At 38.2% G+C, this 57671-nt stretch carries 63 protein-coding genes (2 of these 63 running past the window's edge); 46 read left to right on the plus strand and 17 right to left on the minus strand.

Annotated elements, in window-relative coordinates; translation table 11 throughout:
* Positions 1-614, plus strand: partial view of a PAS domain-containing sensor histidine kinase gene (locus L1999_RS07635; RefSeq protein WP_235743004.1) — the 3' portion only. It extends 514 nt beyond the left edge of the window; 614 of the gene's 1128 nt are visible here — the last part of the coding sequence; its start codon lies beyond the left edge, outside the window; the stop codon is at positions 612-614.
* Between the two features lie 51 nt (positions 615-665).
* Here L1999_RS07635 and L1999_RS07640 read toward each other — a convergent pair whose 3' ends face one another.
* Positions 666-1451, minus strand: coding sequence for a carbon-nitrogen family hydrolase (locus L1999_RS07640; RefSeq protein ID WP_235743005.1), 786 nt, complete (start codon positions 1449-1451; stop codon positions 666-668).
* A gap of 512 nt (positions 1452-1963) precedes the next feature.
* Between L1999_RS07640 and L1999_RS07645 the strand changes: the two genes are divergently transcribed.
* The 5 genes from L1999_RS07645 (at position 1964) to L1999_RS07665 (ending at position 6166) form a co-directional block, all read left to right on the plus strand.
* A complete protein-coding gene (locus tag L1999_RS07645) occupies positions 1964-2206 on the plus strand; it encodes an aspartyl-phosphate phosphatase Spo0E family protein (protein ID WP_235743006.1) in 243 nt (80 codons plus the stop codon).
* 496 nt (positions 2207-2702) lie between these two features.
* Complete coding sequence (locus tag L1999_RS07650) at positions 2703-3527, plus strand: electron transfer flavoprotein subunit beta/FixA family protein (protein WP_235743007.1); 825 nt, start codon at positions 2703-2705, stop codon at positions 3525-3527.
* 35 nt (positions 3528-3562) lie between these two features.
* Entirely contained in the window at positions 3563-4594 is a 1032-nt protein-coding gene (locus L1999_RS07655; protein WP_235743008.1) for an electron transfer flavoprotein subunit alpha/FixB family protein, read from the plus strand.
* Positions 4587-5882, plus strand: coding sequence for an FAD-dependent oxidoreductase (locus L1999_RS07660; RefSeq protein WP_235743009.1), 1296 nt, complete (start codon positions 4587-4589; stop codon positions 5880-5882). The genes L1999_RS07655 and L1999_RS07660 overlap by 8 nt, the downstream gene beginning before the upstream one ends.
* Positions 5882-6166, plus strand: a complete 285-nt coding sequence (locus L1999_RS07665) for a ferredoxin family protein (protein ID WP_066252392.1) — start codon at positions 5882-5884, stop codon at positions 6164-6166. Before L1999_RS07660 ends, L1999_RS07665 begins: the two co-directional genes overlap by 1 nt.
* A 178-nt stretch (positions 6167-6344) precedes the next feature.
* Here the strand turns inward: L1999_RS07665 and L1999_RS07670 are convergent, their stop codons facing one another.
* Positions 6345-6692: a hypothetical protein gene (locus tag L1999_RS07670; RefSeq protein WP_235743010.1), complete on the minus strand. Its 348-nt coding sequence runs from the start codon at positions 6690-6692 to the stop codon at positions 6345-6347.
* 225 nt (positions 6693-6917) lie between these two features.
* Here L1999_RS07670 and L1999_RS07675 point away from each other — a divergent pair, with 225 nt between their 5' ends.
* Positions 6918-7439 (plus strand): hemerythrin domain-containing protein, encoded by a 522-nt coding sequence (locus L1999_RS07675; protein WP_235743011.1) that lies wholly within the window; start codon positions 6918-6920, stop codon positions 7437-7439.
* A gap of 66 nt (positions 7440-7505) precedes the next feature.
* Here the strand turns inward: L1999_RS07675 and L1999_RS07680 are convergent, their stop codons facing one another.
* The gene (locus L1999_RS07680; RefSeq protein ID WP_235743012.1) at positions 7506-8741 is read right to left on the minus strand and encodes an MFS transporter; all 1236 of its coding nucleotides are present in this window, start codon (positions 8739-8741) and stop codon (positions 7506-7508) included.
* 128 nt (positions 8742-8869) lie between these two features.
* Here L1999_RS07680 and L1999_RS07685 point away from each other — a divergent pair, with 128 nt between their 5' ends.
* The 3 genes from L1999_RS07685 to L1999_RS07695 all read left to right on the plus strand — a co-directional run bounded on the left by L1999_RS07685 (position 8870) and on the right by L1999_RS07695 (position 12202).
* The gene (locus L1999_RS07685; RefSeq protein ID WP_235743013.1) at positions 8870-9862 is read left to right on the plus strand and encodes a phosphotransferase enzyme family protein; all 993 of its coding nucleotides are present in this window, start codon (positions 8870-8872) and stop codon (positions 9860-9862) included.
* A gap of 115 nt (positions 9863-9977) precedes the next feature.
* The gene (locus tag L1999_RS07690; RefSeq protein WP_215040589.1) at positions 9978-10418 is read left to right on the plus strand and encodes a MarR family winged helix-turn-helix transcriptional regulator; all 441 of its coding nucleotides are present in this window, start codon (positions 9978-9980) and stop codon (positions 10416-10418) included.
* A gap of 89 nt (positions 10419-10507) precedes the next feature.
* Positions 10508-12202: a M3 family oligoendopeptidase gene (locus tag L1999_RS07695; RefSeq protein ID WP_235743014.1), complete on the plus strand. Its 1695-nt coding sequence runs from the start codon at positions 10508-10510 to the stop codon at positions 12200-12202.
* 38 nt (positions 12203-12240) lie between these two features.
* Here L1999_RS07695 and L1999_RS07700 read toward each other — a convergent pair whose 3' ends face one another.
* Positions 12241-14400 carry an ATP-dependent Clp protease ATP-binding subunit gene (locus tag L1999_RS07700; RefSeq protein ID WP_235743015.1) on the minus strand — a complete coding sequence of 720 codons (2160 nt, stop codon included), beginning with the start codon at positions 14398-14400 and terminating at the stop codon, positions 12241-12243.
* Positions 14401-14616: 216 nt separating this feature from the next.
* On the opposite strand from L1999_RS07700, the gene L1999_RS07705 reads away from it, so the two are divergent.
* A complete protein-coding gene (locus tag L1999_RS07705; RefSeq protein ID WP_235743016.1) occupies positions 14617-15663 on the plus strand; it encodes a YkvI family membrane protein in 1047 nt (348 codons plus the stop codon).
* Between the two features lie 28 nt (positions 15664-15691).
* Here the strand turns inward: L1999_RS07705 and L1999_RS07710 are convergent, their stop codons facing one another.
* Positions 15692-16303, minus strand: a complete 612-nt coding sequence (locus L1999_RS07710; protein ID WP_235743017.1) for a CPBP family intramembrane glutamic endopeptidase — start codon at positions 16301-16303, stop codon at positions 15692-15694.
* Between the two features lie 151 nt (positions 16304-16454).
* Here L1999_RS07710 and L1999_RS07715 point away from each other — a divergent pair, with 151 nt between their 5' ends.
* Complete coding sequence (locus L1999_RS07715) at positions 16455-16574, plus strand: DUF6254 family protein (RefSeq protein WP_235743018.1); 120 nt, start codon at positions 16455-16457, stop codon at positions 16572-16574.
* Positions 16575-16657: 83 nt separating this feature from the next.
* Here L1999_RS07715 and L1999_RS07720 read toward each other — a convergent pair whose 3' ends face one another.
* Entirely contained in the window at positions 16658-16846 is a 189-nt protein-coding gene (locus L1999_RS07720; protein ID WP_215040594.1) for a YkvS family protein, read from the minus strand.
* A 222-nt stretch (positions 16847-17068) separates the two neighbouring features.
* Here L1999_RS07720 and L1999_RS07725 point away from each other — a divergent pair, with 222 nt between their 5' ends.
* The 11 genes from L1999_RS07725 (at position 17069) to L1999_RS07775 (ending at position 27678) form a co-directional block, all read left to right on the plus strand.
* Positions 17069-17263 carry a hypothetical protein gene (locus tag L1999_RS07725; RefSeq protein ID WP_235743019.1) on the plus strand — a complete coding sequence of 65 codons (195 nt, stop codon included), beginning with the start codon at positions 17069-17071 and terminating at the stop codon, positions 17261-17263.
* Positions 17264-17320: 57 nt separating this feature from the next.
* A complete protein-coding gene (glpK, locus tag L1999_RS07730; protein ID WP_235743020.1) occupies positions 17321-18811 on the plus strand; it encodes a glycerol kinase GlpK in 1491 nt (496 codons plus the stop codon).
* Positions 18812-18927: 116 nt separating this feature from the next.
* The gene (locus L1999_RS07735; RefSeq protein WP_235743021.1) at positions 18928-20595 is read left to right on the plus strand and encodes a glycerol-3-phosphate dehydrogenase/oxidase; all 1668 of its coding nucleotides are present in this window, start codon (positions 18928-18930) and stop codon (positions 20593-20595) included.
* Between the two features lie 373 nt (positions 20596-20968).
* The gene (locus tag L1999_RS07740) at positions 20969-21235 is read left to right on the plus strand and encodes a phosphocarrier protein HPr (protein ID WP_215040598.1); all 267 of its coding nucleotides are present in this window, start codon (positions 20969-20971) and stop codon (positions 21233-21235) included.
* Positions 21235-22947, plus strand: a complete 1713-nt coding sequence (gene ptsP / locus L1999_RS07745) for a phosphoenolpyruvate--protein phosphotransferase (protein WP_235743022.1) — start codon at positions 21235-21237, stop codon at positions 22945-22947. Before L1999_RS07740 ends, ptsP begins: the two co-directional genes overlap by 1 nt.
* A gap of 237 nt (positions 22948-23184) precedes the next feature.
* Positions 23185-23328 carry a hypothetical protein gene (locus L1999_RS07750; RefSeq protein ID WP_235743023.1) on the plus strand — a complete coding sequence of 48 codons (144 nt, stop codon included), beginning with the start codon at positions 23185-23187 and terminating at the stop codon, positions 23326-23328.
* A 114-nt stretch (positions 23329-23442) separates the two neighbouring features.
* Entirely contained in the window at positions 23443-24078 is a 636-nt protein-coding gene (locus L1999_RS07755; protein WP_235743024.1) for an FMN-dependent NADH-azoreductase, read from the plus strand.
* 128 nt (positions 24079-24206) lie between these two features.
* A complete protein-coding gene (locus tag L1999_RS07760) occupies positions 24207-25568 on the plus strand; it encodes an IS1182 family transposase (protein ID WP_235739642.1) in 1362 nt (453 codons plus the stop codon).
* 343 nt (positions 25569-25911) lie between these two features.
* Positions 25912-26385 (plus strand): hypothetical protein, encoded by a 474-nt coding sequence (locus L1999_RS07765; RefSeq protein ID WP_235743025.1) that lies wholly within the window; start codon positions 25912-25914, stop codon positions 26383-26385.
* A 158-nt stretch (positions 26386-26543) separates the two neighbouring features.
* A complete protein-coding gene (locus L1999_RS07770) occupies positions 26544-27425 on the plus strand; it encodes an NAD(P)-dependent oxidoreductase (protein WP_235743026.1) in 882 nt (293 codons plus the stop codon).
* A gap of 73 nt (positions 27426-27498) precedes the next feature.
* Positions 27499-27678, plus strand: coding sequence for a hypothetical protein (locus L1999_RS07775; RefSeq protein WP_215040604.1), 180 nt, complete (start codon positions 27499-27501; stop codon positions 27676-27678).
* A gap of 590 nt (positions 27679-28268) precedes the next feature.
* Here L1999_RS07775 and L1999_RS07780 read toward each other — a convergent pair.
* The 5 genes from L1999_RS07780 to L1999_RS07800 form a co-directional block, all read right to left on the minus strand.
* Positions 28269-29423, minus strand: coding sequence for an aminotransferase A (locus L1999_RS07780; protein ID WP_235743027.1), 1155 nt, complete (start codon positions 29421-29423; stop codon positions 28269-28271).
* Between the two features lie 159 nt (positions 29424-29582).
* A complete protein-coding gene (locus L1999_RS07785) occupies positions 29583-29783 on the minus strand; it encodes a hypothetical protein (RefSeq protein ID WP_215040606.1) in 201 nt (66 codons plus the stop codon).
* A gap of 239 nt (positions 29784-30022) precedes the next feature.
* Positions 30023-30502, minus strand: a complete 480-nt coding sequence (locus L1999_RS07790) for a YkyB family protein (RefSeq protein WP_235743028.1) — start codon at positions 30500-30502, stop codon at positions 30023-30025.
* A 95-nt stretch (positions 30503-30597) separates the two neighbouring features.
* Complete coding sequence (locus L1999_RS07795; protein WP_235743029.1) at positions 30598-31470, minus strand: metallophosphoesterase; 873 nt, start codon at positions 31468-31470, stop codon at positions 30598-30600.
* Between the two features lie 127 nt (positions 31471-31597).
* Positions 31598-32452 carry a C39 family peptidase gene (locus tag L1999_RS07800; RefSeq protein ID WP_235743030.1) on the minus strand — a complete coding sequence of 285 codons (855 nt, stop codon included), beginning with the start codon at positions 32450-32452 and terminating at the stop codon, positions 31598-31600.
* Between the two features lie 138 nt (positions 32453-32590).
* Between L1999_RS07800 and L1999_RS07805 the strand changes: the two genes are divergently transcribed.
* The 12 genes from L1999_RS07805 (at position 32591) to L1999_RS07860 (ending at position 42681) form a co-directional block, all read left to right on the plus strand.
* Complete coding sequence (locus L1999_RS07805) at positions 32591-33802, plus strand: EAL domain-containing protein (protein ID WP_235743031.1); 1212 nt, start codon at positions 32591-32593, stop codon at positions 33800-33802.
* A 72-nt stretch (positions 33803-33874) separates the two neighbouring features.
* Complete coding sequence (locus tag L1999_RS07810; RefSeq protein ID WP_235743032.1) at positions 33875-34111, plus strand: hypothetical protein; 237 nt, start codon at positions 33875-33877, stop codon at positions 34109-34111.
* Positions 34112-34329: 218 nt separating this feature from the next.
* Positions 34330-34566 carry a YkuJ family protein gene (locus L1999_RS07815; RefSeq protein WP_098526949.1) on the plus strand — a complete coding sequence of 79 codons (237 nt, stop codon included), beginning with the start codon at positions 34330-34332 and terminating at the stop codon, positions 34564-34566.
* 115 nt (positions 34567-34681) lie between these two features.
* Positions 34682-35125, plus strand: a complete 444-nt coding sequence (gene cbpB / locus L1999_RS07820; protein ID WP_235743033.1) for a cyclic-di-AMP-binding protein CbpB — start codon at positions 34682-34684, stop codon at positions 35123-35125.
* Positions 35126-35185: 60 nt separating this feature from the next.
* Positions 35186-36682 carry an MDR family MFS transporter gene (locus tag L1999_RS07825; RefSeq protein WP_235743034.1) on the plus strand — a complete coding sequence of 499 codons (1497 nt, stop codon included), beginning with the start codon at positions 35186-35188 and terminating at the stop codon, positions 36680-36682.
* Positions 36683-36716: 34 nt separating this feature from the next.
* On the plus strand, positions 36717-37604 hold the full coding sequence (locus tag L1999_RS07830) for a transcriptional regulator CcpC (RefSeq protein WP_275677444.1): 888 nt from the start codon (positions 36717-36719) through the stop codon (positions 37602-37604).
* 54 nt (positions 37605-37658) lie between these two features.
* Positions 37659-38387, plus strand: a complete 729-nt coding sequence (gene dapD, locus L1999_RS07835) for a 2,3,4,5-tetrahydropyridine-2,6-dicarboxylate N-acetyltransferase (RefSeq protein ID WP_235743035.1) — start codon at positions 37659-37661, stop codon at positions 38385-38387.
* Positions 38388-38470: 83 nt separating this feature from the next.
* Positions 38471-39595 (plus strand): N-acetyldiaminopimelate deacetylase, encoded by a 1125-nt coding sequence (locus L1999_RS07840; protein ID WP_235743036.1) that lies wholly within the window; start codon positions 38471-38473, stop codon positions 39593-39595.
* Between the two features lie 265 nt (positions 39596-39860).
* A complete protein-coding gene (locus tag L1999_RS07845; RefSeq protein ID WP_215040615.1) occupies positions 39861-40409 on the plus strand; it encodes a peroxiredoxin in 549 nt (182 codons plus the stop codon).
* Between the two features lie 60 nt (positions 40410-40469).
* Positions 40470-40925 carry a TlpA disulfide reductase family protein gene (locus tag L1999_RS07850; protein WP_235743037.1) on the plus strand — a complete coding sequence of 152 codons (456 nt, stop codon included), beginning with the start codon at positions 40470-40472 and terminating at the stop codon, positions 40923-40925.
* Positions 40926-41039: 114 nt separating this feature from the next.
* Complete coding sequence (locus L1999_RS07855) at positions 41040-41951, plus strand: DUF4349 domain-containing protein (RefSeq protein WP_235743038.1); 912 nt, start codon at positions 41040-41042, stop codon at positions 41949-41951.
* Positions 41952-42021: 70 nt separating this feature from the next.
* Positions 42022-42681, plus strand: coding sequence for a potassium channel family protein (locus tag L1999_RS07860; protein WP_235743039.1), 660 nt, complete (start codon positions 42022-42024; stop codon positions 42679-42681).
* A gap of 45 nt (positions 42682-42726) precedes the next feature.
* Here L1999_RS07860 and rnjA read toward each other — a convergent pair whose 3' ends face one another.
* From rnjA to def, 3 genes are all read right to left on the minus strand, one after another.
* Positions 42727-44394 (minus strand): ribonuclease J1, encoded by a 1668-nt coding sequence (rnjA, locus tag L1999_RS07865; protein WP_235743040.1) that lies wholly within the window; start codon positions 44392-44394, stop codon positions 42727-42729.
* Between the two features lie 3 nt (positions 44395-44397).
* Positions 44398-44610, minus strand: a complete 213-nt coding sequence (locus L1999_RS07870; protein ID WP_215040619.1) for a DNA-dependent RNA polymerase subunit epsilon — start codon at positions 44608-44610, stop codon at positions 44398-44400.
* Between the two features lie 448 nt (positions 44611-45058).
* On the minus strand, positions 45059-45613 hold the full coding sequence (gene def, locus L1999_RS07875; protein ID WP_235743041.1) for a peptide deformylase: 555 nt from the start codon (positions 45611-45613) through the stop codon (positions 45059-45061).
* Positions 45614-45786: 173 nt separating this feature from the next.
* Between def and L1999_RS07880 the strand changes: the two genes are divergently transcribed.
* The 6 genes from L1999_RS07880 to L1999_RS07905 all read left to right on the plus strand — a co-directional run bounded on the left by L1999_RS07880 (position 45787) and on the right by L1999_RS07905 (position 52319).
* Positions 45787-46446, plus strand: coding sequence for a YkyA family protein (locus L1999_RS07880; RefSeq protein ID WP_235743042.1), 660 nt, complete (start codon positions 45787-45789; stop codon positions 46444-46446).
* A 476-nt stretch (positions 46447-46922) separates the two neighbouring features.
* Positions 46923-48038 (plus strand): pyruvate dehydrogenase (acetyl-transferring) E1 component subunit alpha, encoded by a 1116-nt coding sequence (gene pdhA, locus L1999_RS07885; protein WP_215040621.1) that lies wholly within the window; start codon positions 46923-46925, stop codon positions 48036-48038.
* A 3-nt stretch (positions 48039-48041) separates the two neighbouring features.
* Complete coding sequence (locus L1999_RS07890) at positions 48042-49019, plus strand: alpha-ketoacid dehydrogenase subunit beta (RefSeq protein WP_235743043.1); 978 nt, start codon at positions 48042-48044, stop codon at positions 49017-49019.
* Between the two features lie 114 nt (positions 49020-49133).
* Positions 49134-50447 carry a dihydrolipoamide acetyltransferase family protein gene (locus L1999_RS07895; RefSeq protein WP_235743044.1) on the plus strand — a complete coding sequence of 438 codons (1314 nt, stop codon included), beginning with the start codon at positions 49134-49136 and terminating at the stop codon, positions 50445-50447.
* A 4-nt stretch (positions 50448-50451) separates the two neighbouring features.
* The gene (gene lpdA / locus L1999_RS07900; RefSeq protein ID WP_235743045.1) at positions 50452-51867 is read left to right on the plus strand and encodes a dihydrolipoyl dehydrogenase; all 1416 of its coding nucleotides are present in this window, start codon (positions 50452-50454) and stop codon (positions 51865-51867) included.
* Positions 51868-52076: 209 nt separating this feature from the next.
* A complete protein-coding gene (locus tag L1999_RS07905; protein WP_235743046.1) occupies positions 52077-52319 on the plus strand; it encodes a hypothetical protein in 243 nt (80 codons plus the stop codon).
* 37 nt (positions 52320-52356) lie between these two features.
* On the opposite strand, the gene L1999_RS07910 is transcribed toward L1999_RS07905, so the two are convergent.
* On the minus strand, positions 52357-52791 hold the full coding sequence (locus tag L1999_RS07910) for a DUF1885 family protein (RefSeq protein ID WP_235743047.1): 435 nt from the start codon (positions 52789-52791) through the stop codon (positions 52357-52359).
* A 279-nt stretch (positions 52792-53070) separates the two neighbouring features.
* On the opposite strand from L1999_RS07910, the gene L1999_RS07915 reads away from it, so the two are divergent.
* The gene (locus tag L1999_RS07915) at positions 53071-53193 is read left to right on the plus strand and encodes a GapA-binding peptide SR1P (RefSeq protein WP_235743048.1); all 123 of its coding nucleotides are present in this window, start codon (positions 53071-53073) and stop codon (positions 53191-53193) included.
* Positions 53194-53244: 51 nt separating this feature from the next.
* Here L1999_RS07915 and L1999_RS07920 read toward each other — a convergent pair whose 3' ends face one another.
* Complete coding sequence (locus L1999_RS07920; RefSeq protein WP_215040627.1) at positions 53245-54717, minus strand: aminotransferase class I/II-fold pyridoxal phosphate-dependent enzyme; 1473 nt, start codon at positions 54715-54717, stop codon at positions 53245-53247.
* A 210-nt stretch (positions 54718-54927) separates the two neighbouring features.
* Between L1999_RS07920 and L1999_RS07925 the strand changes: the two genes are divergently transcribed.
* Positions 54928-55887, plus strand: coding sequence for an NAD(P)H-dependent flavin oxidoreductase (locus tag L1999_RS07925; protein ID WP_235743049.1), 960 nt, complete (start codon positions 54928-54930; stop codon positions 55885-55887).
* A gap of 39 nt (positions 55888-55926) precedes the next feature.
* Positions 55927-56199 carry a UPF0223 family protein gene (locus tag L1999_RS07930; protein WP_235743050.1) on the plus strand — a complete coding sequence of 91 codons (273 nt, stop codon included), beginning with the start codon at positions 55927-55929 and terminating at the stop codon, positions 56197-56199.
* A gap of 40 nt (positions 56200-56239) precedes the next feature.
* On the opposite strand, the gene L1999_RS07935 is transcribed toward L1999_RS07930, so the two are convergent.
* A complete protein-coding gene (locus L1999_RS07935; RefSeq protein WP_235744288.1) occupies positions 56240-56872 on the minus strand; it encodes a YktB family protein in 633 nt (210 codons plus the stop codon).
* Between the two features lie 178 nt (positions 56873-57050).
* Here L1999_RS07935 and L1999_RS07940 point away from each other — a divergent pair, with 178 nt between their 5' ends.
* Positions 57051-57245, plus strand: coding sequence for a hypothetical protein (locus L1999_RS07940; RefSeq protein ID WP_235743051.1), 195 nt, complete (start codon positions 57051-57053; stop codon positions 57243-57245).
* Between the two features lie 258 nt (positions 57246-57503).
* A protein-coding gene (locus L1999_RS07945; protein WP_235743052.1) for an inositol monophosphatase family protein crosses the window boundary here: on the plus strand, positions 57504-57671 show its start. 630 nt of this gene lie beyond the right edge of the window; only the first 168 of its 798 coding nucleotides appear in the window; it begins with the start codon at positions 57504-57506; its stop codon lies beyond the right edge, outside the window.

The raw sequence follows: 57671 nt of genomic DNA on the forward strand, positions 1-57671 counted from the left end.
CGGCACTAAAAGGTTTTATTCAGCTGCTTGAGGAAAATATCACGAAAGAACATCCGATGTATTATCAGGTAATCACTTCGGAACTGTCCCGAATTGATTCGATTATAAATGAATTTTTGATTCTTGCGAAGCCTCAGGTTACTAAATTTCAGGAAAAGAATCTTAACCAGATTTTAAAGGAAACAGTCGATTTACTATCTGCTCAAGCTGTTCTTCATAATGTTCAATTTATAACAAACATCGACAGCCATCTGCCGCCTGTATTCTGTGAACCTAACCAATTAAAAAAGGTATTTATCAATATTATCAAAAATGCAATTGAAGTGATGCCTCTAGGTGGAAATGTAACCATTACTACAAGGAAGTTGGAAGAAGAACGCGTTCAAATCAGTATCCAAGATGAAGGGGCAGGAATTCCAAAAGAAAAAATAAAAAAGCTGGGTGAACCATTTTTTACGACAAAGGAACAGGGAACGGGCTTAGGGTTAATGGTTAGTCATCGAATTATAAAAGATCACCAAGGTGAAATTACAATCGAAAGTGAAGAAGGAAGAGGTACCACGTTTTATATCGAGCTGCCTTTTCAATTAAAAGATAAAAAAGAAATAATGTAAAAAAGCAATCCACGTAACCGTTCGGATTGCTTTTAATTTTTTTCAAAAATTTTATTGATATGAGGTTGGTTTTCTATCTTCAAAAATCGGAATAAGTTTGCGTATTTCTTTGACCTGATCCAAATCAATCTCAGCAGTGAGAACTTCTTCCTGCTCTGCAGCTTCAGCCACTACATCTCCCCACGGGTCAATAATGAGTGAATGTCCGGCAAATTGGTTATTTGGGTCACTGCCAGACCTGTTACAGGCGATGACGTAGCATTGATTTTCAATTGCTCTGGCGATTAAGAGAGCACGCCAATGTCCTAACCGTGCTGCCGGCCATTCCGCCACCACAAATAGGGCTTTAGCGCCTTCAGATGTATGTGCCCGAATCCATTCAGGAAAGCGAATATCATAGCAAATGACCCCTGCAAATAAATGACCATCTACTTGGAATAAGCCTTTATCAGCTCCTGCCTCGAGGTAGAGATGTTCATCCATTAATTTAAAAAGATGAAGTTTATCGTATTGGTGGGTAACAGTGCCATCTTTTGTAATAATCAGGAGGGTATTCTTTACTCCTTTTTCGACTCGATTTGCAACCGATCCTCCCACAAAATGGACCTGATGTTTCTTTGCAGCTGCCTGGAGGAAGGCAATCGTTTTCTGGGCTTTTAGGTCGGCTATTTCAGCTAACCTGGTTAGGTCATATCCGGTCGTCCAAAGCTCAGGCAGGACAATAATATCCGGATGTGACTCCATGGCTTTTTCAATTAGATTTTCAGCAGCTTGATAATTCTTTTCAGGGTCACCGAAGGCGATATCCATTTGGAGACAGGAAACTTTTAATTTCAAAAATCTTCACCTCTTTAATTTTCTGAATTTTAATTTTACTAGTTATTATAAAAGTTATACCATTTATCGAAAGAAATTCAATAGGCTTTTAAATTCTATAATTAAATATTTAATATAAAGCAGTTGAGTCAATAGGCTGGGCTGTGACTGCCCCAAAGGGATCGGTTTTTACCTGGCTGAAAAGATTTTCCTTCTATTTCAAACCTTACAAGTAAATTCTGCCTGGTTCTATCGCACTAGAAAATATTCCGCAAAAGTTTTATTTTATCTCTTTAAAGTGAAAAAACCCCGAAAATTTAACTTTTCTCTACTTTATTCTCCATACTTGGTTGTGGAGATATTTGTCGTTTGTATGCGAAAAAAAGAGAAAAAGATGTCGAAAATCGAAAGAAATAGAATGTTTTGTCTACTTTTGCGATTGTATTTACTTTTAATAAAATTCTTGTCATAATTCTTCAAGTAGTCTACTTTTTGAGTAGTTTATAGTAAGCGTGTAAGGTAGGAGGATAAAATTGTACGAGGATAGTAAATATCAATCTGAAATGATTGAAAAGATAAAAGTAAAAAGAGAATTAATGATTAATAGTGCAAATAGACACGGTTTTACAAGTGAACAAACCATTAAATACAGCCAGGAACTAGATGAACTAATCAATCACTATCAAAAAGTGATTGGGCAAACTTCTAAATTAAATGAAGAAGTAAAATTTGCTTTTAAACACATGATTATGATCTGGCCAAAGGTTCTTGTTTAAAATATGAAGGTCTTCAGTAACTAATTATATACCTATTCAACCGGAAGGCCTTCCAGTGTCTTTTTTTCTCCAATTATTTGTCAATCCCCCCCATTTATACTCAATTGACCTTAACGAACTCTAGTTAAAATCCCCAAAAAATTCTTATTATCTAATATTTGCAATAATAGTGCAAAGCTGTGATTTTTATCATTGTTTATATCGTCATATTTAATATAGTTATATTAATAGTATTTTGTTTTAAATTCACTCATACCTATACTCGATCTTCTACAACTAGGATTTCACTATGATTTCGTTAATCGACAAAGCTTCCTAGAATCCACATTATTCTTACCCATCATTTTTACTTTTAAAAAAGGTATAAGAAAATCTCGCATGTTTGGTACTATGCTTGTGTTGCGATACATATATCGTTAATAAAAGCATTTTTAACAACCAAAGAAAGCAAACGCTTTCAATTATTATAGTTCATATGGAGGAGGGAAAGTCCTACATGCACATTGTCGTTTGTATCAAACAAGTACCTGATACAAAAATTATTAAAATTAACCCAAAAACAAACACACTTGATCGTCGAAGTGCACCAGCCATTTTGAATCCTTATGATGCCCATGCGGTTCAAGAGGCTGTCAAAATTAAGGGAAAAACGGGCGGGACCATTTCAGTATTGTCAATGGGACCGCCGCAAGCAACAGCTATTATTAAAAAAAGCATTGAAATAGGGGCAGATAGAGGTTATTTAATTACAGACCGTGCTTTCGCAGGGGCAGATACATTAGCCACCAGCTACGCATTATCAAAGGCTTTAGAACGAATTGGTAAGGAACTCCCTGTTGATATGGTGATTTGCGGAAAACATGCCATAGATGGGGATACTGGTCAGGTTGGACCAGGGATAGCAAGAAGAATGGATATCCCGCCTGTAACAAATGTAATTGAGGTGGCAGAGGTCAATCAAGAGGAAAAAACCGTTTTAATCAAACGAAAATTAACCAATGGTTATGAATTAATTCAATCGGAGATCCCATGCCTGTTGACCGTTGAAAAGGAAATTAACCAAATCGCATATTCACCAATGCCTAACATGATTAGAGCTGCTAGATACGAACCAATTATCTGGGCAGTCAGCGATCTTGAAGATGTTGACCGGACTCAGCTTGGTTTAAAAGGCTCACCAACGATCGTAGGTAAAATGTTTACACCACCACGTCCTGAAGGCGGTAAAAGACTAGAAGGGTCAGCACATGAGCAAGTAAAACAGCTTATGGAAGTATTATTAGATAAAAAGGACCTATTTACGATTCAGTCAGCTAAATAATCAAAGTTATTTTTCTGCTTTAGGGAGGGGTTTATATGAATCTTGATGACTATCGGGGAGTCTGGGTATTTATTGAACAAAATGGTAATAAAATTGAGGGAGTTTCACTCGAACTGCTTGGTGCGGGGAGAAAATTAGCGGATAAATTACAAGTTCCATTAGCAGGTTTTTTACTGGGACATGGAGTTAAGCAAATGGTCAACCAAGTAATTTCTTACGGTGCGGATGAAGTTTATGTTATTGATCAGCCCATCTTAACACATTACCGAACGGAATCTTATATGCAGGGCGTTATGCTGTTGGCAAGAAAATATAAACCGGAAATTATCCTATATGGGGCTACACCGAATGGGAAGGATTTAGCAAGTGCAGTTGCAACCGATTTATCGACCGGTTTAACTGCAGATACGACCATGCTGGATGTCGATGTATCAAACCGATTACTTGAGGCAAGCAGGCCGGCGTTTGGTGGAAATATTATGGCAACCATTCTATGTAAGAAGCACCGGCCGCAAATGGCAACTGTTCGGCCAAAGGTTATGAAGGCATTAGAGCCGGATGCAGCAAGACTTGGTAAGGTAATTGAAGAGAAGATTGATTTAAAAGAAGAAGATATGCGGACAAAAGTGCTGCAAATTGTGAATGACGTAACAAAAAAGGCTAGTCTTGCTGAGGCACATGTAATTGTTTGCGGTGGTAAGGGTATGGGGGATTTGCAAAACTTTCAGCTTATTCATGAGTTAGCTGAAACCATTGGTGCCAGTGTAGGTGGTACTCGCGATGTTGTGGAGGCAGGCTGGCTTCCGCACGAACAACAGGTTGGTCAAACCGGTGAAACGGTAACACCAAAGATTTATTTTGCGATTGGAATCTCTGGTGCGATCCAGCATGTGGTTGGGATGAAAAACTCAGAGTTTATTATCGCCATTAACAAAGATCCAAATGCGCCTATTTTTGATGTTGCAACATACGGGATTGTAGGAGACGCGATGGAAATTGTCCCTAAATTAATACAGCAATTTAAGCAGCTCAAGACGGAAAAGGGCGGTGAAATTAGTTATGCCTGAAAAATTTGATGTGATTGTAGTTGGAGCTGGGCCTTCAGGTACAGCATGTGCCCTCACTTGTGCACGAAATGGCCTGAAAACTTTACTGATTGAAAGAGGTGAATACCCAGGAGCAAAAAACGTTATGGGCGGTGTTTTGTACCGCAAGCAGATGGAAGAACTAATTCCTGAGTTTTGGAAGGAAGCCCCTCTTGAGAGACCCGTCATCGAGCAGCGCTTTTGGATGATGGATAAGGAATCGGTTGTGTCTTTTGGTTACAAAGGTCTTGAATGGGCAGTGGAACCATATAATAATTTCACTGTATTGCGTGCCCAGTTCGACCAATGGTTTGCCGGGAAGGCGGTTGAGGCCGGAGCTCTGCTGATCAACGAAACTGTAGTGCTCGAGTGTATTGTGGAAAATGGCAAGGTTGTTGGTGTCCGGACGGATCGTCCAGATGGTGCCGTTTATGCAGATGTTGTGGTACTGGCAGATGGGGTAAACTCTCTTCTATCCAAACAAATAGGTTTCCATAAAGAATTTCGCCCTGATGAAGTAGCCTTAACCGTTATGGAGGTTATTAATCTTCCAAAAGAAAAAATTAATGACCGTTTTAATTTAGAGGATAATCAAGGATGCACGATTGAGATATTTGGAGATTCAACAAAAGGCAACCTTGGAACAGCTTTTCTATATACGAATAAGGACAGTTTAAATATCGGGGTCGGAACAACCCTATCTAGTATGATTAAAGCAAAATTGAAGCCATACGATCTATTAGATTATTTGAAAAATCATCCGATGGTAAAACCGTTGATTGCTGGCGGGGAATCTGCAGAATATTTAGCCCATCTTATTCCTGAAGGCGGCTACCGTTCTGTTCCTAAGGTTGCTGGTAATGGAGTCATTGTGGTTGGCGATGCCGCTCAGCTAGTCAATGCCATCCATCGTGAGGGCTCCAATATGGCAATGCATTCAGGTCTATTAGCAGCTGAAACTGTTATTGAAGCTAAGACGAGAGGTGATTTTTCTGAGTCCAGCTTAAATCTTTACCGTGAAAAGCTGTATGATAGTTTTATTATCAAAGACTTAGAAAAATATAAAGATGCTGCCCATACCTTTGAGAAATACCCGCAATACTTCAATGAATATGTTCCAATGATGAATAAGGCAATGAGTAAATTCTTTACAGTCGACGGAACACCGAAACGGGAAAAACAAAAACAAATCATGAAGAGTGTGACGGCAGAAAAAGGAACTATTCGAGTTATTCAGGATATTTATCGTGCCTGGAAGGCGGTGAAATAATGTCAACGAAGAATATCGAAGAAAAACAGTATCTTCTCCGTTTTAAGTGTGACACGAAATCGCATCTAACTGTACTTGATCATGATGTATGTATGACAAAATGTCCCGATAAAATTTGTACAGTATTTTGCCCTGCTGAAGTGTATAAGTGGGAAGGAACTAGGATGCAAGTAGGTTATGAAGGCTGTCATGAGTGCGGCAGCTGCCGAATCGGGTGCCCCTATCAAAATATAAAATGGGAATACCCTAAAGGCGGTCACGGAATTGTTTTCCGGTTAGCCTAAAAATAAAAAGAGTGCTGGTTGGCTTGGTGCAACCAGCACTTCTTTTTATGCAAGGAAAAAGTAATTGATCATTCTTGGATTGGTGATAAAAGACATTTGCACTTTTATTACGATATGTAAGTTTTTTCACAAATAGGAGTAAAAAGAAGGTGAAGCAGAGGGTTACGCTGAAGAGGATTTAGCTGATTTTCTCTAAAAGAGTGGCAGAGGAAAGTTCATCCTTTTTGCTTGATTGAACTAATGAGGAGGCCAAAGTATTCGCATAATCGATTAATTCCAACTGGGGTGAACAATAATAGGGTGCCTTCCAATTAAAGTCGCCCTCGTCTGTTGCCGGATAAATACTGACTTTCCAGTGATAATATATTTTGGGTTGTGGAAGCTGAACTCCTTCAACTGCTATTAGCCAATGGGTAAAGGGTTGGTCAGGACAATAAGCCTCGGTATTTTTTAACGACTGCAGGTCATTTAATCCGATGGGAATTAAAGCTTTTTCATAAAAATCATGATAATTTGGAGTTTTCATTTATATCACCCTCCCGAATTCGGTATATCTATATTATATGAAACAATAACCCCTTAATTGTGTGATAATTGTTAAAACTGTTCAAAAAATTTTTAACTTCCTCATAAAGTTTTCACAATTACACCATTTGTAAATAATGGTTTATAAAAGTGACTTCCGTCACTACATGGCTAATCGGAAATTTATATACTTAAGTCACAGAAATGATATAGAGGTGAATGGAATATGAATAGCTGCATGAGTGGTTTTGGCGGTATGGACCAAGGGGAGTTAAGTGAAGGGCTTGCCCGTTTAAAAGGTGAACATCCTGCCTTAAGAGCTCAAATGGAAGGATTGTATCGTTTAACGCAAAAAATGGATCAAGAAATTAATGTGGAAGCAAATTTTAAAGAATTAATTATAAAGGTCAAAGAATTTAAAGGTGCCTTAGATCCGCATTCTGAGAGAGAAGAAGGTGTTCTATTTCCTATGATGGGCGTTTATATTGGTACCACTTCTGGGCCCATTGCTGTAATGGAATATGAACATGATCAGGCAAAATCAAATATCGGTGCCTTCCTTCAAAAGGCGGAAGTTGGGGAATCGACTACTGAGGAAATGAAGAAGATAGCTGAACTAGTTCAAAATGCTTACTTTATTTTAACTGACCATTTTAACAAAGAGGAAAATGTGTTATTTCCAATGGCTGAAAGAATGCTGTCAGATGAAGAAAAAACGGAGTTATTACGGAAGATACAAGAAATTTAAACGAAAAAAGGATGGGCAGCGCTCATCCTTTTTTTCGTTTTTTGATCCATGTAATACTTAAGAAAATTACCCTTGTTGATTCCATTCTGAGACTTTTTGATCACTCGGAAGCAAGAAGGCGATTAGACCAAGCAGCGGAAGGACACCGAGCCAAGTGATCATGGATTGCAGGCCAATCCAGTCAGCAATCGACCCAAGACCAACAGAACCTATAGCTCCCATCCCGAACGCAAGGCCGACAGTTAACCCGGACATAGTACCAATCTTTCCTGGAACTAACTCCTGGGCATACACAACCGTAACCGAAAAACTAGTCATTAGAATAAACCCTGCAAGAATAAGAAAGATAAAGGCAACTGTTGGCGGTACATGCGGAATAAGTATCGAAAAAGGAACAGTCGCTAACATTGAAAAGGAGATAATATTTTTCTTTCCAAATCGATCTGAGAGCGGTCCTCCAAAAAAAGTCCCAACCGCACCTGCTACCAAGAACGCAAATAAAAATAGCTGAGATTCCTTTATAGATAATGCATATTCTTTAATAGCATAGAAGGTATAGAAGTTTGTCATCCCAGACGTATACCAGGTTCTTGCAAAAATTAACAGTAAAATGAATGCGAGCGTGTTTTTAACTTCTTTCGACATTCCCTCGCTCACACTTGCCCTTGTTTCCTTTTTTACTACCCGAGGGGCAATTAGTAATCTTTGTTGATACCAATTTGCGATATATATGAGTAATATAACCGCTATTGCGGCAACAATGGTAAACCACGATGCGCCAATTTGCCCGAGTGGAACTAATATTAGAGCAGTAATAACAGGTGCCAATGCCTGCCCTGTATTGCCGCCTACTTGATAAATAGATTGTGCGAGCCCCCGTCTGCTCCCTGCGGCCATATAAGCCACTCGGGAACCTTCAGGATGGAATACGGCAGAGCCAAGTCCAATGAAAATAACGGATAGTACAATTAGTACAAAATTACTCGCAAATCCTAAGCCGAGAATTCCAAAAAGTGTAAAAGACAGACCGATGGGCAGGGCAAAGGGCATTGGCTTTTTGTCTGTAACAAAACCAACGACCGGCTGCATAACGGATGAAACCATATTTAACGAAAAAGCTATGATACCTAACTGGGTAAAGCTTAAGCCCATTGATTTTTCTAATATGGGGAACATCGCAGGTACAACCGCTTGAATGGCATCATTCAATAAATGGCAGAGGCCGATAATAAGCAGAATTTTAAACATAGTTGATTCCGAGGCTTTCGAAGCCTTTGTTGATAAAGCAGCTGGTTGATTCATATTATCCCTTCTTTTTTGTATTGTTTTTCCTATCTTACTACTTATTTACTAAAATAAAAAACAATTATTTCTATTTTCGAAATTAAAAAATAATAATATAAAAAAAGAGATGGTTCAAAGGGGGATTTATGGAAAAATCGGTTGAAGTTTTATTTACCCAGACTATTTTGGATAATTTCTTAGGTTGTTTTCAATTGGAAGATAAGGTTAGAAAGTTGGGGGACTTTGAAAATTATGTATTTGAGGTTTATCAGGATGGAAAACCGCTGGTATTAAGGATTACACATAGTTCACATCGTAAACGAACAGAAATTGGGGCAGAACTCAATTGGATGGATTTCCTTTTTAAAAATGACGTAAATTGTCCAGGGGTCATACCTTTGCCTACTGGAGATTTCATACAAACTGAAAAAGCGGCAGATGGGACTTCTTTTTATGCCTGTCTATTTTCAAAGGTCAGGGGAGAACCTGTAAAAATAAATTCTCACACCTTCAACGAGGAATTGTTTTATGCTTGGGGGAGAGAAATCGGTAAAATGCACCGGATCACAAAACAGTATCAACCACAAAAAGGTGAAAGCATACGTCCTTATTGGTACGAAGAGGAATTGCTCCGGGTTGAAGACTTTTTTTCACATGAACCTGAAATAATTGAAAATACACAGCAGCTAATTTTCGAGTTACGAGAGCTGCCGCAGAACCTAGATAATTTTGGTCTCATCCATTCGGATATCCATTCCGGGAACTTTTTCTACGATGGGAAAGAGGTCCATGTGTTTGACTTTGATGATTCTAGTTATCATTGGTTTGTATCTGACATAGCCATTCCGTTATATTATTCGATACTTTATGGATCCAGTAACGTAAAAGAGGGGGAAAGGAGAACATTTTCTAAGTTTTTCTTAAGTCATTTTACGAGGGGCTATGAAGTATATCATCCTCTTCCAGAGAACTGGAAAGAGCAGCTGTCACTTTTTCTAAGACTGAGGGACATAACGCTTTACTCTGTGTTTCATAAAAAAATTTCTCCACAGGACCGGAACGACCGGTTAAATCACTTATTGTTGGAATTAAGGAAGAGAATCATCCAAAAAGAGGCAATCGTCCAAAACCCCTTATAAAATAAGGGGATTTGACAGACATTAAAAAATTTTTTATAATTAATTTTGAAATCAAGATAATTTTCTTAATTGAATCCTTCCAGATTTTATTAAAACTTAAAAGGATGAGTTTCTTATGGACAATCAATCAGTAGAAAAATCATTAAAGTTATTTATAGTCCTTTCTAGAGCATATAAAGCGATTAATGAACATGTAAATAAAGCTATTCAAACAAAAGGCTTAAATCCAACCGAATTTGCAGTGTTAGAGCTTCTATATCATAAAGGTGATCAGCCAATGCAGCAGATTGGCGGAAAAATTCTTCTGGCTAGCGGCAGTATTACCTATGTAGTCGACAAGCTCGAACAAAAGGGACTACTCAGACGAATTGCCTGTCCGAATGACCGACGGGTCACATATGCCCAAATAACAGAACAAGGAAAAACATTTATAGAAGAAATTTTTCCTGAACATGCCAAACAAATTGATACGCTGATGTCTAGTCTGTCCGATTCGGAAAAAACGTTAGCAATAGACTTACTGAAAAAATTAGGTATACCGGCAGGAAAATTTTAATACGGCCAATGGTCGTATTTTTTTTATTAAAGGAATACTATTAGAAAGTGTCGAATTGTTAGACTTGAAAAATGGAAAGGGGTTCTGACATGAGCTTTGAAAATTATACATATAAAAGGCCAAATCTCGATGAAGTTACAGCCAAGTTTGATGAAGTATTAGAGGGCTTTAAAAATGCGGACACAGTTGAGGCACAAAGCGGGTTTATGAACGAAATTAATCAACTTCGAAATGATCTTGGCACCATGTTTAATCTTTGTTATATTCGCCACTCTATTGATACCACTAATGAGTTTTATAAGGAAGAACAAGATTATATGGATGAAATTCAGCCTGAAGTGGAGGGCTTGGTGACTAAGTATTACCAAGAATTAGTTGGCTCGAAGTTTCGCGCTGAGTTAGAAAAAAAGTGGGGAACGCAACTTTTTGCCTTAGCGGAGGGACAGTTAAAAACCTTTAAGCCTGAAATTGTTTCCTTACTACAAAAGGAAAACCGGCTGTCAACGGAATACACAAAACTGCTTGCCTCAGCTAAGATAAATTTTGAAGGGGAGGAAAGAACACTTGCCCAATTAGACCCCTTCACCGAATCTAGGGATCGTGAGATGAGAAAAAGAGCAAGTGAAGCAAAATTTGGATTTTTTGCCGAACATGAAGAACAACTAGACCGAATTTATGATGATTTGGTCAAAGTAAGAACAGAGATTGCCCAATTTTTAGGGTTTAAAAACTTTGTTGAACTTGCCTATTATCGTATGATGAGAACCGATTATGATGCAAAAATGGTAGAAAAATTTCGTAATCAGGTAAAGGACTTCATTGTTCCAATAGCTACAAGGTTAAAAGAACGACAGCAAGAAAGAATTGGTGTAAATCAATTGAAATACTATGATGAAGGTTTTAATTTTCAATCTGGAAATGCTGTTCCAAAGGGTAATCCCGAATGGATTATTGAATACGGTCAAAAAATGTACGAGGACCTTTCTAAAGAGACAGGCGTTTTCTTTAGCTATATGCAGGAAAATAATTTAATGGATCTTGTTGCTAAGAAAGGAAAAGCTGGTGGAGGCTATTGTACATTTATTGAGAATTATAAAGCTCCATTCATATTTTCAAATTTTAATGGAACATCTGGCGATATAGATGTCTTAACACATGAAGCTGGTCATGCCTTCCAAGTGTATTCCAGCCGTCATTTTGAAATTCCTGAATATTACTGGCCAACCTATGAATCCGCAGAAATCCATTCCATGAGTATGGAATTTTTCACATGGCCATGGATGGACTTATTCTTTAAAGAAGATACCGATAAATATAAGTTTACCCACTTAAGCAGCGCCTTGTTATTCCTTCCATACGGGGTTTCAGTAGATGAATTTCAGCACTGGGTTTATGAAAATCCTTCTGCATCACCTGCAGAACGAAAACAGAAATGGCGGGAAATTGAGAAAAAGTATTTACCACATAAAGATTATGATGGGAATGTCTATTTAGAGAACGGTGGCTTTTGGCAGCGTCAGGGTCATATTTATAATTCCCCTTTCTATTATATTGACTATACGCTTGCCCAAATTTGTGCTTTCCAATTCTGGAAGCGTTCGATCGAAAATAGCGAAGAGGCTTGGGCTGATTATGTTAAGCTCTGCAAGCTTGGCGGCAGTCTTTCTTTTACAAAACTTGTTAAGGCAGCTAACTTAATTTCACCTTTTGAAGACGGCTGTGTGGAGTCGGTTGTAGGTGTGATTGAAGAATGGCTAAATTCTGTTGAGGATCAAAAACTATAAAAAAAAGCGAAGCCGCTAAAATTGCGGCTTCGCTTTTTTTACGATTGACATGAGACTGCTTCAGAAACGACCTTTAATTCCCCATTTTCTAGGACAGCGACTAATTTTTTGGCATCAGGTTCTTCTAAAATAAAGTCAGCAATCTTATCCTCGAGCTGCTCTTGAATTACCCTGCGAAGTGGACGTGCGCCAAAAGCTGGGTGATAGCCTAGTTCAGCTAATTTTTCTTTTGTCTCTTTAGTAATACTGAATTCAATGTTTTGCTCAGTTAATGTTTTTTGTAAATCTTGTACCATTAATTCGACGATTGATAAGATATGCTCCTTATCAAGGGCATTAAATTCAATAATGCTGTCAAATCGGTTTAAGAATTCTGGCTTAAAGAAGCTGCCAAGGGAGTCAAGGATGCTTGCTTCCTCAATTGCATCACTAGCTCCAAACCCTACGTGAATGGTTTTGTGACTTACTCCTGCATTACTTGTCATAATAATGACTGTGTCTTTAAAGCTTACCACTCTTCCCTGACTGTCTGTAAGACGTCCATCTTCAAGTATTTGCAGGAACATATGCTGAACATCTGGATGGGCCTTTTCAATTTCATCTAATAAAATAATGCTATAAGGATTCCTGCGGACCTTCTCTGTTAGCTGTCCTGCCTCATCGTGGCCAATATAACCTGGAGGTGAACCGATTAATTTAGATACGCTGTGTTTTTCCATATATTCGCTCATATCGAGACGAACCATGGTATCCTTGCTGCCAAATAATTCTTCGGCAAGTGTTTTAGTTAGCTCAGTTTTACCAACCCCAGTCGGACCAACAAACAGGAACGATCCAATTGGACGATACTTCGATTTTAAGCCAGCACGGCTTCGTCTGATCGCCTTCGCTACTTTTTTAACCGCCTTTTCCTGACCGATAACCTTTTTATTGAGATTAGCTTCTAATTCTCGCATTTTAAGCTGTTCATCTTGCTGTAGTTTGCCAACTGGAATTTTTGTTTTTTCTTCAATGATTTCTTGAATATGAGAGACCGTTACAACAGGTCGGCTTCCAGTTGGGTCTGCATTTACTGTCTTTTCTAGTTTTGCTTCCTCATCACGGAGTACAGCTGCCTTCTCGTATTGTTCATTTTTGAGTGCTTCTTCTTTTTCGTGCGCAATCTCTTTTAAACGTTGTTCCACTTTTTCCGTGTTTTTGTCCTCTAAAGTAAGATTTAATTTAGAGCCGGCTTCGTCTAGTAAATCAATGGCTTTATCCGGTAAGAAGCGGTCTTGGATATAACGTTGGGACAACTGTACACAAGCGTGAATGGCTTCCTCAGAATAAGTGACGTTGTGATAGTCTTCATATTTCTTTTGAATACCTTTTAAAATTTCAATTGCTGCTTCGGGTGTAGGCTCAAGAACATGAATAGGCTGGAAGCGTCGTTCTAGGGCAGAGTCTTTTTCAATTTGTCGATATTCTTTCAACGTGGTAGCACCGACTACTTGTAACTCGCCTCTTGCAAGAGCTGGCTTTAAGATATTCCCTGCGTCCATGGAACCTTCAGCAGAACCGGCACCAACAAGTAGATGAATCTCATCAATGAAAAGAATGATATTTTTTCGATTCTGTAGTTCTGAGATTAACTGTTTCATTCTTTCTTCAAATTGACCACGGATACCGGTATTTGCAACAAGTGAAGCAACATCTAATAAGTAAATTTCTTTATTGCGTAATTTACCAGGGACATCACCGCTTGCAATTTTCAATGCTAAACCTTCTGCAATTGCCGTTTTTCCGACACCTGGTTCACCAATTAAGACAGGATTATTTTTATTTCTTCTATTTAGAATTTCAATTACCCGGTTAATTTCTTCATCACGACCAATGACTGGGTCAATTAAACCTGCCTTTGCCATTGTGCTAAGATTTCTTCCAAACTGATCGATAAAACCGTTATGACTATTATGACTGTCCTCGTTTGGAGATGTCTGGTCCATCATTGCATCATTTTGTGGGAATCCTTTTGCAGTAAAAAAGTTATCAAATGGGAAGTTAGAAAATGAACTCATATTTGAACCAAATCCAGCTCCTAGGGATTGCTTTTCTTTGGCATAGCATTCGTGGCAGAGTTTCATTTCCTTACGTTGTCCATTGAAATTTAAGTTTAATTGTACATTGGCCTGATTTTGCTGGCATTGTTGACAAAGCATAAGCAAATTACCTCCTAGTATATATAAATTATTTAAAGTTTGACTTTGACTATATTTGACCTTATGAACATAGTATACTCTGACCTTTTTTGACTTTCAAGTAGTTTGTTTATAGAAATGATTACCAAAGACAGCGTAAATCTCTTTCCTTAAACATGAAAAAGCTCGTCTTTGTTTGTCCCTTGTCTCATATATTGATGATAAGGGGGAGATGAGGTGAAGAAGAATTGGACTCAAGCTTTTCAAATTGCTGCAGTTTATGTGGGAACTGTAGTAGGGGCCGGATTTGCGACAGGAAAAGAAATTGTTGAGTTTTTTTCTCGATTTGGTTTCTTCGGTCTACTCAGTATAATCATGAGCGGATATCTTTTTATTGCTTTGGGTTCGAAGCTTATGAGGATGGCCGCCTATATAGATGCAAAATCGTACCAAGAGTTTAATGCGTATTTATTTGGAAAATGGCCAAGCCGTATTATCAATGTTTTCATGCTCTTTATGTTACTTGGTGTTAGTGCTGTGATGCTTTCAGGCGCAGGGGCAGTGTTTGAGGAACAATTGGGTCTATCGAAGAACGTCGGTGTGTTTCTGACGATTATTCTTTCAATACTAGTGATGTTAGTAGGTACAAAAGGGCTATTTGCAGTTAATACGTTTGTAGTTCCTTTAATGATTAGTTTTAGTTTAATCCTGATGGTCTTTTCAATACAGTTACCGAATTTTATGGATCAATTATTATTTATCCCTCATGCTGACGATGGCTGGAAAAGTGTAGTGGCTCCTTTTTCTTATGTTGCATTGAATCTTGGGCTTGCTCAGGCCGTCCTAGTACCAATTGCAACGGAGGTAAAAGAGGATTGGACGATTAAATGGGGGGGGATTCTTGGAGGTGCTGCGTTAACCTTAATTTTATGTGCGAGTCATTTTACTTTAATCATGCTGCCCGATCTAGACATGTACAATATTCCAATGGCGATTGTCATGAAAAAATTGGCACCATTCCTATATTGGATTTATGTTCTTGTGATTTATGGAGAAATTTTCACATCAGTAATTGGAAATGTCTTTGGGCTTGATCGTCAATTGAAGCAATATTTATCGATTCCTACTATTGTTTCCGTCGCGGCGATTTTTTTAGTTTCCTATCTGATAAGTCTTGTGAACTATGGTACGTTACTATCCTATTTATATCCGTTGTTTGGGTATATCTGCATGACCTTTTTTATATTACTGTGGATGAAGCCCTTTCACATCGATAAAAAATAAATAAACAGCTGTCACCGGACAGCTGTTCTTATGTTAATGGCTTAATCATAAAAATCATTATATCAAAAATGAGATGTGAGACAATAACAAGCGGCATGCTTCTTTTCCAATAATATAGTCCTCCCCAGGCAGTTCCTGACAGAAAGGCTACAAAAACCAATAAGAAAGAACCTGAATACATATGAACGGATGCGTAAAGAGCTGCACCAAGTAAAATGCTCCAAATAGGTTTGAAATACTTTAAAAGACTTTTTTGAATAAATCCGCGCCAGAAAAGTTCTTCTCCTGGTGCCGCAACTAATATAAGGGCAATATACTGCCAAAAAGCGTTCGGCGCATACCAACGGTACAATTTCTTAATGGATTTTTCAAAAGGAAGATCCATTATTTGGATAGTTTTAAATCCAAACCAAAAAATAAAATATAATATGAAACCTGATAAAGCTCCGAAAAATATATATTTGGCAAATGATGCCTCATCATCCACTTCTCCTTGGAACATGGCATAGGCAATGAGAATAAGGATTGATCCTGAAAAAATATACCAAAATATTGTTTTATCATGGAATGAAAAATAGATAAGTGCATGTGCGATGATGAAACCAAGAATAAGTCGTATATCTAGGAAGCGCTTTTCCATCCTAACTAGCTCCTTTTTTACAATCAATAAAATTCATTTTAACAAAGATGTTTTTTAAAAGGAAATGATTTCTTTAAACATTTTATCCAATTTTGCTGATAAGAACGTATCCCCAGGTAAAAATAAAGAGGAAGGGAAAGGAGTGAGTTAGTTGAGTAAATCTAAAAGCCAACAAGAACGGGAATGGACAGTTCGGAAACAGGATCAGAATCCCCATGGCAAAGTGAAGTCTTTAAAGCAGATTTCTAAAGAAACAGATCAGGGAAGATAAATAAAAAATCTCGCCATTGGCGAGATATCTCTTGTCACAATAGAAATGGCAGTCAATCTCTGCCATTTCTACCAATCTATTACTTAATAAGCGCTTTCTTTTATCACTTTATAGTTTTTATGATTTACCACTGTACGCTGATCCAATTCGAGGTCACGATAATTATCCATAAGTGTTAGGTCGACTATAACAGAGTTTTCATTTACCTTTTCCACTATCCCTTTCAGGCCACCGCGAAATTCAATGATATTTCCTACTTCTGCTTTTTTCATTAGTCTCTCTCCTTTGCTCTTAAAAACTATTAATGAATGTTTATATAACAGTTTGCACTAACTTTTTCATTTCGTAAAGGCTTTTATTTGTAAATTATGTTAATTATTTTGAATTAGTATAGTTTATGAAGTTTCGGTAAAAAAAGAATCGGAAACGCTTACAAAATCTGGGTAGAGAATAAGTCTTATTTCCATTAAAATAAAGGGTGAAGGTGGTGCATTATGAAGGAAGAATTAGTAAAAGAGATATTAGATAAACTTATGACAGGGGAACTTTCTGAGTATTATGTGAGCAATCAAGAGTTTATGGATTTTAGAAAGGTATTAGTGAGCAGGAAGGATTTTAAACATTTCCGTGGAATCGGGCAGCGTGGCGGAGATGTCCTTTATCAATATCTTAAAGAACCAAGAAGTTAGTGAGCCCTGAAGAAAGACTGTAAAGAACAATAAGATAAAGAAGAGGGGAGACTGCCAGTGGAAACTTATATTTTGTCATTAGATCAGGGAACAACGAGTTCACGGGCGATTTTATTTAATCAACGTGGAGAAATTGTACATACAGCTCAAAAGGAATTCACGCAACTCTTTCCTAAACCAGGCTGGGTTGAGCATAACGCAAACGAAATTTGGGGATCGATTTTGTCGGTTATTGCGGTTGTTTTATCAGAAACAGGAGTTAAACCAGAACAAATCGCAGGTATTGGGATTACGAATCAGCGGGAAACAACGGTGGTCTGGGATAGAGAAACGGGAGAGCCTATTTACCATGCCGTTGTTTGGCAGTCACGGCAGACAAGTGATATTTGTGAGGAATTAAAAGCCAGGGGTTATAACGATTTATTCCGGCAAAAAACAGGTTTACTCATTGATGCTTACTTTTCCGGTACCAAGGTTAAATGGATTCTTGATCATGTAGAGGGGGCACGTGAAAAGGCAACTCAAGGAAAACTGCTATTTGGAACGATTGATACATGGCTGATCTGGAAGCTTTCTGGCGGAAAGGCACATGTAACCGATTATTCAAATGCCTCACGAACGTTAATGTTTAATATCTTTGAGCTGAAGTGGGATGATGAATTATTAACGATTTTAGACGTCCCAAAATCGATGCTGCCAGATGTCCGTCCCTCGTCAGAAATTTATGCCACTACTATAGATAGTCATTTTTTTGGTAAAGAGGTACCAATCGCTGGAGTGGCAGGTGACCAGCAGGCAGCACTATTTGGCCAGGCGTGTTTTGAAAAGGGGATGGCGAAAAATACCTATGGCACAGGCTGTTTTATGTTAATGAATACCGGCAGTAAGGCGGTTCGTTCGGAACATGGGTTATTAACTACCATCGCCTGGGGGATCAACGGGACGGTGGAATATGCACTTGAAGGCAGTATCTTTGTAGCGGGGTCAGCCATTCAATGGCTTCGGGACGGATTAAGAATGATAAAAGAAGCAAGAGAAAGCGAAAGATATGCTGAGACGGTAAAATCAACCGACGGGGTGTACGTAGTGCCTGCATTTGTCGGGCTTGGCACACCGTATTGGGATAGTGATGTAAGTGGGGCTGTTTTTGGTTTAACCCGTGGGACCACGAAAGAACATTTTGTCCGGGCAACACTTGAATCACTTGCCTATCAAACAAAAGACGTATTATCCGCAATGGAGGCGGATTCCGGGATTGAATTAACAACACTTAGGGTTGATGGCGGAGCAGTCAAAAATGATTTTTTAATGATGTTCCAAAGTGACATACTAAATGTTCCTGTTGAAAGACCTATCGTGAACGAAACCACTGCTCTCGGTGCTGCTTACCTAGCTGGGCTGGCGGTAGGTTTCTGGAGCAGTAAGGAAGAAATCTCGAAACAGTGGGCAACTGATCGGAAATTCATCCCGCAGATGCCATATGAAGACAGAGATTCCTTATATAATGGCTGGAAAAAGGCAGTCAAAGCTGCGATGACTTTTAAATAAATATCAGGGAAGACCACAAAAGCATCTTTTAATAAGGCAGCATTTTGTGGTCTTTTATTATTATCCTTAATATATGGGCATAAGCCTTAATAGATAACAAACAGGAGTGAGGAACCATGAAATTTTCTAATTTACATCGTGAAGAAATACAGCAGACACTGCGAAGCGGTTATTATGATGTTTTAGTTATAGGGGGGGGGATAACAGGTGCTGGAATCGCATTGGATGCTGTCTCAAGGGGAATGAAGACGGCATTAGTGGAGATGCAGGATTTTGCAGCTGGCACCTCAAGCAGGTCAACAAAATTAGTTCATGGTGGATTACGCTACTTAAAACAATGGGAAGTCAAAATTGTTGCCGAAGTAGGGAAGGAAAGAGCCATTGTATATGAAAATGGACCCCATGTGACAACCCCGGAATGGATGCTTCTTCCCATTTATAAAGGCGGAACCTTTGGCATGTTCACCACTTCGCTTGGTCTGCGCCTATATGATTTCTTGGCAAAGGTAAAAAAATCAGAGCGGCGGAGCATGTTAACAGCGGCAGAAACGATGATCAAGGAACCTCTAATTAGGAAGTCTGGTTTAAAAGGAGGCGGGTATTATGTTGAATATCGCACGGATGACGCGCGGTTAACAATAGAGGTAATAAAAGCGGCATTTGAAAAAGGCACAATCGCGAGTAACTATACTAAAATAGTAGAACTTATATATAAAAATAATAAAATTTGCGGGGTGGTAGCAAAGGACCTAATGAGTGGGGAAACATTTAAGATTAGAGCCAAAAAAGTGGTCAATGCAGCTGGTCCATGGGTGGATACGATACGACAAATGGACCAATCAAAGGCTGGGAAGACGCTGCAGCTTTCTAAAGGTGTCCATCTGGTTATTGACCAATCCCGATTCCCTTTAAAACAGTCTGTTTATTTTGACACGCCTGATGGCCGGATGATGTTTGCCATTCCCCGTGAGGGTAAAACGTATGTTGGCACGACTGATACCTTTTATGATGAAGATATCGTTCATCCCCATATTACAGTTAAAGACTGCTACTATATTATTAACGCTATCCATTACATGTTCCCTGATGTAAATATTAACTTAAGTGACATCGAGTCAAGCTGGGCAGGGGTTCGGCCACTGATCCATGAGGCGGGGAAAAATCCCTCCGATATTTCAAGGAAAGATGAAATATGGAAATCCGATTCTGGATTAATCACCATTGCAGGGGGGAAACTAACAGGTTACCGAAAAATGGCAGAGACGGTTGTAGATTTGGTAGCAGAACAATTTTATGCTGAAGAAAGAGTAAAATATCCAGGCAGCCAGACAAAAGTAATGCCGATTTCAGGTGGAGCTGTAGGAGGTTCCAAGAATTTTGAAGCCTATATTAAAGAGTCGAGTACAAAAGGGGTCAAAGCAGGATTAACAATCCAAGAAGGAGAGAAATTAACCAGATTGTACGGAGCGAACGCTGGCACTGTGTTTCATTTATTGGAAAAAAATCAAGAGGATGTAAACAAATATGGGCTGCCTCCGTCACTATTTGCTAAGCTGGTCTATGGAATCGAGGAGGAAATGACAGTTACACCAATTGACTTCTTTTATCGTCGGACCGGAGCAATCCTGTTTAATATCGATTTAGTGAACAAGTGGAAAAAACAAGTTATAGCCTATATGGGAATGCGTTTTAATTGGACAGATCACGATAAGAAGAACTATTCTCAAGAGTTAGAAGAAGCTTTAAAGGCCGCAGTATTCCCTGAAGATAGAGAAGAAGTTTAAAAATATCATAAGTATACTCTTCCAGCTGTCTGTGCTTTAGACAGCTTTCTTCTTTTTTACCAATAAAATCTTTAGGTGAATGCGGATGTTATTGGCAGATTATAAATGTTTTTGACAGATTTGTGAACATTTCAAAAACCTAAACATAAGTATTGTCTGAAAAAGGAGAAAATGTTATTCTTGCATGTATGAAATAATCGCTTATCTAAAATAAAAATACTGTATGATTGTTTTTATATTTGGAAAAATAAAGCGAAATGAACTAAATTTACTTACTAGTCGTTTAGCTTCTTAGTTGACTAAATGATTAGAAATGTTTATTTTAGTTAAGGCAAGTTTTATTCTTACTATTTATAAAGGAGTTTGATTGAGCATGGCAGAAAAACAATTTAAAGTAGTTGCAGAAACAGGGATTCACGCAAGACCAGCGACTTTATTAGTACAAACAGCTAGCAGATTTGATTCTGAAATCACTTTAGAATATAAAGGGAAAACCGTAAATCTAAAATCTATTATGGGTGTTATGTCTCTAGGTGTAGGCCAAGGCGCAGACATTAAAATTGCAGCAGAAGGCAACGATGCTAACGATGCATTACAAGCACTTGAAGATACAATGAAAAAAGAAGGATTGGCTGAATAATGACTTTTTTAAAGGGTATTGCTGCTTCAAACGGTATTGCAATCGCGAAGGCATACCGTCTTGTTGAACCGGATTTATCGTTTGAAAAAAAATCAGTTGAAGATGTAACTGCTGAAGTAGAACGATTCCGAAAAGCGATGGAAATTTCAAAATCTGAACTTGAAGCAATTCGTGATAAGGCTCGAGTAGACCTTGGCGCCGACAAAGCAGCGATTTTTGAAGCGCATCTTCTAGTTCTAAGCGATCCGGAACTAAATGCACCGATTGAAGACAAAATTCAATCTGATCAAGTCAATGCAGAATTTGCTTTAAAAGAAACAGCAGATATGTTCGTTATGATGTTTGAGCAAATGGATAACGAATATATGAAAGAGCGGGCAGCGGATATTCGTGATGTAACCAAGCGTGTACTTGCGCATTTGTTAGGCGTTCAGCTTGTTAATCCAAGCATGATTGCCGAAGAGGTTATTATTATTGCAGAGGATTTAACTCCTTCTGACACAGCCCAATTAAATCGTAATTTTGTAAAAGGTTTTACAACTAATATCGGCGGACGTACATCACATTCAGCTATTATGGCACGTTCACTTGAAATTCCAGCTGTTGTCGGTACCAAAACAGCGACAGAGGAAATTAACAATGGCGATCTTGTAATTGTTGATGGACTAACAGGGGAAGTACATATTAATCCAACCCCTGAACTTGTTGAACAATATCGTAAAACCCATGAAGAATATGAACTACAAAAAGCGGAATGGGCTAAGCTTGTGAATGAACCAACTATCTCTGCTGATGGCCATCATGTTGAATTGGCAGCTAATATTGGTACACCTAACGATTTAAAGGGTGTTATTTCTAATGGCGGCGAGGGTGTTGGTTTATATCGAACAGAATTCCTTTATATGGGACGTGACCAGCTTCCAACTGAGGAAGAACAGTTCGAATCTTATAAAGCTGTTCTAGAAGGCATGGCAGGCAAGCCTGTCGTTGTTCGGACATTGGATATTGGCGGGGATAAAGAACTGCCATATTTAGACTTACCAAAAGAGATGAATCCATTCTTGGGCTTCCGGGCGATACGTCTATGTTTGGAAGAGCAAGATATTTTCCGGACACAGCTTCGTGCACTTTTACGAGCTAGCAGCTATGGGAATTTAAAAATTATGTTCCCAATGATCGCTACTTTAGACGAGTTCCGCTCTGCAAAGGCCATTCTTGAAGAGGAAAAAGCTAAGCTTCTATCAGAAGGTCAAACAGTGGCTGAAAAAATTGAGCTTGGAATCATGGTAGAAATTCCTTCTACTGCTGTTCTAGCTGATCAATTCGCTAAAGAAGTAGATTTCTTTAGTATTGGTACCAATGATTTGATTCAGTACACGATGGCTGCAGACCGTATGAATCAGCGTGTGTCCTACCTTTACCAGCCATACAGTCCATCCATCTTAAGACTAGTCAAGATGGTGATTGATGCTTCACATGCTGAAGGAAAATGGACAGGCATGTGCGGTGAAATGGCTGGAGATGAAACGGCCATTCCAGTCCTTCTTGGTTTAGGGCTTGATGAGTTCTCTATGAGTGCAACTTCTATTTTGAAGGCTCGTTCTCTTATTAGGAACTTGAAGAAATCCGATATGGAAAAATTGGCTCAAGAAGTGTTAAACATGCAAACTACCAGCCAAGTTATCGAAGCTGTTAATAATGCAACAAAGTAAAAAATGATAGAAAAAAGACCAACTGCGTATAGTTGGTCTTTTTTTTATATAAACACTTTGAAATATATAATATTATGTTCCTAAATTAGGAAAAATAAGGTATTATAAAGGGTATAAGGACCTTTTGTATTTAATTTTTTAATTATTTTATAGGTATAAAGAAGCGAAAATGTCCGATAAGTAAATGGGTCTAAAAGTACATATGATAATGATATGAGTCGGTGGAGGTGAATGGGAATGGAACAAAAACCGGTACACTATGATGGAAGTTCACAACTAGGCCAGGCAGCGGAAGCATTGGTTAATGAAACCTTTCAAATGACAGATGAAATGAGACTTAGCATTGGTCGGAATCCTTTCTCTTTGGATACAAACGAATAATGTAAGGTTAAAAAAAGGAATTTGCCGAATTTGGTAAATTCCTTTTTTGATTATAATCAGCCTTTTTGAATCATACTATAATGACTTTAAAATTAACATGAAAGGTGAATGAAAATGGCTAAAGTATTGTATATTACAGCTCACCCGCATGATGAAACACAGTCCTATAGTATGGCAGTAGGTAAGGCATTTATCAATGAATATAAACAAGTGAATCAGAATGATGAAATAATCCACATAGATCTTTATAAAGAAAATATCCCACATATTGATGCTGATGTCTTCAGTGGCTGGGGCAAACTTCGTTCAGGGCAGGGATTTGATCAACTCTCTGCTGATGAAAAAGCAAAAGTGGGAAGATTAAATGAACTAAGTGATCAGTTTGTAGCAGCCGATAAATATGTATTTGTTACGCCGCTATGGAATTTCTCTTTTCCGCCTATTATGAAAGCTTACCTTGATTCTGTTGCAGTAGCAGGAAAAACTTTTAAATACACTGAAAACGGACCAATTGGACTCTTACCGGATAAAAAGGCATTACACATCCAGGCGCGGGGCGGTTTTTATTCTGAGGGACCTGCTGCACAACTTGAAATGGGTCATCGCTACATCGGTGTTATGATGAGTTTCTTTGGTATACCAAGTCTTGAAGGGTTATTTGTTGAGGGGCATAATGCCATGCCGGAAAAGGCGCAGGAAATAAAAGAGAATGCCATTAACCGAGCAAAGGATTTAGCACACACATTTTAATCTAAATATGAAAATGAGACAGAAAACTGTCTCATTTCAGACTGTCGACAAATCCGAAAAAATTAAGGGTTTGTAGGCAGTCTTTTTTGTATAATTGGGATATAGATAATTTTTTTGAGGTGGATAAGATGTTAAGTAAGAATACACAGATAAATCGTGACCAATTAGAAATGATAGCTTTAGAACAACTTGTGCCGGCCAACCATTTAGTACGCAAGTTAGAAGCTTCTATTGATTTTTCATTTATCTATCCCCTGGTTCAAGAAATGTATTCTACTGAAAGAGGACGCCCAAGCATTGATCCTGTGATATTAATTAAGATGGCATTCATCCAATACACCTTCGGTATTCGATCTATGCGAAGAACTATTGAAGAAATCGAAACAAATTTGGCTTATCGTTGGTTCTTAGGCTTTGGATTTTATGATAAAGTGCCTCACTTCTCTACCTTCGGTAAAAATTACGAACGACGTTTTAAAGATACAGATTTATTTGAACAGATCTTCTATCGTATTTTGAAGGAAGCCTCTGATAAGAAATTGATTAGTAGCGAGCATGTATTTATAGATTCAACCCATGTAAAAGCAAGTGCAAATAAACATAAATTCGAGAAGAAATTAGTTAGAAAAGAAACGAAAGCATACGAAGCAAGACTACAAGAAGAGATTAATAAAGACCGTGAAGAACATGATAAAAAGCCATTTCCACCAGATAAGTTTGAGAAAGAGGAATTTAAGGAAATAAAAAAAAGTACTACTGACCCTGAGAGTGGTTATTACGTAAAAGACGAGCGTACGAAACAGTTCGCATACTCATTCCATGCGGCCGCTGATCGAAATGGTTTTGTATTAGGGGCAATTGTAACTCCTGGGAATGTCCATGATAGTGTCATTTTCGAACCACTATTGGAAAAGGTAATCGAGAAACAAGGAAAACCTTCTGCTGTTGCTGCTGATGCTGGATATAAAACACCTGCTATTGCCCAATACATATTTGAAAATGATATGACACCTGCTTTACCTTATACTCGCCCTCGTACGAAAGAGGGGTACATGAAAAAATATGAATATGTTTATGATGAATACTACGATTGTTATATCTGTCCGCAAGGACAAGTATTGAAGTATGCAACTACGACGAAGGAAGGCTACCGTCAATACTTCTCTAATCCGATTGAATGTGAAAAATGTCCCTTACTTTCAAAATGCACGCAGAGTAAGGAACATAAAAAACTCATTCAGCGTCATGTCTGGGAACACCATATAGAAGAAGCCGAATATCTTCGTTCGACACAAGAGAATAAAAGCATTTACGCAAAACGCAAAGAAACCATTGAACGTGTTTTTGCAGATGCCAAGGAAAAGCATGGTATGCGTTGGACAACCTTAAGAGGCCTAAAAAAATTGTCCATGCAAGCGATGCTTACTTTTGCTGCCATGAATTTAAAAAAGATGGCCAATTGGACTTGGATAAGTCCAGAAATGGCGTAGCAATAAGCATAGGATAGGCCTAACTTTTGCTCTTACGAGCAAAAAAACAACAAAAAGACACCCAGATTGGCACATCCGGATGCCTTTTGTCTACAATCTGAAATGAGACAGAAAACTGTCTCATTTTTCTATTGTTTTTCCAAGAGTTTCCTCCTAAAATAGATTTAAAAGGAGGGATGGAAGTCTTATGGAATCCCATTCATATAAGACAGGAAATGCCTATCTTGTATTCGGTGGTATAGTAAACGGAAGTTAAGTAGATATATTTTTCCACGGATCTACCTTTCTAAATGTTTATTACAAATGTATTTTGGCTAGGGTAAGAAAAAAGGGAGTGTTATGGATGAACAAGAAAATCCGACTAATAGGTACCTTTATCATAGGAGTCGTTTGTATTGGGTATTTAAGTGGCTGCGGCTTACTTTATTCAAATGAATTGATTGTCAACCGCTATGCAGACGCCCTACTTACAAAAAACAATGAACTGCAATTCCGATTCCGGATTAATAATGAAATATTAGATGGGCACCAATTATATAAAGTGAAGGTAACCATTCATGATGATAAACTAGCACGGGCTATTGGTAAAAGAGAGATTATTTATGGTGAAGAGCAAGTTCAAAACGGTGATTATTTAGAAACAAAAGGGCTTAGTGAGAAGTACATATTTATGGACCCGCTTCCGTTAAAAGAGGATCTAAATATACAGGAACTTCGCAATTTGATTGAGCGGGATCAGGCTGTTTCAATTGAAGTATTTAATGATAAAGAAGTATTGGGGCGTGCTTATTTAACAAATTTTTCTTCTGAGTTATAAACATGTTTAAGAACTATTTATATGGGACAATCTTAGTATGTGCATAAATTTGGAGATGGAGCACTAAGACCGGACGTTCAACGTACCGGTCTTATTTATGCTAATTTTGCGGAGAAATGGTAAAATGGAGAGAATTAGTTAAGGGAGGATGAGTTGATTTGTTAGTACCGGAAAATACAGTAATCGGTTTTATTGGAACAGGTGTAATGGGGAAAAGTATGGCAGGGCACTTATTAAAAGCTGGATATCCGTTAGTCGTCTATTCTAGAACAAAGGAAAAAGCGAATGAACTACTGGAAAATGGTGCTGAGTGGGCAGAAACCCCAAAAGCGGTCGCAGAAAAGGCCAATGTTATTTTTACAATCGTTGGTTACCCAACAGATGTCGATAACATTTACTTAGGTGAAAATGGGTTAATTCCAAATGGTAAAGCTGGTAGTTATTATATTGATATGACTACATCATCCCCGTCTTTAGCAGGGACTATTTTTGAAGCAGCCAAAACAAAAGGAATTCAAGCCATTGATGCTCCGGTTTCCGGAGGAGATGTGGGAGCTCGAGAGGCGACGCTCTCGATTATGGTCGGCGGTGAAAAGGAAGCTTTTGAAGCCGTTAAACCCTTATTTGAGCTTATTGGCAATAATATTGTTTATCAAGGGAAGGCCGGGGCTGGTCAACATACCAAAATGTCAAACCAAATTGCGATTGCATCAAACATGATTGGTGTTTGTGAAGCCATCATTTATGCAGAGAAAGCAGGATTAGATCCTGAAAATGTTTTAAAAAGTATTTCTACTGGAGCAGCAGGAAGCTGGTCTCTAAGCAACCTTGCTCCGAGAATGTTAAAGGGTAATTTTGAACCTGGATTTTACATAAAACATTTCATTAAAGATATGAATATTGCTTTAGCGGAAGCTGAGAGAATGGATATGCAAGTACCTGGTTTGTCATTGGCAAGATCATTGTACGAGCAATTAGCAGAAATGGGTGAAGAGAATAGCGGTACACAAGCACTATATAAATATTGGAAAAACAAATAGTGTGTGGCCATTTTTTGGCTCGAATAAATTAAACCTGACTTCAAGAAACTAATTCTTGATAGGAGGGATTATGATGGCTAAACGGACAAAAAAGAATGATCCACAGCAAAAAAATAAAAAAGGCTTTGACTCGGCAGTATTAAATGAAGAATTTGCCCATGAAATGGGTTCTGCTGCTACTAATAAAATCCACAAAGATAAAGCGAAGAAAGAAAAAGCCTCTAAAAATAACGGTAAATATAAAGGACAGTAACGAAAAGCGAAAGCGCCCGTTTAGCGGCGTATGGCCTGGAGTGATTCGACTGAGATAAAGTCAACACGAAGAGCGAAAGCTTTTTCGTGTTGACTTATCGTAGGGAGAAACGCGAAGGACACTAGCCGCAGGGTGCTGGAGCTGGACCATTCTCAAAGTTAAAGCGTTTCTTTTCACAATAAAACCCTAACAAGTCTTGTGGGGCACTGAAAAAAACCTTTAGTTAAGAATCTTAAAGTAACAACAAAAAAGGTATAATTCTCTTAAACCATGAGAAATTATACCTTTTTAATTTAGACTAAGTAAAAGAACCCTGTTGATTGGAGCGGAAGGCGGCGAAGACTCCTCGAAAATGCTATCGCATTTCCTTCGTGCGTGGGCGGATTCGAGGATGAAAATTCAAAGTCCTGCGGGAGTACGGGACAGGGGAGACCCCGCAGGCGCTTACGCGCCGAGGAGGCTCCCCGGCACGCCCGTGGAAAGCGAAGCCGCCTGGAGCGGAAATCAGCAGCCAAAGTATATACACAACAAACATTTAAGAGGCTTTTTCAGCACCCTCACAAGTCTTGTGGGGGTTTTATATAGTAACCTTATTTCCATTGTTTGAAGAAGGATTCCATTTTGTTAAGTCCCCGTTCTAAATCCGCCATCGAACAAGCAAACGATAATCGGAAGAAACCTTCTCCATATTCAGAAAATGCACTGCCCGGAACGACGGCAACCTTGGTATCAAGAGCAAGCTTTAGGGCAAAATCAAAACTGTTTAATGGAATAGCGTCTGGGATTTTTACAAAAAAGTAAAAGGCCCCATCAGGCTTCACCACCTCCAGTCCCATACCGGTTAAACGGTTATGAACATACTCTCTTCTTTTGCTATACTCCTCTTTCATTACAACGGCATCATTGATACCAGCCGTCAAGGCCTCATACGCGGCTTTCTGGGCGATGGAATTTGCACAAGACACATTATACTGGTGAACCTTTAAAATATGTTTGGTGAGGTATTCAGGGGCAAATAAAAAACCAATTCTCCAGCCTGTCATCGAATGTGATTTTGATAAACCGTTAATGACAATCGTTTTCTCTTTAATAAAGCTGGCGATTGAAGTATGTTTTTGCTCAAAGGTAAGTTCACTGTAGATTTCATCTGCAAGGATAAAGATGTCCTTCTCTTTTATAAAATCGGCAATTTCTTTTAATTCACTTCTAGATAGACTCACACCGGTAGGATTAGAAGGATAAGGCAGAACAATACAGCGCGTTTTGTCCGTAATATATGGTTTAATCATTTCTAATGTAAACCGGAATTGGTTTTTTCGAATATCAACGTGCACTGGGACGGCGCCCATCATCCGAATAATCGGCTCATAGCCTGGATAAATAGGTCCGGGCAATAAAACCTCCGCTTCTTCTCCAAGAATCGTCCGGAAAGCAATATCAATCGCTTCGCTAGCACCCATCGTAACAATGACTTCTGAATCTGCTTTGTAGTGTAAATTATATTTTTTTTCAACAAATTCGCATGCTGCTTTTCTTAATTCAAGCGTACCAGCATTATGAGTATAGGAGGTAAAGTCCTCTTCAATTGCCCGAATTCCTGCTGCTTTTACATGGTCAGGAGTAGGGAAATCTGGCTGTCCAATTGTAAAGGATATAAGGTCTTCCATATCTGCGACCAGATTAGAGAATTTTCTAATTCCAGAGATTTCGATATTCTTAACGCTTTTATTTATTAAGTGGTCCATTATGTACATCCTTCCGCGATACAATAATTATCATGATTATAGACTATTTTGGGGGTGAATTTCTACCATTCCCGTCTTTTCATTAATCCAAAATAAAAAAACGGTCTGAATTGTTGATCAAGACCGTTTTGTGGTGGTTATATATGAACTTTTTACTTATCAATATCCGTATGCCCAATCAATTTCATCTTCGTGCCAAAAAACAGGTGACACAGATCCGAAATCTACTGTTTTATTATTAAGTTTGCATATGCAATTATTACAATCACATTGTTCTTTGATGTTTTCGAAAAAGGAATGTTCAACATCTTCAATAAACGTAATGTTCCGTTCCTGAAAAAGGATAGCTGTTCCCTTCATTGTAAAGCACCTCTTTATTAGTTTAATCCTGCTTAATTTATTACGTCATTATTGTAAGTCGAATTCATTAAGTAGTCTATGAGTTGCAACAGTTGTTCACAAAATTCTCAAGAAGATGTAGCGGAAATATGAAATCGTTTTCAAAAGACGGTTGCTCGGCGGGCAATTAGGCAGCAAATCAAAGCTATTAGAAAAATATGAAAAAAGCCAGAACACTTCCTGGCTTTGATTTGGATTCATTAGTAACGTTCGCCTAATTTTTTGAAAATCGGTTTTTGGTAGGTTCGTTGGTTTGTTCGTGGGGAAGAAGTTTGATTCTCCCATTCAGAAATTCCTGTATAGGATTGCAGTAGGGCTTTAGCTGCATTAAGCGAGATATGAGCCTTGGGATTTCTAACACTGCCATCTAGTTTTCCGAGATGGGGAAGATCCTGAAAATCTGATTTTGTAGGGGGAATATGAAATGTATATTTTCCACACTCAACAAGTACATCGGATTGCTGCTGGCTATTTCGCGGATGACCGGAAAAATGAAGGCCAATCTTTCTTGCTTTTCCTTCATCAATCAATTTTTTTAACGATTCTTGTTTTAATTTGTATAAAAATTTGGGGTTAATCGCTGTTTTTGCATGGCGATTCACGATAAAAACAGCTTGGGAGAGGTTCTCAATCGTTAGATTTAATTTAGTTCGAGGATAACTCTGATCATGATTCAACATATGGACTCCTTTCATTCTGTAAAAACATCTATATTATACCTTTTTTTTAGGAAAATAGAAATAAGTTGAAAATATTTTCCCGCTCTTCGTACAACTTACCTAGATGATTTAAGAGTAAAAATTGTTAGCTCGGGTTTAGCCATAAACCGAAACGGTAGACGAGTTGTCCCTAGCCCCCTATTAACATAAAGAGTTAAGGGATACTTCCCTTCAATCGTATAGAGACCCTCAGGATACATTTGCGCAAATGGGGGAATGATCAGGGCCCCTAGAATGGGCAGTTTAACTTGTCCACCATGACTGTGCCCGCTAAGCTGCCAATGAATAGGATATCGTGAAGCGGCCTCAGCAAGGTCAGGTGCATGAGATAACAATAGGTTAAAGTGATTATTTTGCACATTTTTCAAGGCTAACGGTAAGTCAGGATTTCCTAACATGGCATCATCAATTCCAATCAGGTAAAAACGGCTTCCATCTTTTAATTTAATAGCTGTCGACTGGTTCAAAAGGACTTTAAAGTTGGTAGATTCCATGATATTCCGATATATTTCTGAGCCATAGCCTCCGTGATCATGATTGCCATAAATGCAATACTTTCCAAGAGGCGCATGTAATTGGTCTAAAAGTGGGACCAAATCATTTAGTTTGGAATATTTGTTGGGTTCATCCATTAAATCGCCTGTAAATAAAATGATGTCCGGATTCAAGTTGTTTATTTTGTTCACTAACTTTTTGAATTGTGCTAGATCGTATTGAAAACCAAGGTGAGTATCGCTAAATTGAACGATTTTGATCCCTTCAAAACTTTTTGGGATTAAGGGGTGGTTCATCTCTAATTCGTTTATTTCTAGCAGGGAGGGCTCAATGCGATTGGCATAAAAATAGCCCCCTGAACTTAATCCGAGAACCGTCAGGAATGAACCCATTATTCGTTTTAAAAACGTTCTTCTAGTTTGCTTTTTAATCATATTTTTAACCATCCTGCCTTTAATAACGATAAAAGTATTTCTCTGTCTAATAAAAAGGTTGTTTGTATGTGTTTATTCAAAAAAAGTAAAAAAAATGCTAAAAAAGCAGTCAATAAAAGACTGCTTTCTATTTATAACTAACCGCCCGTGATTGTAATGCCTTCCATGATCTAATAAATTGTGCCTTGTTTACCCTTACTTGTTTTCGTCCGGATAATGGATCATTTAAATATACATGATTGGTATCATATCCTACTAATACCACTGCGTGCAAATCAAGGGGTGTTTTGATGAATTGATTTCCATGATACCAACCTTCCCAGCGGTCGGGCAGACGGTAATCTCCGGTCGTCCAAACCACAACTGGATAACCTGTGGAAACATGCGCTAATACACTGTCAAAAGGCTGATTTGTTAAATTTACAGCTCTCCCAGGAAGTTTTTGATTGATTAACGCAACCATTGGCTGATCAAATACAGCATAGCCTGCCCGTCTTCCAGTCATGTCTCCAACAAATCCATCAGCAGGGTTCCCCCAGCGTAATATATCGCCTCTAGCCGATTTAATGAGCGGGTCCGGGTCTTTCTGAATCCTTCGGTACAAATCCATTTTATCTGTTTTAACGCCAGCATAATGTAAGACCATTGCTAGACTGGTCACTTCGCAGCCATATTTTAATTCTGGATTTTGTTTAATTAACACCACATTAAGTAAGGTGGATGATTTTCTTGGAAGGGTACTAACAGTTTTATTAACTTTATTCTGCCCCTCCACATTCGTTACCTGCTCTGTTACATCATAAAGGGTGTAAGATCTACCGCCTTTAGTTCGATCCAGTGTCGGTTCCTGTATACTGTTATTACTTCTTAAGTTTGAAGGGTGTACGATTTTCTTTTGGGATTCCTGCAGGTTTGAAACAGTATTTGAATGGCTGCAGCCAATCATAGTCAGTAAAGATGTTAATAAGTATAAACCTTTCACAAAACACTCTCCTTTAGGAAGAACTGACTATAGGTTATGATTGTATCATGGATGCTATAATGGTATCCTTTTGGAAAAGAACGAGATGAGTAACTTAAGCGTATTGTATAATGAGAAAAATTAGATGGAGGAAGTCGGATGGATGCATTGGAAATATTATCGGATCTTGAAAATGTTTTTCCTTATTTTCAACCGATATTTAATGCGGATGAGCAGAGTGTGATTGCTTACGAAGTATTGGGAAGATACCAATCAAATGGAAATGTCATTAGTCTGGGACCATTTTTTCATGATGATCAAATCCCTGATGAATATAAATATGAAGTGGACTTATTAGTAGTAAAGAAAGCACTTGAAAAGGTTTTAGATCTTGACGAGGATATCCTGATTTTTTTAAACCGAAATGCAGAGTTATTGATGTACGGCCATGGGGAACCGTTTTTACAAGAGCTGTTAGAGTTTGAAAAAAAGGGACTTCATTTAAACCGGATTATTTTAGAAATTTCTGAACGGAATTATCAAGGGGATTTAGATCAGTTCGATCATCTCCTTCACTATTATCGAACATATGGGTTAAAGATTGCGATGGCCAGTATTGGTGATGAAAGTCATTACTTTGAGCGGATTGGACAGCTTGAACCCGATATTCTTAAAATAAACCTTCAAGCACTAAAATCAACAGCTATAGGGGTAAATTTTAATGATGTCTTATTCTCCTTGTCACTCTTGGCAAGGAAAATAGGCGCAACTCTTCTGTTTGAGAATATTGAAATGAATTATCAGCTCCAGTTTGCTTGGAAAAATGGAGGACACTATTATCAAGGGTTTTATTTACATCCCCCAACAGATGAATTTATTAATCGGAATCTTCTTAAGTATCGTTTGAAGGAGAAATTTCATGATTTTATTGCCTATGAGAAGCGAAAATTAGAAGCAGTTTATACTACAGTTGAGTATTTTCAAACCATGGTTCAGGACATTGTGAATAAAAACAAAAAGGCAGGATATGAGGCATTATTCCAGGCGTTGATCAAGGAAATGGATGACATAGCTTTTCGGATGTATGTATGTGATGAAGATGGATTTCAGAAATCAGCCAATATTTTTAAAGGGGAAAATGGCTGGATGACCCAATCCGTATACTTAAATAAAAATTGGAGTTGGCGGCCGTACTTTTTGGAAAATATTATCAAGATGCGGCATGAACAAAAGGGAAGATTATCTGATTTATATGGTGATATTGAGACAGGCGAAACGATTCGAACCTTTTCTTTCCCAATGAACGACACCGAATATTTATTTATTGATATTTCCTATCGGTATTTATTTGAACATGACCAATTATTGTAAGGATTGGGCGGGTATAGAATGATTTATGAAGTGGAATTTTAATGATAACGTTCATTAGAAGGAGTCTTGCTCATGAATCTTTTTGTAAATATCCTTTCCATTGTGATTATTGGCGTACTTGCCTTTTCACTCATTCACACCTTTTCCGTTGCCAGACAGCATAAGGCAGCCGAAGGACACATAGATACAAAAATTTCAGAACATGTCCAAAAGAGTCCATATACAAAAAACCCGATTTTCCTGGCCTATGGAATCTTTTTTGCTTTACTGCTGTTTATTGTTCTTTTTTTTGCCATTACATTTTATTGATAGGTCTCATGTTTATGGGGCCTATTTTTCCTTGTTTGTTAAAAAAATCATGATTTCTTCATTTTTATTTGGACAAATGTGTTCTATTATCTTATTCTTTTAATATTGGCATAAAAACTTGGCTGTCAAATTTTGAAATCAATTGACTAGGATAGAAAGATGCCAAATGAGAAACATAACTGTAGACAGTTTGTTTGTGTTAAAAGGAGGATAAATTGATGTCACAACTACAAGGTATATTAACTAGGTTGAAAAACCTTCAGGAACAATCAACAAGCGGTGAACCAGCACAACGTTATTTTGAGGTTAATGGTGAAAGAAAATGTCAGGTAACCTTCCATCCAAAGACTGAAACATTTGAATTGGAAATCTATAACGAGAAGGAAAAACCAAAAAGATACCAATTTGATAACATTGATATGATTACAATTGAAATCTTTGATTTAATTCAGTAGGAGCCTTTCATGGTTCCTTTTTTTCTGTGGAAAACGGTTTTAAAATTAACCCGGACCCCTGGAAACTGTGATAGAATAGGTCTGTAGAAAAACATAATTGAGGAGTATTCGACGTATGATTAGTCTTCCTAGCGGGGAATTCTTAGAATTAACAATCAAACAATTAATGATTCCATCTGAGCGTGTTGCTCATGTGCAAATCGGCAACAATCTTGAGCATGCCCTATTGGTGTTAACAAAAAGTGGTTATACCGCTATACCTGTTTTAGATCCACATTATAAGCTTCATGGGCTGATCAGCACCCCTATTATAATGGATTCTATTCTGGGGCTAGAACGAATAGAATTTGAACAGCTGGAGAATAAACGTGTCGAAGAAGTGATGAAAGGCTCTATTCCGCGCGTGGGAATATCAGCATCTATCAGTCAATGTTTAGACTTGTTAGTCAACCAACCATTTCTTTGTATTGAAAATGAAGAAGGCTTTTTTGAAGGGATTTTACCAAGAAGCACTGTCTTAAATCAATTAAGTAAAGTCGTTAAGAGATATAAAAAATAGCCGTTTGCGCTCTGCTCCCATTTGGGGGCTCTATTTTTTTACGATAAGAGGTGGATGAGGATGAATATGGAAGCGTTTGGAATTCCGAAAAGAAAGCAAACCAAAAAGTCACTAGTACTAGCTTCGGTAATGCTCGCCATGTTTATGGGGGCAATTGAAGCAACAATTGTTTCGACAGCTATGCCGGCAATTGTTGCGGATTTGGGTGGGTTTACCTTATATAGTTGGGTGTTCTCAGCATACCTTTTAATGAACTCAGTTACAGTTCTGATTTATGGAAAACTATCTGATTTATTTGGGCGAAAACCGATTTTAACTATTGGGATTATCATTTTTTTAGTTGGTTCCATACTTTGTGGGTTTGCTGGTTCCATGAAAACCCTGATTATATTTCGGCTGATTCAAGGCTTTGGGGCAGGAGCGGTTACACCAATTGCTACAACCATTGTAGGGGATATTTATACTACTGAGGAACGAGCTAAAATTCAAGGCTATCTCTCTAGCGTTTGGGGGATATCTGCCATTACGGGGCCTGCTGTCGGCGGATTACTCGTTCAATATGTCAGCTGGCATTACGTATTTTGGATTAATATTCCGCTTGGACTGTTATCATTGGTTGGTCTTTGGTTATTCCTTCATGAAGATATTGTCAAGAAAAAGCACGAGATCGATTATTTTGGGGCGATCCTTTTAACCGGGACGATTTCAACCCTTATGTTTATTCTTATTGAAGGGGAGAGCCGCTGGTCATGGGGGTCATGGCAGTTAATCGGGCTGCTGCTTGTAACGGCTATTGCTTTAATAGCCTTTGTCATTCAAGAAGGCAAAGCTGCTGAACCAGTTATGCCATTTTCCATTTGGAAAGAACGATCTATCTTTATTGCCAATATTACATCCCTGACATCTGGGATTATCTTAATTGGGATATCAAGCTTTTTACCAACCTTTGTTCAAGGTGTAATGGAACAAACACCGATTGTGGCAGGATTTACCTTAACTACGATGTCAATCGGCTGGCCGATTGCATCCACCCTTTCTGGAAAAATGCTCATTACCATCGGGTATCGAAAAACTTCTATTATCGGTGGTGCATTTTTAGTATTGGGAAGTGTTGCCTTTGTAACGATGTCTGCTTCTGCTGGACCGATTTGGGCAGCTGTCGGCTCTTTTCTTGTAGGGGCAGGAATGGGATTTACTTCAACAGCCTTCATTGTTTCAATTCAAAGCACTGTGGAATGGCAGCAGCGGGGAATCGCAACAGCCGCAAATATGTTTATGAGGAATTTAGGAAATACCATTGGTGCCGCTTTGTTAGGTGGTATTTTAAATAACAGAATGACTCATTTCTTTACGGAAAATAACAAGTCTTTAACCGTTGAGGATGCCAATAAGCTTTTAAAGGTCGGCGAACGAAATCAATTGCCTGCTTCTGTGAAAACGATATTACAGGAAGGACTGACCTTCTCTTTACACTCTGTTTATTATGTTGTTTTAACCTTTGCCGTCATTAGTATGCTGTTAATATTATTTATTCCTAAAAAGAAAGTGGTATCATAGTTGTTTAGACCAAAATAGTAAGGAGGTTGTGACCTTGTCCTCCCTATCAGAATTTCAGTTATTATCGGTTTTAGCTCAGGAAATGAATATGAGAAAGGCTTCAGAACGGCTGTTTGTATCTCAGCCGGCTCTTTCCCAACGTTTACAAACGATTGAAAAGGAATGGGGAACAAAATTGTTTATCCGCTCACAAAAGGGGTTAACCTTAACACCTGGCGGGGAGCATGTAATTAGCTTTGTAAATGAGATTTTAACAAAACAGGAAAAGGTCCGTGAAACGATCGATTCCCTTCAAGAAGGGGTTTCTGGTACATTAAAAATTGCTGTTGCCTCCATCGTAGGGCAAAATTGGCTTCCGGAGGTTCTAAAGAAATTCATTGATAAATATCCACAAGTAAAAATTTCATTAGTAACAGGCTGGAGCAGTGAAATTCTAAAATGTTTATACGATGATCAGGTCCATATTGGGATTATCCGTGGGACTCCTGATTGGAAAGGGATTAAAGTGCATCTTTTTAATGACCCTCTCTATCTTGTCGATCGAGAAATTTCCAAGCCGGAGCAAGTATTAAAGACGGACAGACCTTTTATCCAATTTAAAAGTGATTCTAACTACTATCAAGAAATCCAGGATTGGTGGATGCTAAAATTTAAAACCTCTCCAAAAAGAACGGTTGTCGTCGACCAAATTGAAACGTGTAAACAGATGGCATTTAATGGCATAGGTTACGCTATATTACCATCCATCACTCTTAGAAAAGCGGATCGTAGTATTTTTAAAATACCTCTAGTGGATGAGAATAATGAACCGCTAAAACGAGATACTTGGTTATTAGGATATGAGTCTGCTTTCCAACTAAAACAAGTTTCCGCCTTTATGGAACTAATCAAAGAATATATCGCTGAATCTTCTGAAGAATAAGGTTGTTTTTTTCTTGTTTTCAGTCCTTTTGTTTGTTAAAGTATTTTTTAGTACATGAATAGGGGGCAAGTTAGAAAAATGATGGATGCACATGAAATTATTTCTTTTATAGCAAATAGTAAAAAATCTACACCTGTAAAGGTTTATTTAAAAGGTGATTTAGAAGGTATTGAGTTCGGAAACGAAGCAAAAGCCTTTATTAATGGAAATACAGGTGTTGTCTTTGGTGAATGGGCTGAAATAAATTCAGCATTAGAAGCGAACAAAGGTAAAATTGAGGATTTCGTGGTCGAAAATGACCGACGTAATTCAGCCATCCCATTGTTGGATACAAAGCACATTAATGCTAGAATCGAGCCAGGTGTCACTATTCGTGACCAGGTAGAAATTGGTGATAATGCTGTTATTATGATGGGAGCCGTTATCAATATTGGAGCCGTTATCGGCGAAAAAACAATGATTGATATGGGGGTAATTCTTGGCGGAAGAGCAACTGTCGGAAAGAACTGTCATATTGGAGCAGGAACGGTATTAGCTGGAGTAATAGAGCCGCCTTCCGCACAACCTGTTATCATTGAAGATGATGTTCTAATTGGTGCCAATGCAGTCGTGCTTGAAGGGGTAAAAGTTGGGAAAGGCTCTGTTGTTGCTGCAGGAGCAGTGGTAACAAAGGATGTACCGCCTTATACAGTTGTTGCGGGTACACCAGCAAAGAAAATTAAAGATATTGATGAAAAGACAAAATCAAAAACAGAAATCATGCAAGAGCTTCGTCAATTATAGGCGGACAAGCATGGAATGTTACAAAGCAAAGCGTGGACCTAAATCCACGCTTCTTCTATAGAGATAGAAAGGCAGGTATCTATATGAAATCATTAATCGAAATACGCAGGGATCTACATCAAATACCGGAACTTGGCTTCCAAGAATTTAAAACTCAAAGCTATCTATTAGCAACAATAGAATCTTTTCCGCAAGACCGCATCTCCATAAAAAAGTGGAAAACGGGATTACTAGTAAAGGTTGATGGAATGAACCCCTCCAAAACCGTAGGTTATAGGACAGATATCGATGGTCTGCCAATCACCGAGGAAACGGGTTTAGAGTTTTCCTCTTCACTCAAAGAAAGGATGCATGCCTGCGGTCATGACTTTCATATGACAATTGCTTTAGGCGTGCTGTCTCACTTCATTCATAACCCTATAAATGACAATCTGCTGTTTCTGTTTCAACCTGCCGAAGAAGGCCCTGGGGGAGCAGAGCCTATGTTGAAATCGGAAGAAATGCAAGAATGGATGCCCGATTTAATATTTGCCCTTCACATTGCACCTGAGTATCCTGTTGGCACAATCGCTTTAAAAGAAGGTTTATTATTTGCCAATACGTCTGAATTATTTATAGATCTAAAGGGCAAAGGCGGTCATGCAGCCTACCCGCATCAAACCAACGATATGGTTATCGCTGCCTGTTCTCTTGTTAGTCAGCTGCAAACAGTCATTTCAAGAAATGTTGATCCATTAGATAGTGCTGTAATCACGATTGGAAAAATAACCGGCGGCACCGTCCAAAATATTATTGCTGAGAAGGCAAGACTTGAGGGGACGATTAGAACATTATCTCCTGAAGCCATGAAAAGGGTAAAACATCGTATTGAAGCTCTTGTTAAAGGGATTGAGACAGGGTATGAGTGTGAAACGATGATAGATTATGGCTCGATGTATCATCAAGTTTACAATACTGAATCGGTTACAAGGGAATTTATCGAATATATTAGAAACAAGACTGATGTAACAGTAGTCGAATGCAGGGAGGCCATGACAGGTGAGGATTTTGGCTATATGCTTAAAGAAATACCTGGGTTAATGTTTTGGCTCGGTGTAGATTCGCCGTATGGACTTCACCATGCCAAACTTGATCCAAATGAAGGAGCAATCGATGTCGCTGTAAGGGTATTGACAAGCTATATCTCATTTAAGGGTAATGAAACTTGACTGGCTGGTAAGTCAGATTACTTTCTTCAAATTGGTAAATCGTGCTAAAATAAAAAGGATAATGTTACATATTGTCGTTTATTCTCACGGAAATAGGAAAAACTGACTAAGGGGAATTTTTAGATTGTAATTAATAATGTTATTTAAATTAATTATCATCTAATTTTGCTCGCAGGGAGGATTTTTCTATAATGAGGATTGTAAAGGATGGCCCCTATAAATGGCTGTTCAAAATCTCAATTAAATAATTTTTGGAGGGATTTTAATGCCAGAACGCATGGTAGGTAAACAAGCACCACGCTTTGAAATGGAAGCCGTATTACCAAACAAAGAATTTGGAAAAGTTAGCCTAGAAGAAAACATGAAAAACGATAAATGGACCGTATTGTTCTTCTATCCAATGGATTTTACATTTGTATGTCCGACTGAAATCACTGCCATGTCTGATCGTTTTGAAGAATTCGATGACTTAGATGCAGTGGTTGTTGGAGCTTCTACTGACACTATTCATACCCACCTCGCTTGGATTAATACAGACCGTAAAAACAATGGTCTTGGCCAATTAAATTATTCATTAGCTGCTGATACGAATCACGTAGTTTCTCGTGATTATGGCGTGTTAATTGAAGAAGAGGGTGTAGCCCTCCGTGGTCTATTCATCATCGATCCAGAAGGTGAATTAAAATATTCAGTTGTTAACCATAACAATATCGGCCGTGATGTAGATGAAACATTACGTGTCCTTCAGGCATTACAAACGGGTGGTCTTTGCCCAGCCAACTGGAAACCAGGACAAGCTACATTGAATGCTTAATTAATCAAGGGCAGACCTAACCTTATGCGTTAGGTCTTTTTTAAAACAGGGGGTCTTATCATGAAATTACGAGAACCAATGCCAGAATTAGCTGGTGCAACCGAATGGTTAAATGGCCAGGTGACAAAAGAAGACTTAGTTGGTGAGAAGCCAACTTTAATTCATTTCTGGTCCATTAGCTGTCATTTATGTAAAGAGGCAATGCCTCAAGTAAATCAATTCCGAGATGAGTATAAAGAAAAATTAAATGTAATCGCAGTTCATATGCCTCGTTCAGAAGATGATTTGAACCTTGAGGAAATTAAAAAAGTGGCTGCTGAGCATGGAATTACACAGCCGATTTTTGTTGATAATGAACATAAGTTAACAGAAACGTTTGAGAATCAATATGTACCTGCCTACTACGTTTTTGACCGTGAAGGCAAACTCCGCCATTTTCAAGCAGGAGGCAGTGGAATGAAAATGCTTGAAAAGCGTGTCAATCGCGTACTAGATGAACTGGAAAAAACAGAATAAATTTACGGAAGAACTGTCCCTTAACGGATAGTTCTTTTTTTGTCGCGTAACCATGTAACCTTCGAAATAAATAAACGTCGATATGATTAAATAGAAAATGAGGGGGTCAAGCAGATGAGACGGTCTCGAAGTGCCGTATCGATCTTGTTAATGTTTTTGTTATTTGGTCTGGCTGGATGCAGCAGTTCGGGGAGTAAGGAAGAAAATGCAAAATTGAGTATGGAAGGTAAAGGAGTAATGGACTCCGGCCAGCCAGGAAAAAATGAGGGATCATTTACCTCCGCTGATCGTAAAACAGAAAAATCGATGGATGCAGTAAAATTCAAGGTGGATGATCAGATGGTCATTTATCAGGCGGAGCTAGAGCTGCGTGTAAAAAAATTTGATCAAACACTGCAAAACCTAGAGAGTAAAGCAAAAATATACGGTGGTTATATAGCGGAATCGACTGTAACCAAAGATGGAAATGAACAGGTAAGCGGCAGTTTGAAATTGAGAATCCCTCAAGAACATTTTCAGGACTTCTTAACAGATGCTGAGGGGCAGGCCGCTGAGGTACTGCAGAGGAATATTAACGGGCAGGATGTTACGGAGGAATATGTAGACCTAGAATCGCGTTTAAAGTCTAAAAAGGCAGTTGAAGAGCGTTTGCTTAGCTTTATGAAAAATGCAGCCAAGACAGAGGATTTACTTAAAATTTCTGCGGATTTAGCGGCTGTTCAAGAAGAGATAGAGATTATCGAAGGCAGGATGAAGTATTTAAAAAATCAGACGTCCTTTTCAACCGTGAACATTACCCTGTATGAAAGGAAAGTAGTGGTTCCTAATCTGGATAAAGATCAACTAAATACGTGGGAAAAAACCAAAAAACAATTTATGAAAAGTACAAACCTATTATTGGCAGGACTATCGGGGTTAGTAGTGTTTATTTTCGGGAACCTGCCTTTTATGATTATTTTCATCCTATTGGGGTTTCTTGTTTATCTATATTATAATAAGAAAAAAAGCCACAACAGGCAGGAGTAATTGTTTTAAGCTATCGTGTTTTTAAGATGCATAGCATACTGAGTTGATTCATATGGGGGAGTTTTTCTACATGAAAAAGAGTTTTGCAGTAATCGGGCTTGGAAGGTTTGGTGGAAGCATATGCCAAACATTAAGTGAAGAAGGAATGGAAGTACTAGGTATTGATATCAATGAAGAACGAGTCAATCAATATAGCATGATTGCTTCCCACGCAGTAGTCGGTGATACAACAGATGAGAATGTCTTGAAAAGTTTAGGGATTCGTAATTTCGATCATGTAATTGTAGCCATCGGTGATGACATTCAAGCGAGTATCTTAACCACCCTAATTTTGAAAGAATTAGGTGTGGCACGTATAACAGCCAAAGCACAAAATGATTATCATGGTAAAGTACTTACTAAAATTGGGGCTGATCAAGTCGTTCACCCTGAAAGGGATATGGGAAAACGGATAGCAAACAATATGGCTTCTAATAGTGTGCTGGACTATCTTGAACTCTCTGCTGAACATAGTATTGTGGAAATAGTTGCAAATAAGAAACTTAGCGGCAACACAATTATGGATTTAGATATACGCAAGAAATACGGGTTAAATATTGTCGCGATTAAAAGAGGGGAAGAGATTATCGTTTCACCTCAAGCAAAAGAAACCATTCACAGCAACGATATATTAATCGTCATTGGCAATGATCAAGATATCGACCGGTTTGAGAAACGAGTATTAGTATAGAAAAAAGCGGAAAGCCTTGGCTCTTCCGCTTTTTTTTGGATTTTTTTATACTTCCATAATGATTGGTAAAATCATTGGTCTGCGTTTTGTTTTTTCATAAAGGAAAGGTGCAAGTGTATCAGTAATCTCATTCTTAATTTCAGACCATTGGCTCGTTTTTCGTTCCATCACTTTATTTAAGTGTTTGGTGATCAGGTTCTGAGCGTCATTAATTAAATCGCCTGATTCCCTCATGTAGACAAATCCTCGGGAAATAAGGTCAGGTCCTGATGAAATTTTAAATTCTTTCATATTGATACTAACAACTACCACGACTAAGCCTTCTTCTGAAAGAATTCGGCGATCCCTTAAAACAATATTGCCGATGTCGCCTACACCACTGCCATCAATATAGACTGAACCGGAAGGGATTTTTCCAGCAACTTGTGCTGTACTGTCGGATAGAGCCAGTACTTCACCGTTGTCCATAATAAAACAATTTTCTTCCTCAACCCCACAATCAATCGCAAGCTTGGCATGCATTTTTTGCATCCGATATTCACCGTGAATAGGCATAAAGAATTTAGGCTTAATCAAGCGCAACATTAATTTTTGTTCTTCTTGTCCACCGTGTCCAGAAGTATGGATATTACTTAACTTACCATGGATTACTTCAGCCCCGGCGCGGTACAACATATTTATGGTCCTACTTACACTAATCGTATTCCCGGGAATCGGAGAGGACGAGAAGACTACAGTATCACCAGGAATAATTTGAATTTGTCTGTGGGTTCCATTTGCAATCCTCGATAAGGCCGCCATTGGTTCGCCCTGACTGCCTGTACAAAGTATTGTCACTTTATCGGCAGGTAATCGGTTAATTTGATTTGATTCTATAAATGTTTCTTTAGGAGCAATAATATAGCCTAATTCAAGCCCGATATTAATAGCCGCTTCCATGCTGCGGCCAAACACAGCAACCTTTCTTCCGTTCACAACTGCTGCTTCTACTACTTGCTGTAGTCTGTGAATGTTTGATGCAAAGGTTGCAAAGATAATCCGGCCATCCACTTTTCTAAAAATATCATGGATGCTTTCACCCACACGGCGCTCGGACATTGTGAAATCAGGAATTTCACTGTTTGTACTATCCGATAGCAGGCATAGAACCCCTTCCTTACCTATTTCAGCCATTTTGGTTAAATTAGCTGGTTCACCTACGGGGGTAAAATCAAATTTAAAATCACCTGTATGGACGATTTGTCCTGGAGGGGTTTTTACAACAATACCATAGGAATCAGGAATACTGTGGGTAGTACGGAAAAACGTTACGGATGTTTTGCGGAACTTAATGATATCGTCTTCTTTTATTTCAATCAGTTTAGCATTTCGTAATAATCCGTGCTCTTCTAATTTATTTTTAATTAACCCAAGGGCAAGTTTGCCGCCATAGATCGGAATATTTATTTCACGAAGTAAATAAGGGATACCGCCAATGTGGTCTTCGTGTCCGTGGGTTACAAATAATCCTTTAATTTTTTCTTCGTTTTTAACTAAATAAGTGTAATCAGGGATAACATAATCGATCCCTAATAATTCATCCTCCGGGAATTTAATACCGGCGTCGATTAATATAATTTCATCTTGGAACTGAACTGCATAGGTGTTTTTGCCTATTTCCCCTAAACCACCCAAGGCAAAAACAGCAGTTTGATCATTTTTTACAAATTTCATAAATTATCCAATCTCCAATACTTTAAAGTCTTCATTTTGTTGTTCGTATTCTAAATAAGCTCCATTAACTTCTTGTACATGTTCCACATTATAACCGCGGTCGGCAATTTTTTTTCGAACGTCTCTTACCGATTCACCTTCAACAAAAATAGTTTTGGTGTTTTCTCTAACGGGAACTTCTGTAACTTTTTCTTGATAATATACTTTAAATATCATGACAAATTCGCTCCTTATTGAATCATAACTTTTTCTATTATATAAAATATTTTCATCTTTTTCATTTATTTTCTTTGGGGACGCCGTGGACTATATATGAAAAGTATGTAAATTTAATACGTATTACTACAATTTACAATAATGAAGGAGCCCTTCGCAAGTTTGAAGGGCCCTTTAAAAAATTTAGGCAATAGATTTTTTTCTAAGTAAATCGTTCCACTGTTTTAAGAGCTTCTTTCTTAGCTTCTTTAACATAGTGGATCATCTCCTTACCTTTATTTTATACGAACCTTGTCCAAAGTAAAGCAGGCTATGGCAGATAATTGAAATTTTTTTACCGTTGATATTTTTTTACTATTATTATATGAGTAAAATAGGTATTCTTTCATGGTATAAGATGGAATAATAGTGAACAAAAAAACACTGGCCTAATGAAAAGGCCAGTGTCCTATCTTTCGATGGAGATTGCTCCTTCGATCGGTTTAAAAGGATCTTTTTTATCAATATAGTCATAAAACATGATGCCATTAAGGTGGTCAATTTCATGCTGGAAGCACATTGCCGGCAGACCTTTTAAACGAAGTTTAACTTTTTCTCCCTCAAGAGTCACTCCTTTTACCGTAATCCGAGCATACCTTGGAACATATCCTGGAATGGCTTCATCTACTGACAAGCAGCCCTCTCCCGTTTGAAGGTAAGCCTTCTCAACCGAATGACTGACGATTTTGGGGTTAAATAATGCATAGCTGTATAAAGTTCCTTTATCGTCTGTGAGATGTACAGCAATCATCCTTTTTGACACATTTATTTGTGGAGCAGCTAAACCAATCCCTGGACGAAGGCTATATTTTGTGGCAATTTCGCTGTTTTGACTGTTTATTACGTATTCTAAAAGACTGGCTAAGGTATGTTTATCCTCTTCGGATGGCGGCAAAACTACCTCTGCTGCCACTTTCCGAAGGGTTGGATGCCCGTCTCGAATGATATCCTCCATTGTTAACATGAACATTTCACTCCTATAGTTCCATAAAGTTACACTAATTAGTCTATCAAACAATAGACAAAAAGTTAATAAGTGTTTACTTTTGAATTTTGCTCGACTTTTGGTGTTTTGGATATTGTCAAACAAACTTTATACAGATATAGTAGGAATTGCAATAGTAAGGAGGTTTAAACTTGTTAGTCAAAGGAAGAAGCAGCATTATTTTAATAGTCGTGGCTATAATTTTTATTTTATCAGGATGTGCAGAGAAAAAGACCACGATAGAAAAAATGTATGACGTATTGGAAAATGTTGTTAATAAAGAAAAAGTTTTTGAGGAACAGCAAGAACCATTAGTTACTTTAGAAAAACAAGAAAAAGAAGTATATGACCAAATTATAAAACAAGGTATGAAAGAATATGATCAGATTGTCAAACTTTCAGATGAAGCTCTGGCCTTAGCAGATAAACGAAAAGATCGGTTAGACAAAGAAACGGCAAGCCTAAATGAATCAGAACAAGAATTTTCAAAAGTTACTGAACTAAAAGAGCAATTAGAGGATCCTGCACTAAAGGAACTGGCTAATGACCTTACTACTATAATGATGAAAAGATATGAGGCACATAGAGAGTTGTATAAGCAATATTCTCTGGCTCTCCAATATGATAAAGAATTATATCAAATGTTTAAAAATAAAAATCTTCCCCTAGAGGATCTAGAAGCCCAAATCAATAAACTGAATGAATCTTATAAAAAGGTATACGCTGCAAATGAGCAGTTTAATAAATATACGGAACAATATAATGAAACAAAACTTTCCTTTTATAAAAAGGCAGGACTAAAAACAAAGTAAGATCTTAAATCGGCTGACTAACAGCCGATTTTTTCTATATTATAACAAGTGTCTAAAATGTGACATTATATATAACAGTTAATGTAATTTAGTGATACAGTTATTTAAGAAAATGGATTTTAGTGATAAGTCATTTTAGCAAAAAATAATAAAACTTAGTATTTGACGACATAAAGTAAAAGTTGTAAACTCAGAAGTGTGATAAAAGTTGTACTAATGATGTTACATAAAATAGTGATACAGAATAATATATTATGGAAATTGAACTTTTCGTTTTTATCTTACCTTTTCTGTGAAACACTAGTTCATAGTATGTATCCATCCAATTCAGGCCTCAAATCTTATGTAATATCGAACAGATGACCAATTACAAGTTGCTTTCAACTTATGTTTAATTGCAATTTTTGGGTAATCTAAAATAGTGTATTTTATTTTTTAAAAAAAGGCCCCTAAAATAGAAAGGAAGAGATGACATAATGGCTTCTAAACTTAAGAATGCCCAGCTTGATGCCAAGAAAGCACTCGAAGCTGTAGAAGAACAATTCCAAACACTTCAAATCCTTAATGAACAAGGTGAGGTTGTGAATGAGGCAGCAATGCCTAACCTAACTGACGAACAGCTTCAAGAATTAATGCGCCGTATGGTCTACACTAGAATCTTAGACCAGCGTTCCATTTCTTTGAATCGTCAAGGAAGATTAGGTTTTTATGCGCCAACAGCAGGACAAGAAGCATCCCAGCTTGCCTCTCAATTTGCTCTTGAAACAGAAGACTTTATCTTACCTGGATACCGTGATGTACCGCAAATCGTTTGGCACGGATTACCTTTATCACAAGCTTTTTTATGGTCTAGAGGACATTTTGAGGGTATGAATATCCCTGAAGGTGTTAACGTGCTTCATCCACAAATTATCATTGGTGCCCAGTATGTGCAAACTGCCGGTGTTGCCCTTGGAATGAAAAAGCGTGGAACAAAAGCTGTTGCGATTACCTATACAGGTGATGGTGGAACATCGCAAGGGGATTTCTATGAAGGAATTAACTTTGCAGGTGCCTATAAAGCTCCAGCAATTTTCGTTATCCAAAATAACCAGTTTGCCATTTCTACTCCACGTGAAAAGCAAACTGCTGCAAAAACATTAGCACAAAAGGCTGTGGCAGCAGGTATTCCTGGTATCGTGGTAGACGGTATGGATCCGTTAGCAGTATATGCTGCAACACGCGAAGCACGTGAGCGTGCGGTTAATGGTGAAGGTCCTACACTTATTGAAACGTTAACCTACCGTTATGGCCCACATACCATGGCAGGGGATGATCCAACTCGTTACCGTACAGCAGATCTTGATAATGAGTGGGAAAAGAAAGATCCACTTGTTCGTTTCCGTAAATTCCTTGAGAACAAAGGACTATGGAGTGAAGAAAAAGAAACTGCAGTAATTGAACAGGCAAAAGAAGATATTAAAGAAGCACTTAAACAAGCTGATGCTGCACCAAAACAAAAAGTAACAGACTTAATGTCTATTATGTATGAAGAAATGCCGCAAACTTTAAAAGAACAATATGAACTATATAAAGAAAAGGAGTCGAAGTAAGCCATGGCTCAAATGACTATGATTCAAGCAATAACAGATGCATTACGTACGGAACTGCGAAATGATCCGAATGTGTTAGTTTTCGGTGAAGACGTAGGCGTAAACGGTGGTGTATTCCGTGCAACTGAAGGGCTGCACCAGGAATTTGGCGAAGATCGTGTGTTTGACACGCCCCTAGCTGAATCAGGGATTGGCGGTTTAGCAGTAGGTCTAAGCTTACAAGGCTTCCGTCCAGTGCCGGAAATTCAATTTTTTGGTTTTGTGTTTGAAGTAATGGATTCCATTGCTGGTCAATTAGCTCGTCAACGCTATCGTTCAGGAGGAAGATATAGTGCTCCGGTTACAATCCGCTCACCATTTGGCGGAGGCGTACATACTCCAGATATGCACGCGGACAGCTTAGAAGGGCTTATGGCTCAAACTCCTGGAGTGAAGGTAGTTATTCCAGCCACTCCTTATGATGCAAAAGGGCTGCTAATTTCAGCCATTCGTGACAATGACCCGGTTATTTTCCTTGAGCATATGAAACTATACCGTTCATTCCGTCAAGAGGTTCCAGAAGAGGAATATACCATTCCACTAGGTAAAGCCGAAGTGAAGCGTGAAGGAACTGATGTGTCAATTATTACTTACGGTGCTATGGTCCATGAATCATTAAAAGCTGCGGAAGAACTTGAAAAAGAAGGATATTCTGCAGAGGTTATTGACCTGCGTACTGTAAGCCCAATTGATATTGAGACTATTATTGCATCCGTAGAAAAAACGGGTCGTGCAATCGTTGTTCAAGAAGCACAAAAACAAGCAGGTATTGCAGCTAATGTTGTCGCTGAGATTAATGATCGTGCTATTCTTAGCTTAGAAGCTCCTGTATTACGTGTTGCTGCACCAGATACAGTATTCCCGTTCCCACAAGCTGAATCAGTTTGGCTTCCAAATTATAAGGACGTTATTGAGACAGCTAAAAAAGTACTAACTTTCTAAACATTGAAGGTTGAGCTGCAAGGATAGATAACATAATAAATGGGAAAAGAATCATCTTTTCCCAATTCTAAAGTGAATAGTTCAAAATACATGAAAAATAGGAGATGAATCTCTGTGTCATTTCAATTTAAAATGCCTGATATCGGTGAAGGTATTCACGAAGGTGAAATCGTCAAATGGTTTGTAAAGCCAGGTGATAAGGTCCAAGAAGATGATGTCCTATGTGAAATCCAAAATGATAAAGCTGTAGTTGAAATTCCATCCCCAGTAGAGGGTACTGTTCAAGAAGTGTTAGTTGGAGAAGGAACGGTAGCAACAGTTGGGCAAGTTCTAGTTACATTTGATGCTCCAGGATATGAAAACTTACAATTTAAAGGCGATGATCATGCCGAGGAAGCTCCAAAACAAGCTGAAGCTCCAGCAGCACCTGCACCAGCACAAGAAGCGGCAGCGCCAGCTCCAGCAGCTCAAGTTGAGCCACAAGCTGAAGTAGATCCAAATCGTCGTATTATTGCTATGCCGTCTGTCCGTAAATATGCACGTGAAAAAGGTGTGGAAATTCGTTTAGTAGCAGGTTCTGGAGAGAACGGCCGTGTTCTTAAGAATGATATTGATGCGTTCTTAAGCGGTGGTGCAGCTGCTCCTGCTGCAGAAGTAACAGCCCCTGCTGCAGAAGAAGCTAAGACAGAAGCACCAAAAGCTGCTGCTCCAATTCCACAAGGTGAATATCCTGAAACACGTGAAAAAATGAGCGGTATCCGTAAAGCTATTGCAAAAGCAATGGTTAACTCTAAGCACACTGCTCCACATGTTACATTAATGGATGAAATTGATGTAGCTAAGCTTGTTGCACACCGTAAGAAATTCAAAGAAGTGGCAGCTGCAAAAGGTATTAAGCTTACCTTCTTACCATATATCGTAAAAGCATTAACAAGCGCATTAAGAGAGTTCCCAGTGTTAAATACATCTCTTGATGATGCAACAAATGAAATTATCCATAAACATTATTTCAACATTGGTATTGCTGCTGATACAGAAAAAGGTCTTTTAGTTCCTGTTGTTAAAGATGCTGATCGTAAATCTGTATTTACAATCTCAAATGAAATTAACGAACTAGCTGGAAAAGCGCGTGATGGTAAACTTGCTCCAAATGAAATGAAGGGTGCTTCTTGCACAATTTCTAACATTGGATCTGCTGGCGGACAATGGTTCACTCCTGTTATTAACCATCCAGAAGTTGCTATTTTGGGCGTAGGCCGTATTGCTGAGAAGCCAATCGTTCGCAACGGAGAAATTGTTGCTGCACCTGTATTGGCTTTATCTTTAAGCTTTGACCACCGTATGATTGATGGTGCGACTGCTCAAAATGCAATGAATCATATTAAACGTTTATTAAACGATCCAGAACTATTGTTAATGGAGGCGTAAGAAAATGGTAGTTGGAGATTTCCCGATTGAAACAGATACTATAGTCATAGGTGCAGGTCCTGGAGGATATGTTGCAGCAATTCGTGCCGCTCAGCTAGGACAAAAAGTAACGATTGTTGAAAAGGAATATGTAGGCGGCGTATGTTTAAATGTCGGCTGTATCCCTTCAAAAGCGTTGATTTCTGCAGGACATCGTTATGAAACAGCGGTTCATTCAGAATCTTTTGGTATCACAGCTGAAAATGTAAAGGTTGATTTTTCAAAAGTTCAAGAATTTAAAAGTGGAATTGTTAAAAAGTTAACTGGTGGTGTTGAAGGGCTTTTAAAAGGTAATAAGGTTAACATCGTTCGTGGTGAAGCATTTTTTGTTGATGCCCATACACTCCGTGTAATGGATGAACATTCAGCGCAAACCTATACTTTTAAAAATGCCATTATTGCAACAGGCTCTCGTCCAATTGAGCTGCCAACTTTTAAATATTCAAAACGTGTTTTGAATTCTACTGGTGCTCTTAATTTAACTGAAATCCCAGAAAAAATTGTTGTTATTGGCGGGGGAGTTATTGGGATTGAGCTTGGCGGTGCATATGCAAACTTTGGTACCCAGGTGACAATCTTAGAAGGTGCAGAAGAAATTTTAGGTCTTGGCGTATTTGATAAGCAGATGGCTGGACTTGTTAAGCGCACCATGAAGAAACGTGGCGCAGAATTCTATACAAAAGCTTTCGCTAAGGGTGTAGAAGAAACTGAAAATGGTGTGGTTGTTACCTTTGAAACCAAAGGCGAAGAGAAGAAAATTGAAGCTGATTATGTGTTCGTCATGGTTGGACGCCGTCCAAACACAGATGAAATGGGCTTAGAACAAGCGGGCATTAAATTAAGCGAACGCGGCCTAATTGAAATAGACAAGCAATGCCGTACTAATATTAGTAATATCTACGCAATCGGGGATGTTGTTGCAGGTCCTCAATTAGCTCACAAAGCTTCTTATGAAGCAAAAATCGCTGCGGAAGCAATTGCGGGGCATCCATCAGAAATTGATTACCTTGGAATTCCAGCTGTTGTTTTCTCAGATCCGGAATTAGCTTCTGTAGGATATACAGAGCCTCAAGCTAAAGAAGAAGGTATTGAGGTAATTGCTGCTAAATTCCCATTTGCTGCAAACGGCCGTGCATTATCTTTAGACAGCGGTGATGGTTTCCTTAAATTAATTACGCGTAAAGAAGATGGTGTCGTAATTGGCGCACAAATTGCGGGTGCCAGTGCTTCTGATATGATCGCTGAATTAGGTTTAGCGATTGAGGCTGGTATGACTGCAGAAGATTTAGCTCTTACCATCCATGCTCACCCAACCCTTGGAGAGATCACAATGGAAGCAGCTGAAGTTGCTTTAGGAACTCCAATTCATATTATTAAGTAAACACAAATAAAGTCCTTTCCTAAAATAGGGAAGGACTTTATTCATTAGCAGAGAATTTAAACTAATAAGAGATGCCTTAAATAGGTGGGAGACTTTAAAAGAATTCCAATAATTATCTCTAACTGTTTAACATGAGACATATATTTAAAACACTAGCCAATGTCTTTGTTCTTAACTAAAAGTTCAATGTCTTTTGCGTGGTGATAAAAATGAAGGTCTATATAGTAATTATCTTACAATTTATTATTTGGAGCGGTTATACACTTATTGAATGGCTTTCAAAGCACGATCAACTCATATATAAAGTAATCATGTTTTTTGTGTTTTTTTATCTGGCATTAATGCTTGGAAACTATGTGACCAAATCGCTTCGGAAAACATTATTTATAACAGTATTAAGTCTGGTCATCTATACATCTATTCATTATACACTGGCACTTTTTGTACAGTAATAAAAGACCCCGCCGTTAGTTGGAGTCTTTTTCTGTGTTATTTTCTCGGATAATAGTACATGACTCTGTCATTAAAAAGGTGGAGCTCTCCTTGCAGTTTTTTGGCAAGGAATTTGCAAAATTCATTCGCTTTTCCTTTATCACCATGTGTCGATTGTTCCGGTAATGTAACTTGTATGTATTGCTGCTCTCTTTCTGTGTTATCTTCCTCTATTACGGTTTCTTTATCAACGCCAATTAAAATGGCATGGTAGCGTTCGTGGTCAGAATGCAAATAAAATGCCTTTCCTTTACTTCCTTCTGTTTCTTTTATGTCATATGGAAATGCCGATTCCCCATACTGCCAGTTCAATTGGTTGCCCGTTTTAGCTGTTATATCTTTATAGTAATGAAATAATTCTTTTACTTCCTCGATTGTGATTGTTTGTTTAACAGATGAGGGCACGAGTTTAATAAATGCATTTACAGCCATCACCATTCCCCCTTTTACGTTCATTTTCTATGCAATTCTATTCTAGCACTGATTAAAAAGTACTGACAACATTAATTACATTAAAATAAATGTCAATTGTTCATTATATTTTAAATAGAGTAATAAACGATTAAAAGGATCTTTTATTATAAAAAAATTAATTAATGTGACATACAATTTAAGCTTGAAAAGTTCAATGTGATATATTATTATTGAATTAAGGATATTAGAAAGCGTTTTAAAATAATCATCATTCAATAAGAAAAGGGGATGGAACAAATGGGTACTCTTGTATGCCAAACATGTAATTCTACTATTGATCACTTTGAAGATGAAAAAGTTACCGTGCTCTATTCGAAATGTAATTGCTGTGAAGACCACAAACACGACGAAGAACTATAATAAGATAAAATAAAAAGGATTCCGTTGCTGGAATCCTATTTTTTATCTTTTCTATTGAATTGCTTTATATTCCTTTATCACACGAATTGTTTTAATTTCATCATCCTCTGGACCTTGAACAGGCAAGCCGGCTTCAAGATTTTCACGAATGTAATGAAGATTTTCCTTTGTGATAATTTCGCCTGGAATGAAAATTGGAATCCCAGGAGGGTAAACCATTATAAATTCTGCTATAATCCTGCCTTCAGATTCTTCAATCGGGACAACCTCTGTTTCTGCATAGAAGGCATCTCTTGGTGTTAATGCCAGAACCGGAATTTCAGGCAGGAGAACTTCTAAAGGTTTTATCTGCCCAACACGATGCTCACATTCGCTTGCAAGCTCTTTTAAAGCATTCACTAAAAGATCTCCTTCAGCTTCAGTATCTCCTAGTGAGATGATGCACAGAATGTTATAAAGGTCTGATAGTTCAACCTCAATATTATGTTTTTCTCTTAGCCATTTTTCTACTTCATAACCGGATAGGCCTAAATTTTTAACTGAAATAATGAGTTTAGTCGGGTCGAAATCAAAAGTCGCTTTAGAACCAAGGATCTCCTCACCAACACAATAAATGTGGTCGATTTCATTAATTCTTTTCCGAATAGATTGGGATAACCTAATGGTTTTGTCAATTAACTCTTTACCCTTTGTTGCAAGCTGCTTACGTGCTACATCCAATGAAGCAAGCAGCAAATACGATGTTGATGTAGTGGTAAGCATGCTTAAAATGGATTGAACGTGTTTTGCCGAAACAAGTCCTTCTCTTACATTAAGAATTGAACTCTGGGTCATGGAGCCACCTAATTTATGAACACTAGTCGCTGCCATGTCTGCCCCTGCCTGCATAGCTGAAAGTGGAAGTTGATCATGGAAATGGATATGGACACCATGGGCTTCATCGACAAGTACGGGAACATGATGTGAGTGAGCAATTTCAACAATTTTCTTTAGGTCTGCGGAAATTCCGAAGTAAGTAGGATTAATCACTAATATCGCTTTAGCATCAGGGTGCTGTGTTAAGGCTTTTTCCACTGAATCAGTTGTAATGCCATGTGAGATACCTAAATCTTTATCAATTTCGGGATGGATAAAGACAGGAATGGCCCCAGAAAAAACAATCGCTGACATAATGGATTTGTGAACATTTCTTGGGACAATAATTTTATCGTCAGGTCCACAAACCGCCATAATCATCGCAATAATTGCGCCGCTGGTTCCCTGAACGGAAAAAAAGGTACGATCCGCACCAAAGGCTTCTGCCGCTAAATCTTGAGCTTGTTTGATGATTCCCTTTGGCTGATGTAAATCATCAAGAGGACCGATATTGATTAGGTCTATGGACAACGCATTATCACCAATAAATTGGCGGAATTCTGTATCCATTCCAGCGCCTTTTTTATGGCCGGGAATGTGGAATTGAATTGGGTTTTTTTTAGCATGGGCTACTAAACCGCTAAATAACGGTGTTTGTTCTTGTGACAATGGTAAATACACCTCTTTATAAAAATGCTCGAATTATTCGTCAGTATTCGACATAAAACAAATGAATTATATCATTATTCCTTTGTATTTTAAAGGAAATAAATTTAACTTTACTGATAAATTTTGACTACCGTTAGTTTCCCTTACAGAAAGGAAAATTAACCCGTAAAGACGAATTAACATTTAATAAACGTGAAGGAGGGATTTTTATTGAAATGGCATACACGTATTACTGACCTATTAAACATTCAGTTTCCGATTATCCAAGGGGGATTGGCATACTTAGCTTATTCAGATTTAGCTGCTGCTGTATCAAACGCAGGGGGGCTTGGTCAAATTACTGCGATGTCACTTGCCACACCTGAATTGCTGAGAGCTGAGATTCGAAAAGTTAAGCAATTAACGGATAAGCCATTTGGGGTGAATTTTGCCATTGGTCAGCAAGGGAGACCATTTTCAGATTATCTGCAAGTTGCCATCGATGAAAAGGTGCCAGTTGTTTCCATGACGGGCGGAAATCCAACACCTATCTTTGAACAATTAAAGGGGACAGATAGTAAAACCCTTGTACTCGTAGCTGCAAGGAGACAGGCAATAAAGGCCGAGGAGCTGGGAGCCGATGCGGTTATGGTTGTTGGTCAGGAAGGCGGTGGACATCTGGGCAGGGACGATACCGGTACGTTTGTTTTAATACCACAAGTAGTAGATGCTGTCTCGATCCCTGTGATTGCTTCGGGAGGAATAGGGGATGGAAGGGGATTAATGGCTGCTTTAAGTTTAGGGGCAGAAGGGATTGAAATGGGGACTAGATTTATCGCAACAAAGGATTGTGTACACGCACATGAGGTCTATAAACGAGCGTTAGTAGAAGGAACCGAATGTGATACCGTCGTCATAAAACGAACCCTGGGAGCACCTGGTAGAGCCATTGCAAACAATTGGACAGAAAGAATCTTAGAGATTGAGAAGAATCATGGTGATTATCAACAGCTCAAAGACTTTATTAGTGGAATTGCGAATAAACGGTACATATACGAAGGAGAAACGGCAGGGGGCTTTGCCTGGGCAGGGCAGGTTATGGGTCTCATAAAAGATGTACCGACTGTCGCTGAGCTCTTTACCCGAATGGTAAATGAGGCCGAGCAAATTCGTGCAAAATGGGGAGAATAGAGGTATCATACACAATAGCATAGTAAAGCAGGTGAATGTATGGAATATCAATACCCCATTGATTACAGATGGTCGACGGAAGAAATTGTCGATGTGATTAAATTTTTTGAATCCATTGAGAGGGCATATGAAAAAGGGATTGAACGAGAAGAGGTCATGATGGCCTATCGTCGGTTCAAAGAGATTGTTCCGAGCAAAGCAGAGGAAAAAACGCTTTGTGGAGAATTTGAAGAAATAAGTGGGTATTCTTCTTATCGGACTATAAAAAAAGCAAAAGAGGCCTCTACTGGAGATAAAATTATCATGAAATAAAGAAGAAAACTCCCGTCATTATCGTCGGGAGTTTTCTTCTTTAATTCATATTTTGAGCAATTTTATATAGTGGTGCAACTCTGGTAAACACTTCGTCAATTTGTGTTAATAAACCCTCAGCCCCTAATTCGATCACTTTTTCCCGTTCAATTGTATAACCACATAATAATTCAGCCTTTTTAATGGTCTTCAATCGCTCGAATTGAGCAAGTAAATCCGCTTTAGTTAATTGCTGATGTTTAATTGTATCTGGCTTGGTATGGTCTAAAGACCACGAAAACTCTTTGGGTATTTCCCTATGAATTTTTCCAGCTTTTTTGATGAAGCGCTCACCCATTACTTCTTTTTGTGGTGCCTCATAAATGACAGCAAACCAAATAAATAAATGTGTATTCCATAATCCAATTTGGAAATGTGGGAGCATTTTATAGCCGCGTGGATTATTGGCAAAAGCTACCCATGTATCCTTTGGCGGATTAATCGTACGACGAGCATGTTTGGCCACATGGATGAACATTTCATCTCCCGTTAAAGAAGATAGCGTTGGTGCAAAATATTCCCCTAATTGTTCTAGTTTCGGGCGTACCGTGTTTTTTAAAGCCTCCATACGTGGTTCCAATCCATCTATTAGAAATACATTAAAATCCTCAGTTGTAAAGCCGCCAAAGTCCATTTTGTTACCTCCAACAATTGTTTGTCCATCATTGTAGCATAAGAAAGAAAAACGAAGAAGTTTGTTGCTCGTATGGGTTAATGCACATATTTGTTGCAACATATCAAGGTGGCTCATAGTATACATTAAAACAAAAAATCAGAAAAGTTAGTAAACAAAATGGAAGGGGGAAGGAGTAATGAAGCAGCTAATGAATACATCTCTAAAAAAAGCGAGTGAAAAGGAAAGAACAGCCGTATTAAGATTAGAAATGGATTATGAATTGGCCACATTATTCGAGGCAATTGAAGAGAAGAATGAAAAGAAAATGAAAGAATGTAAGCAAAAATTAGATAAAATCCGCATGGAATTGTTACGCTTAAAGGCTTTTTGATCGATTTATATCGTAAGGAGTATACAGAGGGAATGAACCATGGAGAGATAATAGATCGCTTGTTTTGAACGAACTCCAAATGGGAATAAGGGGAGTTCGTTTATTATTGTGCCCTTATGTGTGATGAGTTGAACGATCTTTAAATGCTGGTTAAAAGTTGCTGTTAAAGCTCAATTTGATTAAGCTAGAAGTACATCAAATCATAAAAGGTGCATCATACTACATACATTGAAATAAATGCACGAATGGAGGAACGCTATGAATTGGGAAACCATAGATGCCAACGCAAAAAAATGGGTTAAAGAAGCAGGCGAAAAAATCCGGTTATCCTTTAAGTCCAAGTTAAATATTGAAACGAAATCAAATCCCAATGATTTAGTTACAAACATTGATAAAGAGATTGAACAGTTTTTTATCCAACATATA

Source organism: Neobacillus drentensis (assembly GCF_021560175.1).
Taxonomy (GTDB): domain Bacteria; phylum Bacillota; class Bacilli; order Bacillales; family Cytobacillaceae; genus Neobacillus; species Neobacillus drentensis_A.

Bases quoted from the DNA above. Each gene is read 5' to 3' on its own strand.
- L1999_RS07650 (WP_235743007.1), top strand. From the start codon at position 2,703: ATGCACATTGTCGTTTGTATCAAACAAGTACCTGATACAAAAATTATT.
- L1999_RS07655 (WP_235743008.1), top strand. From the start codon at position 3,563: ATGAATCTTGATGACTATCGGGGAGTCTGGGTATTTATTGAACAAAAT.
- L1999_RS07660 (WP_235743009.1), top strand. From the start codon at position 4,587: ATGCCTGAAAAATTTGATGTGATTGTAGTTGGAGCTGGGCCTTCAGGT.
- L1999_RS07665 (WP_066252392.1), top strand. From the start codon at position 5,882: ATGTCAACGAAGAATATCGAAGAAAAACAGTATCTTCTCCGTTTTAAG.
- L1999_RS07670 (WP_235743010.1), bottom strand. From the start codon at position 6,692: ATGAAAACTCCAAATTATCATGATTTTTATGAAAAAGCTTTAATTCCC.
- L1999_RS07675 (WP_235743011.1), top strand. From the start codon at position 6,918: ATGAATAGCTGCATGAGTGGTTTTGGCGGTATGGACCAAGGGGAGTTA.
- L1999_RS07680 (WP_235743012.1), bottom strand. From the start codon at position 8,741: ATGAATCAACCAGCTGCTTTATCAACAAAGGCTTCGAAAGCCTCGGAA.
- L1999_RS07685 (WP_235743013.1), top strand. From the start codon at position 8,870: ATGGAAAAATCGGTTGAAGTTTTATTTACCCAGACTATTTTGGATAAT.
- L1999_RS07690 (WP_215040589.1), top strand. From the start codon at position 9,978: ATGGACAATCAATCAGTAGAAAAATCATTAAAGTTATTTATAGTCCTT.
- L1999_RS07695 (WP_235743014.1), top strand. From the start codon at position 10,508: ATGAGCTTTGAAAATTATACATATAAAAGGCCAAATCTCGATGAAGTT.
- L1999_RS07700 (WP_235743015.1), bottom strand. From the start codon at position 14,400: ATGCTTTGTCAACAATGCCAGCAAAATCAGGCCAATGTACAATTAAAC.
- L1999_RS07710 (WP_235743017.1), bottom strand. From the start codon at position 16,303: ATGGAAAAGCGCTTCCTAGATATACGACTTATTCTTGGTTTCATCATC.
- L1999_RS07720 (WP_215040594.1), bottom strand. From the start codon at position 16,846: ATGAAAAAAGCAGAAGTAGGAAATATCATTGAATTTCGCGGTGGCCTG.
- L1999_RS07725 (WP_235743019.1), top strand. From the start codon at position 17,069: ATGAAGGAAGAATTAGTAAAAGAGATATTAGATAAACTTATGACAGGG.
- L1999_RS07735 (WP_235743021.1), top strand. From the start codon at position 18,928: ATGAAATTTTCTAATTTACATCGTGAAGAAATACAGCAGACACTGCGA.
- L1999_RS07740 (WP_215040598.1), top strand. From the start codon at position 20,969: ATGGCAGAAAAACAATTTAAAGTAGTTGCAGAAACAGGGATTCACGCA.
- ptsP (WP_235743022.1), top strand. From the start codon at position 21,235: ATGACTTTTTTAAAGGGTATTGCTGCTTCAAACGGTATTGCAATCGCG.
- L1999_RS07750 (WP_235743023.1), top strand. From the start codon at position 23,185: ATGGAACAAAAACCGGTACACTATGATGGAAGTTCACAACTAGGCCAG.
- L1999_RS07755 (WP_235743024.1), top strand. From the start codon at position 23,443: ATGGCTAAAGTATTGTATATTACAGCTCACCCGCATGATGAAACACAG.
- L1999_RS07760 (WP_235739642.1), top strand. From the start codon at position 24,207: ATGTTAAGTAAGAATACACAGATAAATCGTGACCAATTAGAAATGATA.
- L1999_RS07765 (WP_235743025.1), top strand. From the start codon at position 25,912: ATGAACAAGAAAATCCGACTAATAGGTACCTTTATCATAGGAGTCGTT.
- L1999_RS07775 (WP_215040604.1), top strand. From the start codon at position 27,499: ATGGCTAAACGGACAAAAAAGAATGATCCACAGCAAAAAAATAAAAAA.
- L1999_RS07780 (WP_235743027.1), bottom strand. From the start codon at position 29,423: ATGGACCACTTAATAAATAAAAGCGTTAAGAATATCGAAATCTCTGGA.
- L1999_RS07785 (WP_215040606.1), bottom strand. From the start codon at position 29,783: ATGAAGGGAACAGCTATCCTTTTTCAGGAACGGAACATTACGTTTATT.
- L1999_RS07790 (WP_235743028.1), bottom strand. From the start codon at position 30,502: ATGTTGAATCATGATCAGAGTTATCCTCGAACTAAATTAAATCTAACG.
- L1999_RS07795 (WP_235743029.1), bottom strand. From the start codon at position 31,470: ATGATTAAAAAGCAAACTAGAAGAACGTTTTTAAAACGAATAATGGGT.
- L1999_RS07805 (WP_235743031.1), top strand. From the start codon at position 32,591: ATGGATGCATTGGAAATATTATCGGATCTTGAAAATGTTTTTCCTTAT.
- L1999_RS07810 (WP_235743032.1), top strand. From the start codon at position 33,875: ATGAATCTTTTTGTAAATATCCTTTCCATTGTGATTATTGGCGTACTT.
- L1999_RS07815 (WP_098526949.1), top strand. From the start codon at position 34,330: ATGTCACAACTACAAGGTATATTAACTAGGTTGAAAAACCTTCAGGAA.
- cbpB (WP_235743033.1), top strand. From the start codon at position 34,682: ATGATTAGTCTTCCTAGCGGGGAATTCTTAGAATTAACAATCAAACAA.
- L1999_RS07825 (WP_235743034.1), top strand. From the start codon at position 35,186: ATGAATATGGAAGCGTTTGGAATTCCGAAAAGAAAGCAAACCAAAAAG.
- dapD (WP_235743035.1), top strand. From the start codon at position 37,659: ATGAATAGGGGGCAAGTTAGAAAAATGATGGATGCACATGAAATTATT.
- L1999_RS07840 (WP_235743036.1), top strand. From the start codon at position 38,471: ATGAAATCATTAATCGAAATACGCAGGGATCTACATCAAATACCGGAA.
- L1999_RS07845 (WP_215040615.1), top strand. From the start codon at position 39,861: ATGCCAGAACGCATGGTAGGTAAACAAGCACCACGCTTTGAAATGGAA.
- L1999_RS07850 (WP_235743037.1), top strand. From the start codon at position 40,470: ATGAAATTACGAGAACCAATGCCAGAATTAGCTGGTGCAACCGAATGG.
- L1999_RS07855 (WP_235743038.1), top strand. From the start codon at position 41,040: ATGAGACGGTCTCGAAGTGCCGTATCGATCTTGTTAATGTTTTTGTTA.
- L1999_RS07860 (WP_235743039.1), top strand. From the start codon at position 42,022: ATGAAAAAGAGTTTTGCAGTAATCGGGCTTGGAAGGTTTGGTGGAAGC.
- rnjA (WP_235743040.1), bottom strand. From the start codon at position 44,394: ATGAAATTTGTAAAAAATGATCAAACTGCTGTTTTTGCCTTGGGTGGT.
- L1999_RS07870 (WP_215040619.1), bottom strand. From the start codon at position 44,610: ATGATATTTAAAGTATATTATCAAGAAAAAGTTACAGAAGTTCCCGTT.
- def (WP_235743041.1), bottom strand. From the start codon at position 45,613: ATGTTAACAATGGAGGATATCATTCGAGACGGGCATCCAACCCTTCGG.
- pdhA (WP_215040621.1), top strand. From the start codon at position 46,923: ATGGCTTCTAAACTTAAGAATGCCCAGCTTGATGCCAAGAAAGCACTC.
- L1999_RS07890 (WP_235743043.1), top strand. From the start codon at position 48,042: ATGGCTCAAATGACTATGATTCAAGCAATAACAGATGCATTACGTACG.
- lpdA (WP_235743045.1), top strand. From the start codon at position 50,452: ATGGTAGTTGGAGATTTCCCGATTGAAACAGATACTATAGTCATAGGT.
- L1999_RS07905 (WP_235743046.1), top strand. From the start codon at position 52,077: ATGAAGGTCTATATAGTAATTATCTTACAATTTATTATTTGGAGCGGT.
- L1999_RS07910 (WP_235743047.1), bottom strand. From the start codon at position 52,791: ATGGCTGTAAATGCATTTATTAAACTCGTGCCCTCATCTGTTAAACAA.
- L1999_RS07915 (WP_235743048.1), top strand. From the start codon at position 53,071: ATGGGTACTCTTGTATGCCAAACATGTAATTCTACTATTGATCACTTT.
- L1999_RS07930 (WP_235743050.1), top strand. From the start codon at position 55,927: ATGGAATATCAATACCCCATTGATTACAGATGGTCGACGGAAGAAATT.
- L1999_RS07935 (WP_235744288.1), bottom strand. From the start codon at position 56,872: ATGGACTTTGGCGGCTTTACAACTGAGGATTTTAATGTATTTCTAATA.
- L1999_RS07940 (WP_235743051.1), top strand. From the start codon at position 57,051: ATGAAGCAGCTAATGAATACATCTCTAAAAAAAGCGAGTGAAAAGGAA.